The following is a 57,671-nucleotide window of genomic DNA, read 5'->3' on the forward strand; positions in this document are numbered from 1 at the left end:
AATCGTTAATGCCCTGCGCAATATTCAATCAAGAAAAACCGATTCCAATTCATTTCCAAAATCTTGCATGGAAACCCTTGTTAGATTGGTTAAAACGGCAATCACCAATTCCTCTTCAGGATAGATGGCAAGTAGGGTAGAAGCACCAACGCCACCACCCGTATGATAATATTTTGGCGTGCCTTTTTTAGAGTGTTAGAGGGTTTAAAAGTGGAAATAGAATAGGTATAAAATGAAGAAAATAATTTCTATAGTTCTTGTAATGGTCGTTGTTTATTCCTGTTCAAATAAGAAGGAGCAGCCTAAAATAGTCAAACAAGAATCAAATTATTATTCAAACCCTATTTTACAAGGGTTTTACCCAGATCCAAGTATATGTAAAGCAAACGAAAATTACTATTTGATTAACTCTTCGTTTGCCTATTTTCCAGGCATCCCTATTTTTAAAAGTCCAGATTTAGTCAATTGGGAGCAAATAGGAAATGTTTTAGACCGAGCTGAGCAATTGGATTTAAGTGGCTTTGGCGTTTCTAGAGGTATTTTTGCACCAGCTATTAGATACCATAACGGTATTTTTTATGTGGTTTGCACTTTAGTTGATGGTAAAAATAATTTTGTAGTTACGGCAACAAACCCAGAAGGCCCATGGTCAAACCCAACTTGGATTCCTGAAGTTGAAGGCATCGACCCATCCTTATTTTTTGCAAAAAACGGGAAATCTTATATTGTTTATAATAGCATACCACCAAATAATGTTAGTTTGTATGATGGCCATCGAACCATTAAAATGTACGAGTTCGATATTGAAAACTTAAAAGTTAGCGGACAGGAAAAATTATTAATTAATGGTGGTACTGATATTTCAAAAAAGCCCATTTGGATTGAAGGTCCCCATATATTTCAAAAGTATGGATTTTATTATTTAATCGCTGCCGAAGGCGGTACTGCGGAAGAACACTCAGAAGTCGTTTTCAAAAGTAAAACCATTGAAGGCCCTTATGAAAGTTATAAAAATAATCCCATTTTAACCCAACGCCATTTAGACGACAATAGATTAAATCCAATTACGTCAACAGGTCATGCCGATATGGTTGAAGATAATAATGGTAATTGGTGGGGCGTGTTTTTAGGGTGCAGACCTTATGATAGAATTCATTACAATACAGGCAGAGAAACGTTTTTGGCACCTGTGGAATGGCAAAATGAATGGCCCATTTTTAATTTGAATGGCGATGTGGTAAGGAAATTTTATCCGACACCCAACAATGTGGTTAAGGCTGATAAAAGTTTCAAATACAGCGGGGAATATACTCATAGAGAAGAATTCAACAATTCGGAATTAGGTTTTGAATGGTTGTTTTTAAGAACTCCAAAAGAGCGTTGGTATCAAATTTCTGATGATGCTTTAATGATTACTACACGACCTGAAACTGTTTCAGAGAATGTTAATCCCAGTTTTATAGGACATAGGCAACAGCATATAAAAGGTAATGTAAGTACTGAAATGTTATTTGAAACAGATAAAACCAATGAAAAAGCAGGTTTAATTACGTTTCAAAATGAATCACATTTTTACTATTTATGCAAGTCTTTTAAAAATGGTAAAGCCGTTATTCAATTGTACCAATCTTCAGAAAATGGTATGGAAGAACTAGCTAGCAAAGCATTAAAAACCAAACAACAAATTAAATTAAAGATTGAGTCTCAGGGTACGGCCTATAATTTTTTATATTCCGAAGGCGATGATAATTGGGTTAATTTAAAAGAAGGTGTTGATGCCCGCTATTTAAGCACGAAACAAGCTGGAGGTTTTGTAGGTACTATTTATGCTATGTACACAACTTCTTTAGGTTTAAAGAGTTCTAACAAAGTCGTTTTTAATTGGTTTGAAATTGAAAATTCAGATTAGGGAAACGTGTTGAAATTATATGATTTTAAGTAAAATTTGAATATTGATTATAAGTTAATGAATAAAATAATATCAAATAAACGGGCTAAGTATTTATTAAATTTTAAATACACACTATTAATCTTAATACTTATTAAAGGATTTAGTGCTTACGCACAAAGTAAGGATCCAAAACAAAAGGAAAAAATGTTACAGTACATAGGGACTTGGTATAGTACGGATAATATTACCGACACAAATCTTCCGGAAGACCCAAAAATAAAAATGACTGTTGTAGCAAAATTGGGGATAGACAACGGACTTCAAGTAGAGGTGTTTGAAAAAGTTCTACAAGAATGGAGCACTATTCTTGTTGAACTTATTAATTATGATGAATTAACGAATCAAATCGTTGCTTCGGGTATCAATAAAAATGGAGATTGTTTTTACGGAAAAGGCTTCTTTTTTGACGATGATAAATGGCTAATGCAGGATACGAACGTAAATGGCGAACCTATCATGGATGTTAATTTTCAATTTATAAACAGCACAGAAGTTCTTTTAAATGGAACGTCTCCAGAAGGAGAAAAACTTTGGAAAGTGAAGTATATTAAACAAAATCCAAAATCTAAAAACATAGGGATTCAGTTGGTCTCCGTTAGGGATTTAATGCTTAAAGATAGCAAAGGGACTTTACAGCAATTAGGGCGTATGGGATATAGCTTTATTGAAACATTTGTTTATAATGATGGTAAATTTTATGATTTTAAACCTAATGAATTTAAGGAATTGGTAGAATCCCAAGGACTGAAATTTAAAGGCTCCATGGTTTTTAAAGATTTTATAGGTAATAGCAAAAATAGTATTATGGAGTGGTGGAATGCATGTGTTAAAGCCCATAAACTTGCAGGCGTTTCTTATATAACCACGTCAAATAACGAAATAAATAAAATTAAAACTTTAGAGGATTTAAAAATGTTTGCAGATTATTATAATCTGATAGGAAAACTATGCAAAGAAAATGGTATTGATTTTGGCATCCACAATCATGTTGATGAATTTAATGTGATTGACGGACATATAATTTATGATTATTTATTGGAAAACACCAATCCAAAGTATGTCTTTTTTGAATCTGATTTGTATTGGATGAAAGTGGCCAAGGTTAACCCTATAGATTATTTTAAAAAATATCCAGGGCGTTTTTTAAGTTGGCATGTAAAAGACAATGAAGAGTTGGGGCAGAGTAATGAAACAGATTTTAGAAGCATTTTTGAATATTCAGAATTGGCAGGACTCAAATACAATATTGCCGAAGTAGAGAAGTATAATTTTCCAGTAATAATTAGTGTGGAACTGGCTTATCACTATTTGTATGATTCCAATTTTGTTGAGCGTTACTCGGAAAATAAAAAAGTTGATTAATGTTAATAAATAGGAAGTATGAAAGTTGTAACAATTTTTTTTATAGGTGTTTTTTTTAGTGTTCATGCACAGAACAATAAAGCATTAAAACCACGCGAATTTTACAATGCTAAATACGAACCCGAAACAGGAATTTATCACGGCGCTGGTCAGGATAAAAAAGGATTTAAGGATTATGTGAATGCCGTTGGACAAGATAAGACACCAATAATTTACATGACCTATATTAATTTAACTGCTTCAGTAGAAAAGATTAAATCTTGGGGAAAAGATCTGAAACATGTTCTAGATAGCTTGCCAAAAGGGATTATGCCCCAAATTGGCTTAGGACTTACTGGTGGTAATGATACTGGGGCAGGTTTGGATAAAGATGTTGCGGATGGTAAATACAATGCGCAGTTGAGGGCATTTTATAAGGTGCTTTTGGATTTGGATAGACCATCCTTTACCAGAATAGGTTACGAGTTTGAGGGCGATTGGAATGGGTATTCACCTGAAAGTTATAAAAAAGTATTTATTATTATTTCCAAAGCATTTAAGGAAAAAAATATAAAATCGGCTACGGTTTGGTGTTCGGGTGGTGGCTCTGCAAATTTTATGAGTATTGAAAAGTTAATGGCATATTACCCTGGTGATGACTATGTAGATTGGTGGGGTATTGATGTTTTTAGTCCTGAAGAATTTTATGATATTGGCTTACAAAACTTTTTTGATGCTGCTCATACTCATTTTGATGCTGCTCATACTCATAAAAAACCAGTGATGATTGGTGAATCTACACCACGATACGTTGGGGTTTTGGATGGCGAAATATCTTGGGAACATTGGTTTAAACCTTATTTCGAGATGTTATATGATAATCCAGGGATAAAAGCATTTTGCTACATCAATTGGGATTGGGAATATTGGTCTGACAAAATTGGTTTTCAATGGCATGATTGGAAAGATGCCCGTATAGAAAAAAATCCATTTGTATTGGAGGCTTATAAAACGGAAATGGATAAACCAATATTTATCCACACACAAACACATAAATAATGAACTTCAATATTACACAAATAGCAACCATTCTTTTAAAGATGATAACTTAATTATTGAAGCTAAAAAAGAAGCCATTCATGGGTTTAATTACTCCTCCACAAGAATTAAAACCGATAACAAATTTGAATTTAAGTACGGCAGAATTGATATAAGAACAAGTATGCCTTCAGCCACAGGTACTAGGGTTGCTTTTTGGTTATTGAATAAAGATTATTCCGTTCAAAACCCAGCTGCAGAATGGCCCAGTGGAGGCGAAATAGACATTATGGAGTATTTAGGATAGGATAAGACCAAAATTTTAGGAACGCCTCATTATGGTTCAGACTTAGCAAATCACAAGTATAATTCAACATATTATACTACTACAAATGAAGGTTTCGATAAAGCATATTATTTGTTCTCATTGGTTTGGGAGGAAGATAAAATAACTTGGTTAGTAAATGATGAAGTGTATAAAACATTTACACCCAACGATACTGGTGGTCAACCTTATCCTTTTAATGATGAGTTTTACTTACTAATAAGTTTGTCTGTTGGTGGTAATTTGCCAGTGTCACCCATACCCACTGAGTATTCTGCATTTTTAATTGTGGATTATATAAGGGTTTTTCAAAAATAATGAATTTGAATGATAAACTGTAATGCATAAAATTTATAAAATACATTTTCTTGTTTTTTTTTTCTTGATTTGCCAAGTTTTAGAAGCTATGGGCAATGGAGCTCAAGAACTTTTAAATAAATCTTGATTATTAAATGTTGTGCATAAATCCATAAAAAATTAATTAAATCAAATAACTTAAAGAAAATAAAATGAAACAAGGTGTTATAATAGGCTTTCTTGGAAAAACACAAGACCGTTTTTCAGAATATCAGAATCCAGCATCCACTAGAGAAAAATTAGAAATTGTATCTAAGATTGATGGCTTTGATGGGGTAGAGATGGTGTACCCTTATGAAAACGGTACGCCCGAAGAGACTATGAAATTAATGAAAGAATTCCAATTAAACTTTGGAGCTATCAATGTAAATATAAAAAAAGAGACCGAATGGGTAGCAGGAGCTTTGAGTCGTCCAGATAAGGCTATTCGGGACCGTGCGGTAGCCATGATTAAAAAGGCTAAGGATTTCGCAAAAGCAGTGGGAGCACCTCATGAAACGTGTTGTCCACTTTCAGATGGTTATGATTTGCTTTTTCAGATAGATTATAAAAAGGCTTGGAATTCAATGGTAGAAACTATTGGTGAAGCATCTGATTATTTGCCTGAAATCCCTCTTTTTATTGAACCTAAATATTCTGAAACCCGTGTGCATTGCCAATTGGATTCTACAGCAAAGGCTTTGTTGTTGCTAAAAGAAGTGGGCAATGAAAATACGGGAATTACATTGGATTTTGGACACTCACTTCAAAGTGCCGAAAATCCAGCCCAATCCTTGGTAACTATTTATGAAAGTGGATTTGATGCCTATATTCATACAAATGATAACGACTCGAAAGCCGATTGGGATTTACTTGGAGCCAGTCGTCATTTTCTACACTATGTAGAATTGATGTTTTGGGCGCAACAATATAATTACGACAAGTACTTTACTACAGATGCATCTCCTCGAATTTTTGATATTTTAGATTTTTTCAACCGTCATTCCGAAATTACTTTAGGTGCTTATAATTTAGCAAAATCACTTAACGCTGAAGAGATTTTACAAATGATGCAGAATGAAGATTTTAACGGTTTGATGAAACTTGTAAATAAAGGCATTTATAGAATCTAAAATGGATACCTGTTAAACGAATAACACGCTTATCGTATGGTTCGGTATTATTCATAAAACATTTAAAGTACAGATTTTTATTAATCTAAATAAAATTTAAGTACATGACAAAAAATTAGATTGACCTTCTGTAAATGGTACTAATCCCACTGAAATTGAGACCTGTCAGGTTTTTAAAACCTGACAGGTCTGGAACACATGAGATTATTAAACTGCTGACAATTAGTTATATAACATTTATTTTTCAATTTTTGTCATGTACTTATAAATAAAATATAATAAAAACATAAAAATGAACAATAACAATTTCTTAAAGCATTCTATAATTGTATTATGCCTAATTTCTACGCTATTAAGTGTCGCTCAAAAATCAAAAATTAATATGCCTAATGGACGTATCGCTTTTAGTTCTGATGGAAATTTACATGATTCAGATGATTGGGGAGCGACCGCTTTTTCACTAGCACTTTTGCATTATGCAGATTTAGAAAAACGCTTTGTACATTATGACTATAATAATCATTTAGGGAATTCTAGAAAAAGTTGGGAAAAAATGATGGACGAGGCTGCCAAAGGTGGTGCTAAACGATTTGGACTCGATGTCTCTAAAGTGTTTAATGACCAAACTGAAAAGGAAGCCGCAATTGCCAATTTTGTTAAAGAAGCTAAAAAAAGCAGTAAAAATAATCCACTTTGGTTTATATGTGCTGGTCCAATGCAAATGGCTTATAGTATGATAGCCGCTACTCCAGAAAATAAACGGCAATTTATTTATGCCATATCTCATAGTACATGGAATGAAGATCATACTCATGGAGAAACTGAAAAAACCTGGGCAGATATGAAAAAGGATTTTCCGACAGTAACTTACTATGATATTATTGACCAAAACAATTCAAATGGTGAAGATGATTTTCAATCTCATATAAACAACTGGAAATGGCTAAAAAATAGCTCAAATAAAAATTGGCAATGGTTATACAATATGGATGATACTTACCAAGTGGATGAGTTAGAAAGTTGGAATTCTAATACAGAAAAACATTTTGATATTTCTGATACGGGTTTGACTTATTGGTTAATTACTGGAGGCCCAAACAATGGTAATGAAAAAGCAGGGTGGAAAGAAGTGAAAGCACTTTTTGAAAACAAACCAATCGAAATTACTAGCCCAACACCAGATATTAAACTAACCTCTAGCGATTATATTTTTATAGAAGCAGAAAACACGGCTTCCAATTTACAAGAATGGGATCTTATAAAAAAGGGTGATGCTAATTACACTGAAAAAGCTTCTGGTTGGGCGCATATTGAGTTTACAGGTAATATTGCGAATACGGGAGAACCAAATTCACCTTTAGAATACACTTTTGTTGCACCTAAAGATGGAAACTTTAGGTTATTAATGATGACCAGTAAACGATTGGAAGGAGCACAAGGTGATTGGTGTAATGATGGTTTTGTTAAAATGAAAGGTAATTTTACCTCGGAAACAAATTTATCTAAAGAGGAGTTAGAAAATTATATTAAATATTTTCAAGAAGGTAGTACTAATACATCTGAATTAGAATGGTATTGGGGGCAACGAGCAGAAAAAGGGTCACATGTGTTTTTTGATTTAATCTATGGATTAAAAAAAGGAGAACAATATACTTTAACCTTAGCGGGAAGATCAAAACGGTTTAGTGTTGATTATTTAGTGTTTTATGATGCAGACAAATTTAGTTTAATTGATGCGAAAGAACTTTTTAAAAATTAAAAATTTTAATAAGGGATTTGTAAACCAATCGTTTTTTTGTTCTATGTGGGAGTATTTTTCAATTATAAGTTTCTGCGCCAAAATGAGGGAAATTCTTTATTGAAACTCATAAGGATAGTATCATAGGTAAATTAGTAAATAAAAGAATAGGTATAGGCGTTTAGACCACCCTTGTTAAGTATTGATTTTATTGGCATTTATTTGTAATTAACCATCTTTCTTATTAACACATCGAAGATTGTACCCATATTTGACCTCCTATTGTATCTAAAATGATATTCGTCAAGGTAATTTTGCATATACTCTTTACTACAGTGATGGTGAATTCCCCTGAGCCATCCTTTTATGTTCATAATGTGTATATGCAATTCTTTAAGATTCTCACCCTCCCCTGAAGCCACTTGTTTCAGTTTTAAGAACTCCTTTTTCAAAGGCGCATATCCTCTCCATTTGTCTGTGATCATGGTTGCTTCGTTTGAAACATATTTCACCAAGAAGCCCCCCAGTTCTTTTGCTGAGGAATGTTCGATAACGTCTGCATAAGCTCTGCCAACTCCATCTTCCAAAATTTCGATGGCAAGGACCATTAATTTTTTCGACCCCTTGCTTCTGCCTTTTTTGCCTTCTTCTGGCCCTCCAATCACAAACTCATCTGCGTGAACTATACCTGTTAACGGGCTTTTAAGGCTGCTTTTCATGGCTTTTTTGAACTTTTTGCTTGAATGCCCAACACGTTTTTTGGCGAAGTCCAAACTCGCTGCTCAATTCCAACGAAGACATCCCTTTTTTCTTGGTACTTATCTTAAACGTGATGTGAAATGCAACCAAAATCTAAAATTTCAATTTTTCAAACATCGTGCCTGTTGTCGGACTTTCATCATATTTACATTTCAAACATCTTCGTGAAAATGGTTTCCTGCCATTGTAATATTTATCATGATGACATTTTCTGCAAACAAAACCATCCTCCCATTTTATTAACGAAAGGTATTCATAACAGTCCCTATCTTCCTTAAACCGCTTGTTAAATATTATTGAGTTCACACCTATAAACCTCTCCCTTGTACTCATCTGACAAAGGTAATATTATATTATTTAATGGGAGACCTAAACGCCTATACCAGTATTAATAAATACAAAACGTTTTCAAAACACACGAATGGTGAGAAAGTATTGCCTATTTATTCCAACCAGAAAATCAATATTTATTTGAAGGAAATAGCAAAAGATTGTAGCATACATAAAAATTTGACCTTTCATGCTGCCAGACATACGTTTGCAACTACGGTGATGCTATCCAATGGTGTGCCCATAGAAACCTTTTGTAGTTCTTCTGGGTTCTTTCAAAGTAGTAAAATGATGAGTAAATAATAAGTGTGAAGGTGTTTTAGGGCCGTTTGTGGTCATTTTTTTTTAATGGCAGACCGACTACCATTTACTATGCTAATGTAATGATTTTGCTAATAATGGTTAAGTTTTAAAAAGCGTTTGCCCTGTATCTAGTTCTTTTAATTTGTAACTTTTTATCGAGGGAAATACTCTCTATAGTTGTTAACTATTACTAATAGCATATAATAAAATTATATTCCCTTGTTTTCGTATTGACATTTATTAAAAAACACATATATTTGTTCATATATTTTTACTGTTCACGAATAATGAACATTTAAAAACAATGAACATAAAGAATTAATAAAATGAATGAAGTAGATATTCTAAATAATGCAATTCATAATTTAGAGAAAGATATTCCCTTAACATGGGATTGGAAAACTATGGATTATAATAAAGATATTGGTATTGATGGAGAATTAGATATTATGATAAACAACCAAAAAATAATAATGGTTGTAGAAGTAAAAAAGGACGTTAAAAACCACCAACTATTTAACATCATTAATAATAAATTCCAAAACTTTTTATTGGTAGCAGAAAAACTATATCCAAAAGTAAAAAAGGAACTTAGGGAAAATCAAGTGAATTATTTAGAGGGTAATGGGAATGTGTATATTAACAAAGGAGGCTTATTTCTTTATATAGATACAAATAAAACAGCTAAAACCCTAAAGGAAAAAGGAAATAGGGCATTTACTAAAACGGGTTTAAAAGTACTGTTTCAATTTTTGTTAGAACCTAAATTAATCAATCAAACCCAACGAGACATTGCAGAAGTTACAAATGTTGCTTTGGGTAATATACCCTTAATTATAAATGGTTTGTTAGAAACGAACCTAATTTTAAAGTTGAACAAAAACGAATATGTAATTAATAATTACGAAGAATTACTTAATAAGTGGATGGCAGAATATGAGCAAACTTTAAAGCCTACCCTTTTTAAACAACGATTTCGTTTTCAAAACAAAAATCAAGATTGGAAAACATTAGAATTCAATACAGATAAAACAGTGTGGGGTGGTGAACCCGCAGGAGATATTATAACCAATCATCTACGACCAGAAAATTTTACTGTTTACACAAAGGAAACTAATAAAGATTTAATGTTGAATTATAGATTATTACCAGACGATGAAGGCGATATATGGGTATATGATATGTTTTGGAAAAATAATATTAATACGAACACAGTACCTAAACAATTGGTATATATAGATTTAATGATAACCAATGATAAAAGATGTAAGGAAACAGCAAAAATAATTTTCAATGAGCATATACAACCAAACATATAAAGAACTAGCAATTCCCTATTTCAAAGAAGTTTTTGACATTATAGATAAAGTCATGTTAAAACTAAATGTGCCTTATTATCTAATTGGAGCGAGTGCCATAGCATTAGAATTATTAAAAGATGGCATCAAGCCTAGTAGAGGTACAAAAGATATTGATTTTGCCATCATGATTTCATCTATTCAAGAATTTGAAACCATTGTTAAAGAACTGGGTAACTATGGATTTAATAAAGTTGAAGCACCTTGGCCCCTGTACAATGATAAATTTAACATCGTTATAGACTTATTGCCATTTGGGGAAATTGAAGAAAAATTTACAGCAAATTTCAATGAACGTTATACCGATTTGCCTGTTTTAGGTTTTAGTGAAGTATTACAAGACCCTGAAACGGTACAAATAAAAGAAAAGTTTATTCAGATACCATCCTTACCAGGGATGGTTATTTTAAAGTTAATTGCTTGGAGTGATAGACCAGAGTGGATAGGACGGACAAAGTGAACCACATAAAAAATCACTTCAACCTGAATTATAAAAGGAATTGCAATAATTATGTCTATGCTCAATTTAATCCGCTGAAGGTGGTTCACCTTGGCCGTTTTTCGCACATTGATCTTAAAATTAAAATTCAATCATTTATGAAATCGCACTTTTTGTTGTTCTGTTTAATTATAATTCAGCAATCTTTTGCTTGTTCCCTGCAACACAAACAGAAATTTGATATTTATACAGATGCCCATAAAGTTTCAATTGTATATAGTGCGGAAGGGCCAGCTTTAGATTCTATTACGGCAAACCTTTTGGCACAAGATATTAAACAAGTAACTGGTTTTTTACCTCCTGTTTTGGTAGGTGCAAAAAACATAAAAGGTAATGTGATTGTGGTTGGGGGTTTAAATTCATCTTTAGTCCGTTATTTTAGTGGACATGTAAAAGCGCCAAAAGAGTTTCAGTTACAAAAAGAGAGCTACCAATTATCAGTAACACCCAATCCTTTTGATAAAAAAGGGCGCGTCTTGGTAATTGCGGGAACCGATGCACGGGGCACTGCTTTTGGTGTTTTTTCTATTTCAAAAACAATAGGCGTTTCTCCTTGGGCGTGGTGGGCAGATGTGCCGATTAAAAAACAGAAAAATTTAAGTATCGATCAGGATTTATTTTTTTCCAAATCACCTGCTGTGGAGTACAGAGGTATTTTTCTAAACGATGAAGATTGGGGTTTACAACCTTGGGCAGCCAATACGTTGGAGCCAGAAACAAAGGATATAGGCCCTAAAGCCTACGCCAAAATATTTGAACTTTTACTTCGTTTAAGGGCCAATACCATCTGGCCCGCCATGCACCCATCTACGCATGCTTTTTTTCATTACCCAGGTAACCCAGAAATGGCAAAAAAATATAACATTGTAGTGGGTAGTTCCCATGCAGAGCCTATGCTTCGCAATAATGTAGATGAATGGGATAATAAAGAAAACGGAGAATTTAATTATAAAACGAATGCCAAAAATGTGGCTGCATATTGGGAAAATCGCATTAAGGAAAGTAAGGATTTAGAAGCTATTTATACCATGGGGATGCGCGGAATTCACGATAGCGGTATGGAAGGGGTAGAAAGTAAAGAGGAGGCAGCCCATATTTTAGAAACCGTGATTGCAGATCAGCGTGCTATATTACAACAGAATTTAGGCAAAAAAATCACTCAGATTCCCCAATCGTTAACTTTATACAAGGAAGTATTGGATCTCTACGATGAAGGTATTGCAGTTCCCGACGATATTTCCATTGTTTGGACCGATGATAATTATGGTTACATAAAAAGGTTGAGTAACGAAAATGAACGCAAACGATCGGGCGGTACCGGCGTATATTACCATGATTCTTATTGGGGAAGGCCACATGATTACTTATGGTTAAACTCCACACATCCTTCTCTTTTATGGGAAGAAATGCACAAAGCCTATACCACGGGAGCAAAGAAAATTTGGATATTGAATGTGGGCGACATAAAACCCGGGGAATATAAATTGCAATTATTTTTTGATTTGGCTTTTGAGCCCGAAAAATTTCCTTCAACAGACCAGGTGAAAGCACATGGGGAAAATTTTTATTCTGAAATATTTGGAGATGAACGGGGCAAGGAAATCAATGCCATCCAATACCGCTATTATGCTTTGGCTTTTGAGCGCAAGCCCGAGTTTATGGGCTGGAGCCAGACGGAGCCCATAACCCCTGTCCAGAAAACCGCGTACAGCCCTTTTTTATGGAACGATGAAATTCAGGCGCGTATCAGTGCGTACCAAGACATACAGGACAGGACCGAAAAGCTAGCTTCAAGACTTGATGAAAGTTTGCAAAACGCCTTTTTTGAATTCGTGTATTACCCAGTTTTCGGAGCTTCCCTAATGAACAAAAAATTTCTGTATAGAGATCAAGCTTTGGCATATCAAAAAGAAGGAAGGTGGAATTCCGAAGCTTTTTTAAAAGCTTCCCACGGTGCCTATGATAGTATAACAAGCTTAACGGAAAAATACAATACCACTGTGGCTGATGGTAAATGGAACGGAATGATGAGCATGCACCCACGGGATTTACCTGTATATGAAAAGATAGACTTAAACATAGAAGCATCAACCCATAGTAGCGGTAATAAAGTAGGAATGTCTCCAGAAAAAAACATAATTGATAAAGCTGCTTTTTATACATTACCCACTTTTTATGCGGAAAGCAAGCAAACCCATTTTATCGATATCTTTTTAAAAGAAAAAGGAAATGACACTTGGGAGATTACCAAACAGCCAGCTTACCTTCAGTTTAATAAAACCAAAGGAAACTTGTCTAATGAAGAAAATTTTCAAGAACACTTAATTGTTTCAGTGGATTGGGAGGCGTGGAAAAAAAGTTCTAAACCCAAAAATACACAATTTACATTAAAAGCGGGAGATAACGATTTTACCATTCATGTCCTTATGGAAAGTTATAATGATATTCCAAAAAAAGCCTTTATAGAAAAAAATGGCATGGTGGTAATGTATGCCGAAAATTATTCATCCATAGAAAATAAAGAATTGTTTACGTGGAACAAGATCAATGATTTGGGCTATAGTAATCATGTCATGCAAGCGAGTCCGTTATATGCTTACCCTATAGATACACTGGCAATTGAAAAAAAAGCACCGGTTCTAACTTATAATCTATATACCAAGAGCGCCACAAAAGAAGCAGATATCATTATACACGCTTTGCCCACCCATCCCATCACTAATAAACACAGTGTTAGGTTGGGGGTTCAGTGGGATGATGAACCTATTACGATTTTGGATTTTAAAACTGTAGGCAGGAGCGAAATTTGGAAACAAAACGTACTCTCTAATACCGCTGTAATCCAACTTCCTGTAAAGAGCGAAAAAACAGGAAAGCACCGCATCAAATTGTATATGGTAGATCCGGGGGTGACCTTGGATTATATCTATTTGCAGTTGCAACCCGATTCTCAGCTGCCATATTCCATTGTTCCAGAAACTTTAAATGAGCAATAAAAAAAGAGAAAAAACGTCATTGTTAATTTAAAAAAGCACCGGTTTTTAAATCTCCGTAGTCACAGTGCTTTTATTTCCGTAAGTTTTGTTTGTAATTTCTAGGTAATTTACCCATAAAATTTTTAAAGATTCTTGAAAAATATAAAGGGTCGTCAAATCCCATTTTGAAACGGATTTCTTTAATGCTTAAATCCGTATAATTTAAAAAATCACACGCCTTTTGTATTTTTTTTAAATTAAAAAAAACCAATAAGGGATAGCCAGTTTTAATTTTGAATTTAGTGTGTAAATAGGATTTGGAATAGTTGAATTTTTCAGCAATCTCATCCAGCGTGAAATTCATTTCTAAATTGTTTAATAGGAAATCCTTTATTAATGCGAATCAAGTGTTGAAAAGTAAAACCCATTACGATTTATACGACAATATAGGGGGCGTTAGCCCTAAAATCGTCGTAGATACACGTTAATTAAATAAAAAGGGGCGTAGCCCTGTTATCTTCGTAAAATAACACGATAATGAACAAAAAAGATATGGCCCTGAAATTCAATAAACATGGCAAACACGTACACAATTGTTTTTATAAAAGATGTCAGGGCTAAAGCCCCTAATCCGTCATCATGGCTCATTTTGCTACTAAGACTACAGGGCTAACGCCCCTAAGTCAAGCGCATAATCCAATTTTCTATCGGCTAAATAGTTGCAATGTTTTAACTCTTGATTCGCATTATTAAATCAACCAAAGTGTCACTATGTTGCGAGTCCGTACTCGATTCAAAATCATGGTAAGTAAAAAACCACCGTTAGAAACGGTGGCTTTGATTTTCAGATTAGACCCAAAGGGTCATAAGACTCATCCATGGTGTTCTTGATATTTCACATAACGTTTAATCATATCTTCATCTAATCCTATTGTACTCACAAAATAATCCCTTGACCAAAAGTGATTGCCCCAATATGGCTTTTGTTTCAAATTTGGGTAAGTCTTGAAAAGTTTTAGATGGGCAAACCTAAAAAATGGCAGAGCCTTTAAAACATGACCACCGTCAAAGACGGTGGTTTTTCAATGATAAATAAAATCTCTCCCAATGGGTATTTAAAATTACCTTTTGTGGTTCCCTAGGTTCTTTCAAGGTGCTAAGTGCTGGGTAAATTTTGATCGTGAAGATGTTTTGGGGCCGCTTGTGGTCATTTTTTTTTTTAGGCAGACCGACTACCATTTACTCTGTCAATATACTAATTTTAGTAATAATGACGAAATTTTTAAAAGCATTTGCCCTGGCAATATATATGACCTAATAGTATTTTAAATGGTTCCCACTAAGGTTTTTATCTGTAGGTTTTGCTTGATTGCCTTGAAAAAAATTCTATGTTCTAGCGTTTTTCGTACACATTGGCTATAAATCTTGTTTTCCACTTTAATTGGTTGTTTATATGTTTTTAATATTTCTGCTTTTTAGTGGATTATTGTTTGGAGCTTAAATATTCAGTTTTTCTAATTTTTCTTGATACTTCTTAATCTCATCACGAAATTTAGCCGCTACAATAAAGTCCAAAGCTCTCGCAGCTTCTTCCATAAGCTTGCGTTTTTCCCTGATTTTCTTTTCCAGTTCTGGTTTGCTCAGGTACAAGGACTCCGGTTCTGCGGCTTTGGCGGCTTCCAGTTCGTAACTATAAGTGCTTACCGAATTTTTTGATAAAGCATTATTCAAACTCTTATTTAATGCTTTTGGTGTGATGTTATGTTTCGTGTTATACGCTATTTGTTTTTCACGTCTGTAATTCGTTTCATCAATGGTTTTTTGCATGCTGTTGGTTATTTTATCGGCATACATAATGGCTTTACCATTTAGGTTTCTGGCAGCTCTACCAACGGTTTGTGTCAAGGAGCGGTTAGAACGTAAAAAACCTTCTTTATCGGCATCCAAAATGGCAACCAACGATACTTCGGGCAAGTCCAAACCTTCTCTTAAAAGGTTGACTCCAACCAACACATCAAACAAGCCTTTACGCAAATCTTGCATGATTTCAACACGTTCTAAAGTATCCACATCACTATGGATATAACGGCAGCGTATTTGGATTCTGTCTAGATACTTAGTCAGTTCCTCAGCCATACGTTTGGTTAAAGTAGTCACTAATGTACGTTCATCTTTTTCAACACGCTGTTGGATTTCTTCAATCAAATCGTCAATCTGGTTTAAACTGGGACGAATTTCAATAACGGGATCCAACAATCCTGTGGGCCGAATTACTTGCTCCACATAAACCCCATCCGTTTTTTGCAGTTCATAATCTGCGGGTGTCGCACTTACATAAATGACTTGATTTTGAATGGCTTCAAATTCCTCAAACTTTAAGGGGCGGTTGTCCATGGCTGCGGGTAATCTAAACCCGTAATCCACTAGGTTTTCCTTTCTGCTTCTGTCGCCGCCGTACATGGCGTGCACTTGCGAAATGGTAACATGGCTTTCATCCACCACCATTAAATAATCATCCGGGAAATAATCCAACAAACAAAACGGGCGGGTTCCAGGAAGTCGCCTGTCCAAATAGCGTGAATAGTTTTCAATACCAGAGCAGTAGCCCAATTCCCGAATCATCTCCAAGTCAAATTCGGTACGTTCTTTCAAACGTTTTGCTTCCAAATGTTTGCCAATATCTTTAAAATAATCATGTTGTTTTACCAAATCGTCCTGAATTTCTTTGATAGCACTTTGAAGAACATCTGGTGACGTGACGAACATATTCGCAGGATAAATAGTAAGCAAATCGTATTTTTCAACCACTTGATTGGTTTGGATGTTGAAGGATTCCATATCTTCAATTTCATCGCCAAAAAAATGGATCCTGAAGGCATCATCGGCATAACTCGGGAAAATATCAACGGTATCACCTTTTATTCTGAAGTTTCCATGATGAAATTCGCCTTCGGTACGGGAGTATAAGCTTTGCACCAATTGATGCAATAATTTGGTTCTTGAAATGACTTGGTCTCTTTCGATGGTAATGACGTTTTTTTGAAATTCCACCGGGTTTCCAATACCATAAATACACGATACAGATGCAACCACCAACACATCCCGTCTTCCGGAAAGTAAGGACGAGGTGGCGCTTAAACGCATTTTTTCTATTTCTTCATTAATAGATAAATCCTTTTCTATATAAACCCCAGAAACCGGAATGTAGGCTTCGGGTTGGTAATAGTCGTAGTAAGACACAAAATACTCCACCGCATTTTTTGGAAAAAATTGTTTGAATTCGGAATATAATTGGGCCGCCAAAGTTTTGTTGTGCGCTAAAACCAAGGTTGGTTTTTGTACTTCTTCAATAACATTGGCTACCGTAAAGGTTTTACCAGAACCCGTTACGCCAAGTAAGGTTTGGTATTTTTCGTTGGCATTAATACCGGCAACCAGCTGTTTGATGGCTTGGGGTTGATCGCCCGTTGGACTGAATCCGGATTCAATTTTGAATTTCATATTCTGAATAAATACTTAAAAGTATAAGAGTGGACTAAATTACTTAAAGTTGTTGGGATTTAAAATTTAAGAATAGAATTTTTAGAAATCGCCTATTTTGATAAAAACGCAATCATGTGTTTGCGATTAAGCTGGCTGATGGTTTGCGTTAGGGGTTGCAGCGGCATCCTTTTTAAACTAAAAATGAAACCAAACTTTGTTTTGAACAAAAAATTGGCAGATGGCTTCGTCCTTCGTACTCGCCATGACGTTTAAAAAGATATAGCGGAAAACCCGACCCTCCCGATAGTTATCGGGAGGGTAACGCCCAAATTATAATTCATCGTTTTAAAGCAAAATGCCCTTTAATTTCAAACGATTCGCCATTTTGGATGACGTTGGCAACAAACCAATAATCATCTGAAGGCATATTATATCCATTAAAAGTACCATCCCATCCCGTCACCGTATGTGGTAAGGTTTTTAATAATTTGCCGTATCTGTTATAAATATACACGATGGTTCCTGGCAGTTGGTTTACGCCCACTATATGCCAAGTATCAAAAAAGCCATCGTTATTTGGGGTAAAAAATTTAGGAATGTCTATCACAAAAACTTGGGTGGTAACGTCTTCACAACCATTCAAATCCCGTATGGTAACCACATGAGGTCCAAAACTAACGTTAGAAAACACATTGGAAGTTTGCGGTTCGCCATCATCTAAAATAAACACATAATTTCCAATACCGTCAATATCAACGGTAATGCTGTTTGGGTCTGCAAAATCTACGGTGGACGTAACGTTTATTTTAGCTATTTCAGACTCTATTACTGAAAAGAGTTTGGTATAAGAACAATCGTTAGACATTGTGTGAGGTGTAGTAACTGTTACAGAATAGTCACCTATTTCTGAAGCATCATTTAAAATTACTTGCGGTGTTGTTGCACCTTCATTAATCCATGCAGGGGTACTTAGTTTGGACCAAACATAAGTATCATTTGGATTTCCGGTATAGGCATCAATAACCAAGGGCACCGCATTATTGCACAAAGGTACTATATCGTTAATAGGTATAATGGGCAGTGGATTGACGCGTGTGGTAAACTGGGTAATATCAAAACAACCTGTGTTGCTGTTTTGTATTCTTGCATAAATGACTTCCCCGTCAAATGATTCGTGGAGCTCGTTTAAGTTATTCGACGCAGTTTCCGTATCGGCCAAGGAACTGTAATAGGTTACGGTATGTGTACTTGCATCTTGTGATCCTAAAATATTGTTTCTTGTTGCTGATAAATCAAATACTAAAAAGCCATCAAAATCATCATCACAATCCATTAAATCGGGCGTGGTGTTCGCTATTGGGTTTTGGTTGATCTGCAGGTTGAACGGACGCACCATATAACATCCAGTTGTATTTGATGACACTCTAACAAATAAGGCATGGTTACTGGCGGTGTAATTAAATATATTCCCCATTGGCATCACATTGGCATCCGCATCTGCCTGTGTGTTGTGGTATGAAATGGTTACATCGGTAGCACTATTTACCACCATGGTATTTACCAACGACAAGTCGTAAGTATCCGTATCGTTGTCGCATATAGCAATGGTTCCCAAAGCATTGGTTGGAGGTGGTAAAATAACTTGAAGTTCTAAAGGAATCACACTGTAACAGCGCGTTAATGTGTTTGCGACTTTAATATAGACTGTTTTAGCGTTGGAATTGTAATTAGTAGGTGTTGTAATTTGATTGGTGTTATCCAATCCGTCATTGGGATTGATGTCGCTTTGGTTTTCAAAATAATTTATGATTAAATTGCTTTGTACCCGGTCGTTAATATCAAAATCGGCAGTTTCCAAATTGAAAAAAGTAATTCCGTCATAATCGGTATCGCATGAAACTAAAGGTGCTTTTACCTGACTGATATCGGGAGCAGCCACAATATTTATTCCAAGTTCTTCCACTACATAACAGAAGGAATCGCTGCTTTCAATCCGTATATAAATTGTTTGTGGATTGGTAGCATTGGTATATTGTGATGGTAATGGACTGGTATTGTTTTCCGCATTTTGTTGATTCAAATGAAATGAAATATTCAAGTTATCGGGAGACGTTAGAGCTATTTCAGTTCTTTTGGCATCTAAATCAAAAACGTTTTTGCCATCATTACTGGAATCGTCACACACCAAAAAATCAATTATTGGGTCGTAAATAGGATCTGGAGACACTTGCAATAAAAACGAAGAAGTGCCATAACAACTGGGACCGGTACTATTTTCAACCCTAACATATAAGGTTTGAGGGCTGCTGGTATTTCTAAAAATGTTGTTTTTATCGATAGCATTTGCAAGGTTTCCGGTTAAAGCATCGTTTTCAACCAAAAAGTAATAAACCTCTTTTCCTGTTTGTCCATTTAGAATTTCGGCATCTTTATCAGCCAAAATAAAATCGGCACTATTTGTACCATCATCTTTGCATATTTGAAAGTTGCTTATGGCTGGGAAATTGGAAAGTGTGTTCACTATAACTTCAAAAGGTACGATAGCATAACATCCCGTTGCAGAAAGCGCATCAGCAACCCTAACATAGATAGTTTGAGTATTGGAATTATATGCTGAAGTGCCGGTTAAAGCAGCTGTATTGGCTTCGGCATCGGCCAAAGAAGTATGGAAACTTATATTCAATCCTGTTGTGCTGGGTACTACTTCAGGAATTTTTGCATCTAAATCAATAACTGAAAAACCATCTTGGTCATTATCGCAAATTATAATATCCGTTGGTTGGGTTGTAGCCGGTGCCACTATTACTTCAATCTCGAAAGAGTTCACGGTATGGCAACCCGTAGCAATATTTTCAATACGCGCAAAAAATTGTTGTGTACCAGAAGATAAAGAAAACAGGAGTTCGTTACTACTGTTTTTATCTTCCGCATCCTGCTGTGTTGGATAATAAAAAACTTGAAAGTCTGTATTTCCGTTGGTAACGGTTTCATCCAACGCATGTAAATCGATATTCGCTATGCCATCGTCATCCGAATCGCAATAAGGAAGCGGACTCGCAGGGGTAAAATTCAGAATGGGGTTTACCAATAACCTTATTTCTGATACATCTGTACAACCGGAATCTATATTGGTTAGCTTAATATATAATGTTTTTGGGCTTGTGGCATTATAAAAAACATTTTTAGGTATTGGGTTCGTGTTGCTATCTCTATCCGCTTCGGTTTCATAAAATTCCACGGAAATATTGAACGGCAAATCGTTTGCAATATACGTTTCTACCGTGTTTAGGTCAAAAGGGAGCGTATCCGCATTGTCCTCATTATTATCACAAAGTGCAAAATCACCTGTATCGGTGGCAGTTAATAATAAATTGGTATGAAGTTCCAAGAGCACTATAGAGGCACACCCCGTTGTATTATCTTGAACCCTAACATAAAGTGTTTGTTGTTCGGGGTTTATGTTTTGATAATTGGTTTCGTTGGCTATAGGGTTGGTGCCCGTTTCGGCATCGGCATAACTTTCATGGAATGTTAACGCCACATTAGTTAGCGAACCTTGAATGTCGCTAATTATTTGGGTTAAATCAAAATCATCAAAGCCATCATGGTCAATATCACAACCATCGAGGTACCGTGTATCCCTATTTACAATTGGACTAATGGTAATATTGACATCTAAACTAGTAGTATTTACGCAACCTGTTTGCGTATTTATCACACGCACATAAACGGTGCTTGTAGGTGTAGCAGAATTAATATATGGCGACGTTATGGGGTTATCGCCCGTGTTGGCGTCTGCGGGCGAGGTATGATATGAAACGGCTAAATTAGGCTGGGAAGCTGTTATTTCATCATCTTTATCCGTTAAATAAACGATGGCATATCCATCAGGAAAATCGTCACTATCACAAACTTCCAAAGGTGTTGGGTTTACGATGTTAGGAAGCGGATTTACAATTAAATTGAAAGTGGTATAAGAAAAACAGTTACTGTCTAAATCATCTATTCGAACATAAATGGTTTGAGGATTGGAGGTGTTTGGAATTGGTATTGTTATTTCATTAGAATCACTTCGTGCATCTGCCTCAGAATAATGATAACTATAATCAGGATTTGTAAAAGGAATGTTGTCAACAAGCTCCGCGTTTTTGGTTGAAAGGTCAAATATTTCTACGCCGTTACCACTAGCATCGTCACATAATTGATAATTTGATATGGGCGCAATGGGTTCTTCCGTATTTAGCACCACTACAATCTCATCTTTTTCAACACAGATAGAGCCACTCAAAGGTACTGACACTTCTACTCGATACGTGCCATTTTGAATGACATCCAAGGTTGATGAAACGGCTCCCGGTATCAACGTGTTGTTTAAATACCATGCATACGAAGCAAACCGGTTTTGTATATCGGCATCTAAAGTTGCCACACTGGCACAGGTGGTAATGTCGGCACCTAAATCCAAAATCTTAAAACTATCACCTTCAATAAATACGGCAGAATCTGATTCGATATCGGTTTGGTCTGCAATAATCAGTTTAATATGGTATTGAACGTAAGGTACGATGGTAGTGGAAGCTGTCAATACCGTTGTCCTCCCATTGTAATTGGTATCAGGATTGCCGTAAGTATCAAAATACTGTGCGTTTTGAGCTGGACAAACCCCATAAATTTCATCGTGAATGGTATTGGTGTTCACGGGGATGTTTGTTCCTGGCACCAAGGCTATATTTCGGTAGGGACCGGCACTTGTGGTTTCTTTGATCAAGAACACAAAACCATCTGAAAATTGGCAGGGGTTGATGCCAAAATATTCTTCGGAAGCCAATAGGTAATTAAATTGAAGTTGATTGGAGATGGATATAATATCAAATTCAATGGAAGTCGCATTCAATGTATTTGTAATCCTTAAAGCCGTTTCTAAATCCGGATCGGTGCCCCAATTGGTGGAGCCTTCACTTAATATGGGAGTTATTACTCCGTTTCCGCCCGATGTGGCATTGCCCGTAGAAAGCATAATACCGTTTTGAAACGGGAAGTTTGAACTTCCTCTTTCAAAATAAGCATAACTGGAAAAACCACTACTAATTCCATTTACCGATGAGGTAATATTGCTAATTTCAACGCAACTGTTTTTTACAAGATTGTCTTCTATAAGCTGTGTTAAACCAACGGATCCGTTTACGGTTATTTGTTGCGAGCATATTAAATTGCAACTACCTACAAGTAGTACAAAAACAATATAGTTATGCAGGTTTCTTTTCACTTTGCTTTATTTGGGTAAAAAAACGTGGTGTATCCAAATTCATTATCGGCGAAAAATAGATAATATTTGGATGAACCGCAAAAGAATAAGTCGAAACGCCTTTTAATTGGTTTTCAAGTAAAATATCAATGTTTTAAAGTAAAATGGTTCTTAAAAATCCTACCATCTTCAAGTTGTATGGAAAACCAATAATCATCCACGGGCAGTATTTCGCCATTCAGCATGCCGTTCCAGCCTTCCCCTTTGGGATCCACTTCCTTTATCAGTTTTCCGAAGCGGTTGAAAATCATTATTTTAGAATTTGGTTGAAAGGTAATGCCGTACACCTGCCAAGTATCATTAAATCCATCGCCATTGGGAGTGAACACTTTCGGAAATCCTATAACCGAAATTTTGAGCGGTTGTGTGGTACCACAGTCATTTTTAATATCCCTCACTGTTATGGAATAAATACCTGGTTTTACGTTTTCGAACGTATTGCTTTCTTGGTATGGAGCATAAACGGTGTTGAACTCATCGAGTAACCTGTATTCATAAATACCTTCACCTGTAACAAAAACAGAAACCATATTGTTTTGTGAGGCATCTATAATTTTATAGGGTTCATTAGCGTTGAAAGAGGCAATATTGGAAGGTTCTACCTGAATGGTCCTTAATTTAGAACAGCCAGTTAGTTTGCTGGTAACGGTAACGGTATATGTTTTTGCTTCATTGGCATCGATTTGATACGAACTTTCTCCCGTGGACCATAAATAAGTATAATTATTGGGCGATTCGTTTAATACGGCAGCATTTAGGGTAATGGTTTCAGGGAATTTATTCAGACAGTATAGCGCGACATCATCAGGCTTAATGTTTGGTAATTTATTTATGGTTAAATGCACTTTACCAATGCCATAACAACTGTTGTTGCTTTCAATACGCGTATAAATAGTTTGTGAATAAGGTATGTTGTTTTTGAACGTTACGCCTATATTATTTTTTTCCAATAAGGCATCTTCAAAGGTTTTGTAATAGATAACGGGGTCTGTTATACTGTTCAATGCCTGTATTTCCAACGTTATATCTTCCAGATTAAAAGTGTTGATACCATCTTCAGATCCAGTTTCATCGCATACCACATAAGGGAAATCATCAATTTGTGTCAAGCTGACATTCAGGGTCAATTCAGAAGTGTCAAAACATCCCGTAATGTCATTGATAACTTTCACATAGACGGGTTGTGGATTGTCTGTGTTATAGTTAAAATTAGCGGCGTCCAATTCTATGGTGTTGGCTATATCTGAATAAAATTTAGTGGACAAACCACTTACACCACCAGTTAATGCAGTATTTGCTTCATTTAAATTAAAACGTGTATAGCCACCAGGAATCCCATCTTCATCACATTGCGTAAGCACGGTATTATAAGCAACAGGGTTTTGGCTATATGTAACTACGGCAACACCTTCCAACAGCGCTTCGCAGTCGCCCGTTTTTGGATCTATCAGCACTTTGTAAATTCCAGGTTGCGAAACAACCAAATCAAAATCATTTTCTGGTAACAGTACATCATTTCGCGTCCAAGTATAGCTGGCAGTGGGCATATCAGCCCCTTTTAAGGTGTATGTAGTGCCATCGCACAGCGGTAAATTGGTTGTTGTAGAATTGGTTTTCCGTATAATATCAATTTTTTCAGCAAAAAACGATGCAATAAAAGGAGGCAATCCTTGGGAAGAATAATTTGGAGATAAACCAATAGCATTATGTTGATAGCTGCTAGAGATCCCTAAACCATTAGGATTATTTATAACTCCCAAATATTGTGTCCCTTGATCATATGTTGCACTTAAAGCCCTATATATTTTGCCATTCGGCCCCAATTGTAAGCCACCTCTATAAAGTTGCCTGTCATCAATAATAACGGCGGAATTTTGAATGTTGGGAGCCGTTAGATCATATTGAACCAAGGAAGAGGTATGTGTTGATGGATTATCTCTATCCTCACCAAAATAATCATTGGAATAATGAATGTACAATAATTTGCTGTTAGGAGAAAACTCTGCACCATAAGGATAAATACTGTTCCCCGACATTTTTATGGGCAGCGGGTTGCTTACACTACCGGTATTGGCATCAAAATCAAATAAATATAAGCCTTCAGAGGCATTGGCGCTGGCCATTTTAGTACCATCGGGCGATAGTTTCAAATAGCCTCTACCATCAGTAATAACTAGCGTATTAAATGTTGAAATGACAGGAGTGGTGCTGACACCAGAGTTGCTGACTTCAAATGCATAAAAAGTATCAAATGTGTCTGATATTTGATCTTTAGAAGCAAAAGTGACCACCCAAATGGATTTTGTTAAGCAATCTTTTATAACAGCGGATACTTTTTCGGAAGACTCTTTAACTAAATTGATATTTTTGTTTGTTAACGCACCCAAGCCACCATCAAGCCTGATATCAACCTCAGAATAGTTTAACCCTAAATTGATGTTGTTATTGTTGTTTTTTTGATTGTCAACCGTAAAAATATAGTAAATATTAGGATCATTGGGTTTAGGAACAATAATGGCAGATTGCGTACTTGAGGCATCGCCATATAATCCAGCACCATTTTGCATGATATTGTGATTTCTATTCCAAACCCATGAACCATCCGTATAAAACAATAGGTTTCCCGAATCGTCCGAAATGGAAGTACAGCCTTCAACGGTAAATAACTGACCGTCGCTTACGGCCGAAACAGTATTGTCCAGTGGATTGAATTTAATGCCGGCACCATAACCAAAATACCAATTGGAAGCTTGGTTTTGCGCAAAACTTAAAACTCCAAATAAAAAAAAGACTGCTATCAATAGTTTTTTAACCATAGGTAACAAATCTATTAAAAGAAATTACAAATCCCGTTTTTTTAACAATCTGTACGATAAAAAGATACATATAGCAGTCCAACCTAACACAATGGCAATTTCGTACCAATGCACCCCAAAATCGTAAGCCAAATTGGATTTGTCAGGAAACTTGGTCATCGCGATACGCTGGAAGGGCTGGTCGATGAGGTTATACATGGATTTTAAAGGGAAGAAGTTCTGGATTTTTCCAGCGAAATTTGAATCAGATTTCCATGCGATGAGCCAAAAAACAATCCATTCCAAAATAAAAAGTATGAATAGAAAAGCCAATGCGAAAGCAGACCGTTTTACCAGCATTCCGAAGAACAAACACAAGCTAAAAAAGCCCATGAGCTTAACAAAATAAGCCACTAAGAAATCAGTATCCATAATGATTATGGATATTTCGTTATAACTTGAATAATATAACCCGATACCAAGTGAAATGATGAAAATCAATACCGTTGAAACAAGGGAAAAGAAAACAATCGTGTAAAATTTTGAAAGGATAAATTCCTTTTTGCTCAATCCATCAATCAAATTTTGTTTTAAGGTTTTATTGCTGTATTCATTGCCTATCATGCTCACCACTACAATAGCAAAAAAGAATTTGAATTGCGATGCAAAAAAGGTGGTTAAATGCCAGATAATGGGGAAGTTGAAGATGCCCAACTCCCCTAATTCCAAGGTAAAAAAACCAAAGACATTTATTCTTATCGATGAAAGTAGGATCACAAAGAAGGGCAAAATAAAAGATATAAAAATAAGCACTTTACTGGCTTTATTAAGTAATAGCTTTTGTAATTCTAAATTTAAAAGTCGTAACATTTGGCTGTTTTTTTTGGTCCCGATAGATATCGGGATGGAACTTATTTTTTTTTGGAATTTATTTGTCCGTTAATTGCAAAAATTGTTCTTCCAAACTTTCTTTACGTTGCACTAAATGGGTAAGAATGATGCCTTTTTCAAACAATTGTTTGTTAAAATCATCCGATTTCATGGGTTCATTTAAAAAGGCAGTTACTAAATTCCCTGAGATTTTGATCTTGCCAAATGCGGGATGGTTCCCAATAAATTTTAATAAGGCCTCTTGGTTGTTAGACTTAAGCTCGAAGAACCCATGGCTTGAAATCATGTCGTCCACTCTGCCAGAATACAGTTTTTCACCTTTACGAAGCACCACCACGTGCGAGCATACTTTTTCAACCTCATCCAACAAATGCGATGCCAGTAATATGGTGGTACCATTGGCGGCAATTTCTTTTATGATGCCTCGAATTTGATGGATGCCCTGTGGATCCAATCCATTGGTTGGTTCATCCAGGATTAAAATCTCGGGGTCGTTCAATAGGGCAGAGGCAATGGCTAAGCGCTGTTTCATACCTAAAGAATAAGTACTGAACTTGCTGTCTTTTCGTTCTAAAAGTCCAACAATTTCCAGTTTTTCTTCAATTTTAGTCAACGCCACGCCTTTTATTTTGCAAACTAATTTTAAGTTTTGTTTTGCCGTCATGTAGGGGTAAAAGTTGGGGCGTTCTATAATGGCGCCCACTTTTTTTAGGGCATTGTGCGTGGTTACTTCGCCGTTAAACCATTTAAAGTCGCCACCGGTTTTATTCACCACATTTAAAACAATGCCTAAAGTAGTGGATTTTCCACTGCCATTCGGTCCTAAAATACCGTACACATTGCCTTTGTTTATGGTAAACGATAAGTTTTTTACAGCGGTTAAATAACCAAATTTTTTTGTAAGATTGTTAATGGTGAGTATAGGTTCCAATATGATGTGTTTTTATGAAGAATATGGATTCTGCATGGGTTGGTTATTTAGGTATGACGAGCGACTGTGTATTTTGTTACGCCAATTTATGTAAAGTTCAGTAAAATTTTAAAATCTGTTCCCGTTTTTTATAATGTATATTTATGTACATGACAAAATTTAATAAAACACAAATCATTAAATATAAGCCCCTTAATAAGTCCTCCTTTTTTTAAGGGGAGAGCCTGTGCCGAATTAAATTCGGTATGCCGATAGGCGGAATGAAGTCCTCCCTTTCTTTAAGGGGAGGTGCCAATAGGCGGAGGGGTCAATAGCTATATTATTTTAATACTATATGATATTTTTGTCATGTGCAATAAATTTAAATAGGAGTGGGCAACTACACGCCGCAATAATACCGCATAAATTTAAAACATCTTAATTTAAGGTTTTGTTAACTAAAAACGACATGGATATATGTAAATTTAGGGCTAATTAAAATGTAATTTAACACAATCGTTATGAAAAAATTATTATTGATCGCTTTGGGGCTTACGTTCGTTTTGAACATAAATGCTCAAATTTCAACGCCACAACCAAGCCCGTCAGCTAAAATGGAGCAAAAAGTAGGACTTACCGATGTTACTCTTGAATATTCCAGACCCAGTATGCGTGGGCGTACCATTTTTGGTGATTTGGTGCCTTTCGGTACAATTTGGAGAACCGGTGCAAATTCAAGAACCAAAATTACCTTTAGTACAGATATCAAGGTTGATGGACAAACGCTTAAAGCAGGTTCGTATGCTATTTTCACAAAGCCGGCAGCTGAGAATTGGGAGGTATATTTTTATACCGATTATGATGGAAGCGGAGCACCGCAAACCTGGGATGAAACTAAAGTGGCTGCCAAGGCAACTGCAAAGGTTTATAAAATGCCCATGAAAATTGAAACCTTTACCATGACCTTTGATGACCTAACCAGTAATTCTGCTGTTTTAGGTATGCTTTGGGAAGATGTATATGTAGGGATAAAAATAGAGGTGCCAACAGACGAGATGGTTCTTACTAACATCAATGAAGTTATGAACGGCGCACCGACAGGAAATGATTATTATGCAGCAGCTGTTTATTATTTACAAGAAGGTAAAGATATAAAACAGGCCAAAACGTGGATAGATAAAGCCATTACCATGTCTGGCGATAAAGTAGCTTTTTGGCAATTAAGACAACAATCCTTAATTTATGCGAAGGCAGGTGATACCAAAGGGGCGATTGCCGCCGCTAAAAAATCGTTGGCTGCTGCCCAAGCTGCTGGAAATGCCGATTATGTAAAAATGAATAAGGATTCTTTAAAAGAATGGGGAGCGAAGTAATTTAGAAGATCAATACACTTCACTTTTTATAGATTATATTATATATTTTGAAGACCTCTCACGGGTTTTATAAAGCTGTGGGAGGTCTTTATTTTTTGGAATCTACGACTGGTTTGGAAATCCAATCTTAATAAAAATTTCTGCTTTAATGGCTAAATAGCATCTTTGATTGTGGATTCTTTTCTCTCTTCTTTTTTTATTTTGTAGTTTTCTTTAAAATTTTTACCTTTTCTATTGCGAAGCTTTTGCCAGGGCAAGCGCCTTTAAAAAATGTTCTTATATAACTCATGATAAACTCCTTTATGTACTGGTTTTTTGCTTTGTGTATCTCAGTGCAATAGCTGTAACACAAAGGCACACAAAGTATTACACGTCCCGATGGCTATTGGGGCCACAAAGACCATTAAGTCCATAAAAGCGTTTGCCCTGTCCCGTTAGGGACTTCATTTAGGTAGTGGCATATTAATACTGGTTTTCTGTGCCTTTAGGTACAGGATGGGAAAGCGGATTTTAAAACAATGCCATACATGAAATCAGATTGCAAATATTCTTCTTTCAATGCTGCCCTATGTCGTACCTAAAGGCACGAATCCACTCCTCGATATAATTGCCGCTACCTATATTTTGTCCCTAAAGGGACTTAGATCACATCTGTCGTACCTAAAGGCACGAATCCACTCCTGGATATTATTGCCGCTACCCATATTTTGTCCCTAAAGGGACATAGATCACATCTGTCGTACCCAAAGGCACGAATCCACTCCTCGATATAATTGCCGCTGCCCATATTTTGTCCCTAAAGGGACATAGATGATGGAAAAAGCAACATGGCCATGGTTTTAATGTAAAAACAAGTTCCTTTCCAGGTGCCAAAGTTGTTTTTCAGTTTTCTTTCACTGAACAACCTGAATTTAACATAAAACAACCGAATATCAACTACATGCGCTATTGTGGGGAGGCTCTTCCTATGGCTATCGGGGCCGCAAAGATCATTAAGTCCATAAAAGCGTTTGCCCTGAGCTTTTGCTCGTTATTTTTGTTGTTTTTTAAACCCAAAACAAACAAACCCAAGATGATAATGATGTAAAGAAGCAAGGCAAATTTCATTTAATGAGTGTTTTAGAAAGGGTTCGTTTAACGTTTGTATGTTAAAACGTACTGGATTTATTTGTCGTCATAATGAAATCGGCATTGTATAATTGTACATTTTTGGTCGATTCCCTTCTTGCCATAAACTTTGTAAACAAGTCTGTGCTCACCAGTAATTCTCCTCGACCAAAATCCTTTGGGTCCGTGCTTTAAGGGTTCAAGTTTTCCCAATCCTTTAAATGGATTTTGTTTGATTCCATTTATCAATTCTTTTATTTTAAAAACTGTATCCGTATCGTTTTCTAACCAATATGTGAAATCGTCCCAACCGTGCGCTGTGAAATCAATGTTCATTAAAGTGCCAATTGGATTTCATCTTCATTATAAGGAACTAATTCTACATCGGGAAGTAGAATATGTTACTAACTTGCCAAATTTTAAGCTTTATGATAATACAACTTTGTTAGTAATTTTTATAGGAGTCCGTAAAATTTACGAATTATCTCGTATTTTTTCTAATGGGAATTTGTTTATAACCAAACAGAAGTGAAAGCTTAAGTTATAACTAGAACACCTTATATTATGTCAAGTATTTTGAGCAAAAAAGTTGACATATAATATTTATTTGTACTTTTGCAAGTGTATGAATACAGCAACTCAAATAGCAAATCAGATAAAATTGTTTCCGTTGGGCAAAACCTTTGGTTATAAAGACTTAAAAATACCTAAAGACCAATATATAACGGCAGCAAAAGCGTTGGAACGCTTACAAAAAAAAGGGCTTATTAAAAAAGTAGCCAATGGTAAGTTTTATAAGCCGCAAAGTACTGTTTTTGGTGAGCTTAAACCGAGCGAAACAGAGCTGTTGAAACCATATCTTTTTGAAGGTAATTCTCGTATTGCCTACGTTACAGGGGCATCTTTGTATAACCAAATGGGATTGACTAGACAAGTAGCCGCTAAAATTAAAATAGCCAGTAGAGGAAAACGAATCTATGTACAAGCTGGAAATATTAAAGCTACACCAGTCAAAAGTTATGTAGAGGTAACAAATGATAATTTTCAACAATTAGGATTTTTAGATGCATTAAAAGATATTAATAAAATTTCAGATTTAGACCCAAAATCAGCGGTTGTCATATTGAGTAATATGATAAAAGAAATGTCTAAAAAAAAATTGGCAGAGACCATAGAATATGCCTTGGTTTATCCTCCAAGGACTAGAGCTATCCTAGGTGCTTTACTTGAAAACTTGCAGAAATATGAATCAATACAAACTCTAAAAGAAAGTTTAAACCCATTTTCAGAATACAAAACGGTTATTGGCAAAGAACTTCCAATTAGGGAAAATTGGAATTTAGTATGAAGCTCCATCAGGATATAAAAGTTTTTCAAGATGCTATATGAATTACTGCAAAGAAATTAAAAATTGCTGGAATTCATGCGGAAAAGGATTATCGGAACAACAAAATTTACTACTTAAAATAATAAGGATTACATTTTATGTAATTAACTAACATAATATGTAATTTTTAGCTATATTTGTAAATCAGAATTCTCATCCAATGCACATTATTTCATTCAAAAAGCTAAAGGATTATTTTTCGAAAGAAACCAGTGCCACAACAGCACTGCGAGATTGGTTTAAAATTACCAAAAAAAGCGGAATGGGATGGTTTAGCAGATTTAAAGAACACTTTCAATTCGGCAGACAATGTGGGCAATGGGAGATTTGTTTTCAACGTTAAGGGTAATCATTACAGAATAGTGGCAATTGTAAGATTCAAGTTTAAGAAAGTGCTAATCCGATGGGTAGGTAGTCACAAAAATTACGACAAAATTAAGGATATAGATAAATTATAAAGTTATGAGCAAATTAATAAGTCATGAAGCATATATAAAGGCAAATCTACGATTGGAAGAATTGATAGATGTCGTTGATGACAATATACCAATAGATGATCCTTTGGCAAAAGAATTTATGAATATCAGCGACATCATAGAGCAATACGAAGAAATCCATTTCCCCATAGGGCTGCCAACGCTGCAAGAAATGATTGAGTTGCGAATGTTTGAAATGGGGCTAAAAAGAAAAGACTTGGCAACCCTCTTGAACACAAGTGCTTCGAGAATCAGCGATTATCTGAATGGTAAAAGGGAGATTACATTAAATGTTGCCAAAGCTTTGCATCAAAAATTGAATATCGACAGTGATATTATTTTGCAATAAAAATCGATAAGAAAAACATTAGCCTATCATTAAGAAAGCATAATACTACACCATATTTACACCTTGAAAGCTCTAAAGTACAGTGCTCACAGGATAGTTACATATTGCATCGGGGAAGTAAATTATGCGATTAAAGAATTTATGATTACCTATTAGAAAAACCGCCTTAGAGCGGTTTTTTTTTCAACGTCGAGAATCAATATCTAAATTACTACTTAATATGAGGAATATTTGAAAATATCCAGTTATATTTGACAAATATTGTCAAGTTGATTTAATCTATTAATAATTCACAAATGAAAAACAGTAAGTTGGTAGGTGAACTACTTCGAGAAAAAAGAGAAGAAAAAGGATTGCTTTTAAGACACGTTTCTGCTGAATTGGATATTGATACGGCCATACTCAGCAAAATTGAAAGAAGTGAACGAAAACCAAGCAAGGAACAAATTATAAAGCTTGCAGATGTTCTAGATTTGGACAAAGAGGATTTACTTGTTCAGTTCTTAAGTGAAAGAATACTTTATGAAATAAAAGACGAAGCGTTGGGAGAAAAAGCCCTGAAAGTAGCTGAGCAAAAAATAAAATATATAAACAAACAGAATAACGAAAAGTAATGGAACTTAAATTAGAGTTACTTGAGTATCAAGAAACCGCCATTAAATCTGTAGTAAACGTTTTTGAAGGTTCAGCAAAAAACACGTTTGATAATGCTTCTGCTGATGGTATTCGTTCAAATGTTTGTTCACTTACACCTGAGCAAATTACCAAAAACATAAACGCTGTATTAAAAGAAAATACCATTAGTAATGATGTTGCAGAGCTTTTGGAGGAACAAGAATTAACCATCGAAATGGAAACTGGAACAGGTAAAACGCTTGTTTATATTAAAAGTATCTACGAATTATTCAAACATTACGGTTTTACTAAATTTATAATTCTTGTACCATCTGTTGCTATTAGACAAGGCGTTTTAAGTACGCTTTCTACCTTTGAAAAACAGTTAGAAGACATTTATGGATTTACACCAAAATCGTTTGAATACAATAGCAAAAAGTTAAATAAAGTAACCAATTTTATTGAGGAACAGCATCCCCAAATAATGGTAATGACTTTGGCTTCGTTCAATTCTGAAGACAAAATTTTAAACCAAGCCAAAAGAGAAGATCTTTTTGCAAATATTCCATTTATAGACGCCATTGGTAGAACCAATCCTATAATTATAATGGATGAACCGCAGGAAGGAATGGATACGGACAATTCTATCAAGCAAATTGCAAAACTCAATCCCTTTTTTAAAATCAGATTTTCGGCAACTCATAAAGTTTCAAAAAACAAAATTTACCGTTTAACACCTTATGACAGTTACCAACAAGGTTTAGTGAAGAAAATAGAGGTTTTAACCGTTACTGAAAAAAATGATGAAGCCACTTTAAAACTTGAACTTTCAGAAACTAAAAATGTAAAAAACGCTATTCAAGTAAAAATAAGAGCATGGCATCAAGCTGCAAGTGGAAAAATAGAATTCAAAGATTCTAAATGGTTGAAAGATGGCGATAATTTGGGTGATGCAACCAATAATCCTAGTTATCTCAATTATAAAATTGAAAGAATAAATAAGAGTCTAAGAACTCAAAAATGGTCCGTTTCATTCACCAATGGAACAGAGATTCTTGAAAAACAATCTTCAGGTAATATTCAAAGTATTTGGAATTTGCAATTAGAATGGCTCATTATTCGGCACTTTACTAAAAAACAAAAGCTACAAGAAAAAAGCATTAAATGTCTTTCACTCATTTTTATTGATAAAGTGGCAAATTACATGAGTGAAGAACCTATAATTAAAAAGCTATTTATAGAAAAGTACAAAGAAATTTATCCTGAATTTCACAACAACCAAGAGCCAACTGTGGAGCATATTGATGCTATCCAAGGTTTTTATTTTGCGCAAACGGGAAAAGGGGAATACACAGACAACGAAAACTCCATGCGCAAAAACTCAGAAGTTTTTGATGCTATTCTTAAAGATAAAAAAGAATTATTGAGTTTTGGAGATTCTGTGGCCAATAAAATTGAGTTTATCTTTTCGCATTCCGCTTTGGGTGTTGGTTGGGATAATCCAAACATTTTCAATATTGCAACGCTTAGCAACTCCTATTCAGAAATTAAAAAACGACAAGAAATTGGTCGTGGTTTGCGTATTTGTGTCAATACACATGGACAACGTGTTTATGATAGTTTAACCGTTTCAGATGATGAAAGAATCAATCAACTAACAGTAATTCCCAATGAAAGTTACGAAACCTTTGTAACCCAATATCAAGAAGAAATAAAAGAAGTTTATGGCACTAAACAAGCTGGTGCAGGAATGACACACACGCACAAAGGCGAAAAACAAGATCAAGTCCATTTTAAACGCAGTAAAAACGAAACGGTCAATCAAGCATTTAAAAAATTCTGGAATGCGTTGGCAAAAAAAACAAACTATACGGTAAGTTTTGATGAAATAGCATTGGTTAACAGATGTATTGAGGCCTTAAATAGCATTGAAATTGCCGATTATGTAGCAGAAGTAAGTAGCCGCTCCATTGGCTCTATTTTTGAAGATGGTATAGAAGATTCGTTTGGCGGTACTGAAAGTTACAGGCTAAAAGCGCATTACACCGCTTTAGATTTAGTGGAAGAAATTAGTGAAAACACCGGCATTAGTTATAATACCACTTTTAAGATTGTTAATGAAGTAAACTACAATTCGTTCGCCAAAAATCCCCCGCAATTTATTCAACTGGCTTCTGCTTTGATTAGAAATATTGAACTGGAAGAAATGGTAAGAGGACTGAACTATCATTTAACAGATGAAACATTTCCTTTTGAATTTGAAGATTTTGTAAAACAAGTTGAAAACAAGCAATACCGTGATACACCCAAAAGAGGTTTTTATGATAAAATGTTGGTAGATAGTGATATTGAAAGAAATTTTGCATTCGCTACAGATGAAGATGATGATGTGGTTTGCTTTATGAAACTACCTGCGTATTATCAAATTCCAACGCCTATTGGTAATTATAATCCAGATTTTGGAATCGTAATGAAACGTAAGCAATTGCGTGATGGAAAAGAGAGTGCTTTTTATTTTGTTATTGAAACCAAAGGAACAAACGATATTAACGATAAAAAAGCACTCAAGGAAAGTGAAGTTTATAAGATAAATTGTGCCATGAAACACTTTGCAGCTTTGGGCGTAGAAGTACAATACAAAGCGCCTGTAAAAGAGTATGAATACTTTAAAACAGATGCTGTAAATTTTATGACTAATGAAACAGAAAAATAAAGATGGCGAAGAATAAAAAGATATTCGTTTTAGGTGCTGAAATAACCATTTCAGCACAAGCAAAGGAGGAATATATTTCCTTGACCGACATTGCACGATACAAAGACAGTTCTCATACAGATGCCATCATTCAAAACTGGTTGAGAAATAGAAATACTATTGAACTTTTGGGATTTTGGGAGCAAATATATAATCCTGATTTTAAACCCCTCGAATTCGAGGGGTTTAGAAAACAAGCTGGACTAAATAGCTTTGTTTTAACACCAAAACGATGGATTGAAACAACAAATGCCATTGGAATCGTTTCAAAATCTGGACGCTATGGTGGCACTTTTGCCCATAAAGATATTGCATTTGAGTTTGCTTCTTGGGTTTCAATAGAATTTAAACTCTACATAATTAAAGAATATCAACGCCTAAAACAAGATGAAAGTGATCGACTGAATTTGGAGTGGAATCTACAAAGAACCTTGTCTAAAGTAAATTACAAAATTCATACAGATGCTATCAAAGAGAATCTAATTCCTGCTGAACTCAGTAAAAGTCAAACAGCCATTATTTATGCAAATGAAGCCGATGTACTCAATATGGCACTTTTTGGCATTACGGCTAAGCAATGGCGCGATAGTAATCCAAACGAAAAAGGGAATGTTAGAGATTTGGCTACAATTCAGCAGTTGGTAGTTTTATCTAATTTGGAAAGTATCAATGCTTTGTTGATTAATCAGGGTGTTATTCAACAAAACAGATTAGAGCAACTCAACAAGATTGCCATTTCACAAATGAAATCGCTTATTAATAACTCAACTATTAAAAAACTGTAATAGACTATGACTCAATACGGGACACAGTGCGCCCCGAATTGAGTTGGTCTCATTATCACTTATCAATAAAAGTTGAAAGTGGAGAAGCATTAAAATAAAAAACAAATAGTATTATAAAAAATAACATTTGAATAAAACCAAAATTATATAATGGAATTATTAGAAAACACACAATCGCACGATTGGAACAAAGAACGTTTAGAGCAACTTAAAAATATAATGCCCGATTTGTTTACCAATGATGGTCAACTTAATATAAACGAACTAAAAAAAGTAGTTAACCCCAGTTTAGTAAGCGAAACCGAACGTTACGAATTTCGTTGGTTTGGAAAAAGCAACGCAAAACGTGAGGCTTTTACGCCTACCGATGCCACATTGGTATATGACGAACACCGAAGCGTAAACCCAACCGAAAGCGACAACCTCATTATTGAAGGCGAAAACCTTGCCGTATTAAAACTACTTAGCAACAGTTACCGCGAACAGGTAAAGTGCATCTATATAGACCCGCCTTATAATACCGGCAAGGACTTTGTGTATTCCGACAAGTTTAACCAGGATAAAGCGGCATATTGGGAAGATGCCGAAGTAACCGAAAACGGATTTAAAATAGACACAAACACCGAAACAGATGGGCGTTTTCATTCCAATTGGCTAAATATGATGTACAGCCGTTTGCTTATTGCACGGCAGTTGCTAAAAGAAGATGGGGTTATTTTTATTTCCATTGATGATAACGAAGTACACCATTTAAGAAAATTGTGTGATGAAGTTTTTGGGGAGGAGAATTTTATAACCGCTTTTATGTGGAAAAGAAAAAAGGAAATATCAAGCGACTCTAAAAACGTATCTATTCAAGGTGAATATATAATGTCTTATGCAAAATCTGAATCAACAATATTTAAACTTGAGCCTCTTTCAGAGAAATATATAAAAGACAGCTATAAAGATCCAAACAAGGAATTTCCTGAAGGCAAGTGGAGGCCAGTACCAATAACTGTGTCAAAAGGACTTTCAGGTGGTGGATATGAATATGATATAAGTAATCCCAATGGAAAAAAACATTTTAGATTATGGGCTTATCCAGAGATTAGTTATAAAAAATTAGTAGAAGATAAATTAGTGTATTTTGGTCAAGATGGAAATGGTGTGCCGCAAAGAGTGATTTACGCTCAAGATAGTGAAGGTCAGCCTACAACAAATTACTGGGATGATATTGCAACTAATAAAGAAGGTAAAAAAGAAATCCTTAATTTATTTGAAGAGAATTACTTCGATACACCTAAACCTTCTTCATTAATTAAGAAAATTTTGAACTTAATAATTGAAGAAGATGATTTTATCCTCGACTTCTTTGCAGGTTCCGGAACAACAGGTCAAGCCATAACAGAACTCAATCAAGAAGATGGTGGCAACAGAAAATACATATTAGTACAACTTCCCGAAGCCACCGACGAGAAAAGCGAAGCATACAAAGCGGGTTACAAAAAAATAAGCGACATTACTATTGAGCGTAACAAACGCGTGGTAGCTAAAATACAAAAAGAGTTAAAAGAAAAAGAGGAGAAGAAAAAAGGAGAACTGCCTCTTGAAATGGTAGCAGAAGACACGATAGCGTATTCTAAAAATTCTGGTCTCGGTTTTAAAGTATTCAAACTCCAAAAATCCAATTTTCCAAGAGTAGAATATGCACCCGACCCAGAAAAATCGCATGCCGAAAACGTTGAAGCCCTTAAAAAGTACATAAAAGACAAAGAGGCACAGTTAATTAACGCTTTCAACAAAGAAGAGCTGATAACAGAAATTTTGCTTAAAAACGGTTTTAAACTCAATTATACATTAACCAAGCAAGAGCAATTTACCAAAAACGAAATCCTTTTTGCCACAGATGGCGATAAAGAAACCTTGGTGTGTTTAGATGGCGATTTGGCAGAAGAAACCGTAGAATACTTTAAGAAAAACATGCAGCAAAAACTTATTGTACTGGAACGTGCCTTGGATACCACCAAAAAATGGAATTTAAAGCACTATATGAAAGATAATTTTAAGGCGTTTTAGAGATGGAAGAAGAACAAAAATAAGATTGGATATACGTTCTAATTAATGGAAAATCTAAAACTTTAGAAGTTAAGGTAAAAGCAGTTAAACAGGATTACCATGCAAAAGTATTCTTGATGACGCTGTGTGCTAACCCACGAAAGAAAAAACCAAAGATACCTTACTCCATGAATTACAAACGATTATGAAATATCACTAACTAAACGACATTGTATTATCAATATTAAATCCAACAAAGTTATTTCTAGCTTGACGTTATTTGATTTAACAGGAAAAAAAGTATTGGATATTCAAAAAGTGATTGATAACCAGGTTTCAATTGGAAAACTTGTATCAGGTACTTATTTAATGCTTATTAAAGATTCTGATGAAAATACTGTTGTTAAAAAAGTAGTTGTGTAATAGGTTTTTGATAATCTTTCAACAATGCATTCAAATTGAAGATATGTTTTCTCTGTATGTGAAATAACCATTTAGGAATGGAATAATAATGATATTCCAACTTAAATTCGGGTCCGTCCAGACCACCATCCCGATAGATATATCGGGAGCTAAAAGCCCTAAGAGATTAGAGCTTTTTTTGCAATTGAAAGCAGCTGTGCTGTTTTACAAACAACTAGCGTTTTATCTTTTATTTTTTAAACATTCTTTCTGATGGTATTTCCAGCCCAAAAACTATAAATTATGTTTTGATTGATAATTAAAAAATGCGCGCGATACCGGAATAAACATGAATCCGACAATAATTAGCAGGATAAAGGCGTACTTTAAATTAAAGGCATGCGCCAAATAACCTATAAGCGGCGGCCCTATGAACATACCCACTATTCCATAGGTGGTAACTATTGAAATGGCCATTCCGGGCGAATACTTTTTTGAGGTTCCTGCCAACGCCAGGGTCATTGGAAAAATGGCTGCCGTACCAAATCCTACTAAACCAAAACCAAATAGTGCCGTCCAGAAAAATGGAAATAACACCGCAATGAAAATACCGGATGAAATGAATACGGAGCTTAAAACGTATAGCTTTTTTAAGCCAAATAGGTTCATTAACCTATCGGAATAAAATCTGGAAAATGCCATACTCATAATAAAAAACAAATAGCCGTAGGTAAAAACAGGTTCGTTCACTACTTCTTTAAAATAGACACCGCTCCAATCGAACATACCGCCTTCACTGAGGGCCCCGAAAAAAATGAGTATGCCCAAATATGAAATATAAGGGTCTGGTTTGCCGAATATTAATTTATTGCCCGTTGGCGATTTATCATTTTTAATCGTAAACCGGTATGTGTAAAGTGCAGTAAACAGGGTAATCAATGAAATTATAAGGAAATGTATGGGCATGGTTATTTGCATTTTAACCATAAGCGTTGAAAAAGCTACCCCTACCAAACCACCTGTACTCCAAAGTCCGTGAAAAGTACCAACAATACGTTTTTCATACATTTTTTGTAGCGTAATGGATTGCGTATTTACGGCAATGTTTAAGATTCTCATGCAGAAAGAAAATACACAAACGGATACCACCAACAAAAAAGGGGTTGTTGCAAAACCGATACTTGAAAGTGCTATTAAAAACCCTATAAAAGATATTATTAACGGAATTCTACTATCAAATTTTGAGACCAACCATCCTGAAATTGGAAGCCCTATTAAAGAACTTATAGGCATTGCCAAAAGAATGGTGCCCAATTCGGCTTCATTCAAGTTGAAATTCGTTTTGATGGTTGGAATTCGCGAAGCCCAAGAAGCGAAACAAATACCCGACAGAAAAAAATAGGTGCTTAAAGCTATGCGGTGTTTGTTTTTTAAATCCATGGGCACTTTCAGATACACTTAGTAACAATCCTTTAAACACGGTGGCTTACAGCTTTCAAGGTTAAGAAATGGTGTAATATTATGTTTTTTTTGATATTGAACTCGTTTAAACTTTTTCAATTGGTTAAAAAATTATCCTTTTGCAACCATTTTTTGTCTTTTTTTACTTCCGTAGCGATGCTATGCAACTGAAAAAAGTCTTCAACTGGCCACAAAATGATTAATTTTCGCCTCAATCCAAAAAGTTTAAACCAGTTCATTACTATAATATCGATCCTACAAAATTATTGTTTTTAATATTATGATCCATTGTTGTCCGGTTAAAATATTTATAGTGCATCAATATGTGCATTTTTAGGCGTTTCTAATTAATATCAGACTTTTGGGCTAGCTTTTTAAATTTATACAAAAAAAATAGAGTTATCAAAAATCCTAAAAAAAATCAAATTGTTTATCAATGGGTTACAATCCAGTCTATGTTCTTTTCCCGATAGCAATCGGGACTATCAGCGAAGTGGTCTTGATTCTTCCCCCGACAACAATGATTTAAAGTAGCAAGTTTGAATGTATGCCAGGTATATCTTGAATGAGAATTAGAAGTTATCAAACCAAGCTGCTCATATTAGTAATGAACTGGTTTAAAATTTTTGGATTGAAGTGAAATCCCGATCTTTCGTGAAGAGGTTTTTTGCTCAATTGAAGGCTTGTTTGAACTGCATGGCATCGTTACGGAGTTATAAAAAAGACGAAAAGTGGGGGGATATCATTTTGCAGCCAATTGAAAAAGTTTAAACCAGTTCATTAACAAAAACAGCAATTTAATGGATGTTTGGATGAAAATTATACAACTTATCATAAAAAACATATAACATAGTAAGTGCCCCTATATTGTAATTTTACACCGTATTAACAATTTAAAACTTATAACGATGAAAAATATAATTTATATCTGTGCATTGTTTTTTGCCGGTACTATATGGGCACAACAGCAACCTAAAAACATTTCAGAAGAATCTACCATTAAAACAGTAAAAACCAATAATGGATCGGAAATAGTTGAGAAGAAGGTTAAAGTAACAACTCGGGCAGAACAAGGTATTGAATTTGCTGAAAAAGATGAGAACAAAAGGGATAAAGATATTGTGGAAAGCCCTGTTAAAATCAATAAAACCATTGAAGTTTCAAACGGAAAGGACAGGGTTTATGATTCTAAAACAGAAGTTGGTTATTACCAATATGACGGTAAACAGTATAACTTTAACAAAGTAGATAATGGTTTTTCTGTTCTAATTGAAAACAAAGATACTCCGGACAACTATGGTAACATTGTTAAATTCAACAGAGAAAACCATTATTTGTTTGACAATGGCCATGATACGGGTATTGGTTATTTTAATGATGATGGAAGTTTTACTATCGAATATTATGATAAAAATACCAAAAACGTTATCAGTCAAGAATTTATTTTAGTAGAGAAAAATAAATAGATGCCTGTTAAGATATTTTAAAAGTCCTGCTTTGGTAGGACTTTTTTGTATTTTAGAAAATTATAATCATAATCAGATAATATGAATCCGAAAATCCCAAAGGAAGCCTTAGAATTCTTTAAGGTTTTACAAAAAAATAATGATAGAGATTGGTTTAACGACCATAAACCGGAATTTAAAACCATTGAAAAAGAGGTGAAAACTTTTTACAATGCTGTTTTGAAAAATTTGAATGAACATGATGACGTTGATAAACTTAAAATGTTCCGTATTTATCGCGATGTACGTTTTTCAAAAGACAAATTACCTTACAAAACATATTTTGGAGGTTCCTTCCATAGAACAAACCCTAAATTAAGAGGTGGTTATTATTTGCATATCCAACCAAATAATGAAAGTTTTATTGCTACCGGTTTTTGGGAGCCTGCGCCTGCGGATTTGCTTCGTATGCGTAAAGAATTTGAAATGGATGATAGCGAAATAAGAACAATTCTAAAAGATAAAAACCTTAACAGCGTTTGGGGCGGTTTTGTTGGCGACGAAGTTAAAACAGCACCAAGAGGGTTTGATACAGATCACAAAGCCATCGATCTGATAAAAAAGAAACAATATATTTTCGTTAAAAAATATACCGACAAAGAAGTGCTGGATGAAAACTTTTTAAATGAAGTAGGAACAGCATTTAAAACCATTCGCCCATATTTTAATTATATGAGCGATGTGTTGACTACCAATTTAAATGGCGTGTCCATTATATAATCTCTGTAATGGTGTATTTGTTTTGGTTAAACCCAAAACTAGCGTTTACCGATTTATTTATTAATAATTGCCCAATAGGGGAGTTTACCGAAATGGCGTAAAAAGTCCCATCTTCAAGGTCTATTTTACCAATACTGGTAGAAATATAAAAATTCATGACGTTCGTTTTTACAATACTGCCTAAAACAACATCGGTGGTTTCAACATTCGTTTTTATGGTACTTAAATACTCTTTGGTTTTTTTGGCATCGTTTAAATGTGCCATGTTTTTTTCCAAATCGTTTAACAATTTGCCGCTGCCAGAGTCGTCACCTTCCGCGTTTCCCTTGTCGTTACTCTCAATAGAATCCTTAATTAAATTTATTTCTTCCTTGTAATCATTAATACGTTTATCTACGCTTTCATTACAAATTTGCAATAGTCTTTGTTTTGTTGTCATTAAATATTTAAACTGCTTTTAGCACTTCTGGTTGTTCAAAAAGTTGCATGTTACTAATTAATCGATCTTTTACAATGTGCATCATGCGCTTGTTCAATGCCGAGGAATTTTCAATATAAACCATATATTCTTCAACAGTAAACAAACCTATCACCATGCCTTTTAGCGAATTACGGAATTTTATATCTTTATTAATGGCGTTGTCAATATATAATAAACGCTTCTCTAAAGTGTAGTTGTAAAACACCATTTTATGTTTGGCAATATAGTTTTTAAAAACTTCAATAAACAAATCATTTTGCAATTTTATTACAGGGCGAAGTACTAAATTTTGAAAACGCTCATCATTGCTCATAGTATCGCTAATGGTGGTGCTTAAAATTTCAGGACGAATGCTTTTTAGATTGAATTGTCGTGTGTTCATGGTTCTAGAGTTTTATTAAAAGTATTGAATATTAAAACTTAAACGCTTTTGGGGCATTTATAGTTGTTAACGGGGTTATTAACAACATAGAAATTTTTATCTTTAAACCTGAAAAATATTGCAGATTATTGTTTTGTTTCGATACTTGATAACCTATAAACTAATAACCAATTAAAATGAAATTCGGACGCGTCAATACCCCTGAAAACATAGATTTTGCCTTACCACCAGATCATCCTGATACCCAGCGTGTTTTAAGTAAATTTAAACACGATAACCCCGCTTCGGTACCCGAAATTTATGTGGGATGTGCCAAATGGAATAAAACCGATTTAAAGGGTTTTTACCCAAAAGGCACCAAAGATGAGTTGGTTTATTATTCCAGCCAGTTTAATTCCATTGAATTGAATGCTACTTTTTACAGAATTTTTCCTGCAGAACAATTTGCGACTTGGTATGATAAAACACCAAAAGGATTCAAATTTTTTCCGAAGCTGAATCAAGAGATTAGCCATTGGAAGCGTTTGCAGGAAACCAAGGAAGTGGTTGAAAACTATTTGTACAATGCATCGAACTTAAAAGAAAAATTAGGGACGATTTTTTTGCAGATGAATGATAATTTCGCTCCAAAAGACTTTGACAGGGTTGTTAAATTTATTGAAGAATGGCCTAAAGAAATGCCTTTGGCTGTAGAATTTAGACACACCGATTGGTATAACGACGAAGCTATTGCAGAAGCATTGTACCAGCTTTTGGAAGCCAATAATATTTCGAATATCATTGTGGATTCTGCCGGAAGACGCGATATTATGCACATGCGTTTAACCAATGCAACGGCTTTTGTGCGTTACGTGGGCGCCAACCATGCAAGCGATTATAACCGTTTGGACGATTGGACCGAGCGATTGAAAGATTGGAAACATCAAGGTATCAAGGAAATAGACTTTTTCATTCATCAAAATATCGAAAAAGAATCCCCATTGCTTTCAGCCTATTTTATAAAAAAATTGAACAAAGAGTTAGGATATAATTTGGTAATTCCTAATGGAAATGATGACGGACAACAAACTTTACTATAAATAATATTATGAGATTTCACACCAGAAAATGGGTAAAACCAGAAGATTTGAATGCCAACGGAACGCTGTTTGGTGGCCGATTGTTGGAATGGATAGACGAAGAAGCCGCTTTGTACACCATCATACAGCTTGAAAACCAAAAAGTGGTAACCAAGTACATAAGCGAAATAGATTTTAAAGCCTCGGCAAAACAAGGCGATATTGTGGAAATAGGTATTGACGTTGTTAATTTCGGAAAAGCCTCTTTAACCCTGAGCTGTGAAGTTAGAAACAAAATGACCCACGAAACCATCATTACCATTTCAAACATCGTTATGGTAAATGTGGGACCCGATGGAAAAGCAAAACCGCACGGAAAAACCCAAATAGAATATGTTGAAGATAGATTGAGGTAATTTTAAATGATATTGGCTTTAAAATTTACAATCAATCCTGCTATTCTATTAAAAGATTGTCGATTTTTCCAGTTTCCATTAATAATACTATAAAAATAAATAAGCATCGGGTCTAAATCTTGTTATAAGCTTAATAAAAACGGTAGTTTTTGCTAACTTTGCAAGCCTTTTGCCCAATCAGGTATATTAGCAAAAAAATATTCATAAAGATTTAAATTAAATTAATACAATATGAGCAAAACATTGTTTGACAAAGTATGGGATTCGCATGTGGTGAGAAAGATTGAAGGAGGACCCGATGTATTCTTTATAGACCGCCATTTTATTCACGAAGTTACAAGTCCCGTAGCATTTCTTGGGTTGAAAAGTCGCGGTTTAAAAGTATTATATCCAGAACGTACTTTTGCAACGGCAGACCATAATACACCGACCATAAACCAACATTTACCCGTTGAAGATCCTTTATCTGCAAACCAATTAAAAGCTTTAGAGGATAATTCAGCCGAATACGGCATTAGCCACTGGGGATTAGGCCATCAAAAAAACGGGATTGTACACGTGGTAGGGCCAGAAAACGGTATTACCTTTCCGGGTGCAACCATTGTTTGCGGTGATTCACACACCTCCACACACGGTGCTTTTGGCGCTATTGCCTTTGGTATTGGCACTTCGGAAGTTGAAATGGTATTATCCACACAATGTATCATGCAACCAAAACCTAAAAAAATGCGCATCAATGTGAATGGGCAATTAGGAAAAGGGGTAACGCCCAAAGATGTCGCTCTATATATTATTTCAAAATTATCAACCTCTGGTGCTACAGGTTATTTTGTGGAGTATGCAGGCGATGTTTTTGAAAACATGACCATGGAAGGCCGTATGACGGTTTGTAACCTTTCCATAGAGATGGGTGCGCGTGGTGGTATGATTGCGCCAGATGAAACGACTTTTGCTTATTTAAAAGGAAGGCCATTATCGCTTAAAGGTGCTGAATGGGACAAAGCTGTTGCCCATTGGAAAACGTTGAAAACGGATGCCGATGCTACGTTTGATAAAGAACTGACTTTTTCAGCAAGCGATATTGAACCTATGATTACCTACGGAACCAATCCGGGAATGGGTATGGGCATTACTAAAAATATCCCAAAAGCAGAAGCTGTAGAAGGCGGTGTTGCCACTTATAAGAAATCTTTGGAATACATGGGGTACGGTGAAAACGACTCCATGATTGGGAAAAAAGTGGATTATGTGTTTTTAGGAAGCTGTACCAATGGCAGGATTGAAGATTTCCGTGCGTTTGCATCGATTGTAAAAGGCAAGAAAAAAGCAGCTAATGTAACCGCTTGGTTAGTACCAGGGTCGCATGAAGTGGAAGCATTAATTAAAAAAGAAGGTATTTTGGATGTTATCACTGAAGCTGGATTTGTTTTAAGACAACCCGGTTGTTCAGCATGTTTAGCGATGAACGACGATAAAGTGCCTGCTGGAAAATATGCGGTAAGTACCTCTAACAGAAACTTTGAAGGCCGTCAAGGACCAGGTTCCAGAACCTTGCTTGCTAGTCCTCTTGTGGCTGCTGCTGCTGCTATAACGGGCGTTGTGACGGATCCTAGGGATTTGATGTAATTAAAAATTAATAATGAATAGTTAAAAATTAAAGTAAGGATTTCAAAAACTTCTAACTTTTAACTTCTAACTTTTAACCTAAAAAAATGGCTTACGATAAATTTACTACACTAAAAAGCACCGCGGTGCCATTACCTTTGGAAAACGTGGATACCGATCAAATTATACCGGCTCGTTTCTTAAAAGCGACCAAACGTGAAGGTTTTGGCGATAATTTATTCCGCGATTGGAGATACAATAACGACAATACGCCAAAAGAGAGTTTTGTACTCAACAATCCTATCTATACAGGCAAAATTTTAGTGGGAGGAAAGAATTTCGGTTCTGGTTCTTCAAGAGAGCATGCGGCTTGGGCGGTTTACGATTATGGTTTCCGTTGTGTGGTTTCTAGTTTTTTTGCCGATATTTTCAGAGGCAACTGTTTAAATATAGGCGTTTTACCTGTACAAGTAAGTCCAGAATTTTCAGAGCAAATTTTCAACGCTGTTTACGATGATCCCAATACGGAATTAGAAGTCAATCTTCCAAATCAAACCATCACTATTCTTTCAACTGGAGCCCAAGAATCTTTTGAAATCAATAGTTACAAAAAAGAAAACATGTTGAATGGTTTTGATGACATTGATTATTTACAAAACATAAAAGGAGACATCGAAACGTTTGCGGAAGGCTTGCTATTATAAATCTAATTTTTAATTAATTGAACTTCAACAATAAAAAAATTTCAAATCCTGCAAAGTCTTTTTTTGACCTTCCTGCAAGGTCTCATTTTGACCTTGTAGGTTTTAAATTAAAAAACAAAACCTACAAGGTTTTGAAAACCTTGCAGGTTAAACAAAAAATTTATTAATCGAATCCAGATTGTAAATGACTCCGAAAAAAATTGAAATAATGGACACGACGTTGCGCGATGGGGAACAAACCTCGGGCGTGTCGTTTTCAGCTTCCGAAAAATTGACCATAGCTAAACTTTTATTGGAAGAACTGAAGGTGGATCGTATTGAAATTGCTTCTGCCAGGGTTTCGGAAGGGGAGTTCCAAGCCGTAAAAAATGTGACCAAATGGGCTTTTGAAAATGACTATTTACATACGGTTGAAGTGTTGACCTTTGTTGATAATGGCGTTTCCATCGATTGGATGATCGAAGCTGGTGCGAAGGTTCAAAATTTACTTACCAAAGGTTCATTGAACCATTTAACCTATCAACTTAAAAAAACACCTAATCAGCATTTTAAGGAAGTTTCAGAAGCTATTTCACTGGCCAAGGAAAGAGGCATTGAAACCAATGTGTATTTAGAAGATTGGAGCAATGGGATGCGCAATTCCAAGGACTATGTATTTGAGTTTTTAGCGTTTTTGTCAACACAGCCAGTTAAGCGCATCATGCTTCCGGATACTTTAGGGATTTTAACGCCTACCGAATCTTACGAGTTTGTAAAAGAAATTAAAGATCTATACCCAAATTTACATTTCGATTTCCATGCGCACAACGATTACGATTTAGGGGTTGCCAATGCTATTTCTGGATTAAAGGCAGGGGCAGATGGCTTGCACTTAACCGTAAATGGTATGGGTGAGCGTGCCGGAAATGCCCCTATGGGCAGTACGGTAGCGGTTATAAACGATTTTATGCCGGAGGTTAAAATCGGCGTCAATGAAAAATTTTTGTACACCATTAGCAAGTTGGTCGAGAGCTTTTCCGGGGTTATGATCCCCGCGAACAAACCTATCATAGGTGCCAACGTATTTACCCAAACCGCTGGTATCCATGCCGATGGGGATAACAAAAAGAACCTTTATTTCAGCGATTTAATGCCAGAGCGTTTTGGCAGAACACGAAAATATGCCTTAGGGAAAGCATCGGGGAAGGCCAATATCCAAAAGAACTTACAGGAATTAGGGCTTCAGCTTAACGATGCAGATTTAAAGAAAGTCACCCAACGTATCATCGAATTGGGTGATAAAAAGGAAGTGGTTACCAAAGAAGATTTACCTTACATCATTTCGGATGTGTTGGATAGTTATTCTTATGAGGAAAAGGTAAAGGTGAACTCGTATGTATTGACACATTCAAAAGGATTAAAGCCTTCAACAACCGTTTCAATATCCATAAATGGTGAAACTTTTGAGCAAAATGCCCAAGGAGACGGTCAATTTGACGCCTTTATGAATGCGCTCAGAAGCATTTACATCAATAAAAAAATGGTGTTGCCGGATTTGATAGATTACGCCGTTAGAATTCCGCCAGGGAGCCATTCGGATGCGTTGTGTGAAACCATCATTACCTGGAAAAACCGTGAAAAAGAATTTAAAACCCGTGGGCTGGATTCCGATCAAACAGTGTCAGCGATTAAAGCCACCGAAAAAATGTTGAATATCATTACGAGTTAGGAATTCAGATTTACGATTTACGATTAAGATTGTTCAGAATTCAGAATCATATATTAATGACTTCATTAAATAAATAATAACAATAGAAAATAGCTTAAAATATCATGACCAATTAAAAAGTTGGTATTTAGTTAGGCACTGCGTTAGGGATTACTCATTTATTTCTATTTTGATAAATAGGAGATCGTGAATGCTCCGCATTTGTAGCGGTATCCTTTTTTGTTTTTCACAAAAAAGATATAGCGGAAAGCCCGACCGAAGCGTTTCCTGCAAGGTTTTTTTTAACCTTGTAGGTATGAAGCGAAGGGAACGCCCAAATGATTATTAAGAATTAGGAATTCAGATTCACGATTTACGATTAAAAATATTCGGAATTAAGAATGATGCAAATATATTAATGACTTTTTTGGATAAAAAATAGAGAATAACAATAAACAATAGAAAATAACTTTATAATGAAATTAACTATAGCAGTTTTAGCAGGAGACGGCATTGGGCCTGAAGTGATTGATCAAGCAGTAAAAGTAAGTGATGCTGTTGCTAAAAAATTTGGACACGAAATAACTTGGAAGCCAGCATTGACCGGTGCTGCGGCCATTGATGCGGTGGGGGAACCCTACCCGGACGAAACACACGAAATCTGCAAAAGTTCTGACGCTGTTTTGTTTGGTGCCATTGGCCATCCTAAATATGACAATGATCCATCGGCGCCAGTACGACCGGAACAAGGGTTGCTTAAAATGCGTAAAGCTTTAGGCTTGTTCGCCAATGTGCGCCCCACCTTTACGTTTCCATCGTTATTGGACAAATCACCTTTAAAAAGAGAGCGTATTGAAGGTACCGATTTGGTGTTTTTACGTGAATTGACCGGTGGCATCTATTTTGGTGAAAAGGGTAGGAGAGATGGTGGAGAAACCGCTTTTGACAATTGCGTTTATACACGCGCGGAAGTGCAACGTTTAGCAAAAAAAGGTTTTGAATTGGCGATGGCGCGCTCAAAAAAATTGTGCTGTGTGGATAAAGCCAACGTTTTGGAAACTTCAAGATTGTGGAGAGAAACGGTGCAAGCGATGGAAAAAGAGTATCCTGAAGTAACGGTTTCTTATGAGTTTGTGGATGCCGTTGCCATGCGTTTGGTACAATGGCCAAATAGTTATGATGTATTAATTACCGAAAACTTGTTTGGAGATATTTTAACGGATGAGGCCTCGGTTATCTCTGGTTCTATGGGGTTAATGCCATCGGCATCCCTAGGGTCTGATATTGGTTTGTTTGAGCCCATCCACGGGTCGTACCCTCAAGCTACCGGGAAAAATATTGCAAACCCGATGGCCACGGTATTATCTGCTGCCATGATGTTCGAAAACTTCGGATTGAACGAAGAAGGAAAAACCATTAGGGATGCCGTAAACAGTGCTTTGGAAAAAGGGATGGTGACCGAAGATTTAGCCGATGGCGGAAAAGCACACGGTACTAAAGAAGTAGGGGATTGGTTGGCAGCCAATATCTAGAAAACATGATGGAATAATTACCGGACCTCACAGTTTTTGAAAACTGTGAGGTCTTTTTTTGTTTAAAAACTAATGCTCTTTTTCTTTAAAATGTTGGTCAAACTTATTATTTTTGTTATTGAACTAGTTTAAACTTTTTCCAATCACCATTTTGGAATTATCTAAATTGGATTCAAAATATAAAAAAATCATTTTATGAAATGAGCATGACCGAAAATTGGCCGCAACCGCCAATGATGATATGCGAATTACATATGACCTATAAAAATCAATAAATATCAACATATGAAAAACAAAGTCATCAATTTATTCAACAATAAAATTGTGGTCGAAAATGATGGAGTCATGTATTCAGGACTTATCAATGAATTCCTAGCACCTTTTGAAGATGATTTCCCGGATGATTTTTACGTAGAAGACATTTTTGAATTTGCCATAAGCACTTGGAATTTGGCTAACATAAGTACTATATTACCGGCTAAGGAATTTAAAAACATTATTAGCTCTGCTTCCGATGCCAATCCGGATTCCGTTTTGGCAAAAAAAATGATTGCTTATAAACTGTCTCATTTTAAAGAATACGATCGTTTTATTTCAGATTTTAAAATTGCGGAAATTGATGGCAAACCTATGGTCTCGGTAATAACAGAAACCAAAGAAGCTTACTTGGATAATCTCCAGGATAATTTTAGTGACGATCTATCGGAAGCCGATTTTACAGATAATTACATTAATCGCTATGCAATAGTTTTAAAACCCAAACAGCCCCTCTTTGATTGGGTAAACAATTTATATCCTGACGATGAGAAAATCGTTGAAGTCCTTAGGTCAAATGTTTATTTAAAAAATGAGGATGATGATTTAGAGAAATGGCTTCAAAAAAAATACGATAAGCTGTTTATGATGGAGCTTGATAGTTGGCATACCAATAAAAAAGAATGGCCACAGAAGCGGAACTATAAAATGTTCAAACAGTGGTTTCAAGTGGATATTTCTGATATGGTTTATGATTTGGAAAACACACCTGTCCGTAAAGAATATTAAGTTTAATGGAACTCGGTACTTTTGACACGTATTTCACGGATTTACACTTATTAAATCCGTGAAATACGTGTCTGTTTTTATGACAATATTTGTTGTGAAGTGATTCAAACTTTAAAACCTGAGTTCGACATAAGAATTAGTGCATACTATTAATAATCAGAAGTTTAATAATTTTGTCATTGCTAGGCAACAGATAAAAAAATTATCAAGCGATATTGTTGACAAATAAATTGAATTTGAACTGGGAATTTGAAAATATGGATTGTCCCCCTAAGGGGACTTTAGAGGTGTTTTTAAAATTTGAGCGCTATTTAAATAGTTGATAATCAAATATATAAAATACTTGTCATTGTGAGTTTTTTCACTAGAAAAAAAGCGAAGCAAACTTTAAAATTGAACTTATTGGATTTTATTTATAAATTAAACAGATTGCTTCGTCGTGTGCCTCCTCGCAATGGCGAATGTGATTGATATTCAGTTATTTTGATTCTTGCATATATCGAACTCAGGTTTAAAAGTAAAAATCTTTTCTAATCCATTAAATCCGTGTCTTTTTTCAAAACGATTTGTTTTTGAACAAAACTTGTGGTATTGGGCAACTCAAAAACCTCCAAATCAAAATAAGGTACGGCGGCTATAACATGATCAAAAATATCGGCCATGATATACTCGTAGTTTTCCCAACGCTTATCACTGCTAAACGCATATATCTCCAATGGAATGCCTTGTGGTGTGGGTGCGAGTTGGCGCGCCATAATCATCATGTCCTTATTAATGGCGGAATGGTGCTTTAAATAGGTGTCGATATACTTTCTAAAAACGCCTAAATTGGTCAGGTTCCGTCCATTTAAAAGCAATTCTTTATTGATGCCATTCTGTTTATTGTAGCTATCAATATCCGCTTGACGGTTTTCTAAATAAGATGAAATCAATTGAATATCTTTAAGCGTATCTACCTCGTCCTTAGTTAAATACTTAACGCTATTTTGAGTAATGTTTAAAGACCGTTTAATACGTCTGCCATCCGAATTGGTCATGCCTCGCCAGTTTTTAAACGAATCGGAAATAAGGGCATAGGTTGGAATGGTAGTAATGGTCTTATCAAAATTTTGGACTTTCACAGTGGCGAGGTTTATTTCGACCACATCGCCATCGGCTCCATATTTTTCAAAGGTAATCCAGTCGCCAATACGCACCATATCGTTAATGGACACTTGGATACTGGCTACAAATCCTAAAATGGTATCTTTAAAAATTAAGATGATGATGGCCGAAGCAGCTCCTAAACCGGTCAGAAAATTGATAAGAGGCATTCGGGTAAGAATGGCAATGGCCGATAATATACCTATTATCCACGCAAAAATCATAAATACCTGAATATAACTATCTATGGGCTTGTCTTTAAGGCTTGGCAAGGTTTTAAAATAGTCTTTAAGGGTATGGAGCAAACTGCGGACAATCCATAAGGCTAAAATAAGCGCAAATACGGTCAGGCCACGTTCAAAAACAACTTCAAAGTTTTGAAAATCATAAAAAACAAAAGGCACAAATTCGATGGCTATGAGGAGCGGGATGATGTGTGCGATGTTAATGGGTACTTTATTGGCGACCAATAAATCGTCAAAATTAGTTTTGGAGCGCAGTGCGAACTTCGAAAAAAGACCAATCAGCAACTTTCTTATTACAAAATCTATAGCATAAATAATAACGGTCAATGCTATGGCCAATACCAGCATGTTCAGGTATTTTGACGTGGATTCGTCTGTGCCAACAGCTACAAAATAATCGTATATAAAATGTCTGATGTTATCCATTTTTCAAGGGGTTTAAGTACTTTCTATCCATATAGAAAGTACCGAAAGGAATAATTGATGCCAATAGAATGGTTCCGAATGTTTTAGGTTTCCAACGTAATTCCGCTTTAAGCATAAAGGCCAAAATAATATAGCCCATAAACAATATACCGTGGGGCATTCCTAACAGTTTAACATATTGCGGATCGTTAAACAAATATTTAATGGGCGTAGCAATAAATAATAAGAGGATATAAGAAACCCCTTCTAGGAGTGCTGTGATTCGGAATATATTTAAGAATGATACCATAAAAAATAATTAGGCTACAAAAATACGCTGCAATAGTTGAAAAGCACTGCGCATTTTGGGATTTTTAAAAGGCGTGGAAAATAACGATGCCGTAAATTAAAAAGCGCAGTAACCGCAACGATCCGTAAGCCACCACATTTTTAAACGGAAACTCAATAAGGCCTGCCGCCATACACGAAATTGAAAAGGGTAGTGGCAATAGGGCGCCGACAACAATTAAAAAACCACCCCATTTTCTGGAATTTTTAAGCTGTTTCGCCATTTTAACCTCTAAATATGTGTGTACTTTAGGGATTTTAGTAATAATATGCCCAATATAGTAGGACAATAAACCGCCAGCATAGGACAATAGTGCCAAAATGCTTAAAAACAACCAGGGATAGTCCATTTTTCCTGCCCATGCAATAAATATTTCGGGTGGCACCAAGCCCAATAAACTTTCAGAAAGAAAAAAGAAAGCGACCACACCAAAAGCGGGCAGTGTTTCGGTAAGGTGCACCAAAGCAGTATTGATGTCGTAATAATGGTTGATGATGTATAGGGCCGCAACGATAAGGATGATAAAAGGCAATGCTTTTTTTACAGCATTCCAAACAAAATTGTAAAATCCGGTATAACTGTAATATTGGTGCAGTAATTGCCAACGTGATTTTTCTGTTTTAGATTTGGGTTTCATAAAAAGCCTTACTTTTTTTTTGGGAACACAAAGGTACTGTAAAATATATGTGCAATCCCGATGAATGGGCAATTTTAATAATTTTATAACATTCGTAGAAATATGGGTTGGCATAGATTGAATATTGGGGCGATCGCTGTGAAAAAATACCAAAACAAACCAACTGTGGCATTGAAACTTTTAAAAGGAGGAAGAGATGCACTCAATAGTATCCATAAAAAAAGCCACTTATAAATTATAAGCAGCCATTTTCAATGGATTAATTAAGAGGGATTTATTGTTCGTTCGATGCCATAAGCGCAAAAAACTTATTGATGTTTGGTAAAATAACTATACGGGTCCTTCTGTTTTTTGATCGGTCTTCTTTGGTATCGTTACCGGCTACAGGCAAATAACTGCTCCGTCCAGCGGCAATTAGTTTTTCTGGGGCTACATTGTATTTGTTTTGAAGCGCCCTTACCACCGAAGTAGCACGTAGCACGCTCAAATCCCAGTTATCAGCAATTTTCTCTGTATTGATGGACCTCGCATCGGTATGGCCCTCGACCATCACTTCAATACTAGGTTCAGAATTGATAACGTTCGCTAATTTTTGAAGAATGTTGTTCGCTTTATTGCTTACGCGGTAACTAGCGGTATCAAATAGCATTTTATCTGAAATGGAAATCATGACCACCGTTTCGTCAATATCAATGGCAATATCCTCATCTTCATTCAACGTACTGTTATCCAACGATTTTTGCAAGTTGTAAGACACTGCCAAATTCATGGAGTCTTTAAGGGTAGTAGCTTGTTTCAATTTATTTGGGTCCACGTTTGCCAATGTTTTACGCATTTGCTTTTTGGTTTCGTTAGAAATCACAGCAACATTGCCAACCGTTTCCATTTTAACGTCGTTTTCTTCAGTAAGCGTATTTATTTTAGCATTATAAGCCTCAACGCGCGCTTCAATTTTAGCGAATTTAGATTCCAATTCTTCTTTTTCAAATTGTGTTTTAGCCAAGGCGCTTTTAACTTCACCGTTTTCATGTTCTAAAGCCATGTATTTTTTTTTCGATACACAGGCGGTCATTATAATGGTTGCGAGTAATACAAAGGAAATTCTTCTCATAATGTAGATATTTATTGTTTTTTTATCCCGATAACTATCGGGAGTCATATGCGATTTGCATGGCTCAATTGGTAAATGCGACCAATTTTTTATGCCATTCTCCATAATATAATTTTAATGTTAATATAATTTTTAATTGTCTCATTATAGTTACGAACGAAAAGGGGATATAGACTATATGATAAATAAAAAAGTTGCAATTAATTCATAAGCCAATGATATAGAATCGTTTAAAAATATTCTATTTTACATAATATAAATTATAGTACAAATGTTCATTATGTTGTTTAAGCTGTCGTTTCCATTTGATAGCTATAATGTAGTATTATGTAAAATATCCCAGAAGCATTCGTTTTCATAAGAATAATTGGAACTTGGGTCATTAAACTTATAAACGGTTTGCTTCGCAGAGTTTTTTAAAACATTATGTATCTATAATTTGTTGTTATGTAAAATAGCCGCTACCAAGCGCTCGATTGTTTTATAAAATCAAATTGCTCTGGCAATTTATTTTACACACAATTATCCATCGCTTGCCAACGCCAAAATAAAAGCTAACCTTTTTGCGCTTATTAAAAATCGCGTATTCGACAAAATGTACGTTATAAAAAATTTTACGAGATTCTCGTGGATTGCCACAAGAGTATAAAATTTTCCCTTGCTCAAATCCTTGCTTAAAAATTTCTATACACTTGTTAACTGTAGAATTTCAATTAATCTTTTTTTCTTTTTTCACTATCTTTTGTCTTGAAACAAAAGAAACAAAAATTCAAGGCTGCATAAACTTTTGGAAACAATTTACGGTTCATTCGCTATATTTTAGGAAACATTGTAACTGGTTAACATTGCTTTGAAATCCCTTGTATAATTGTAACTCTTAAGAAACCGTATTACTAAACCCCTAAAATATGTACGCTCACTTCACCTTATTGTTTTACCAAAATTTTCTGAGGCCAAGGAAACATCGAGATTCTATTTTACATAATAATTAAAGATTCTAATGAATTTTACTTAATCTTTGAATTTAATAAATAACGAACTGGTCGAGTCTTTTTTAAGATTAATTTTTCCTTAACTGCAAGTTTTAACCACTCATCTACTTGTTTTGGAGTTAATTCAAAAATCTTCAAAATTTCTTCTTTATTAAATTCTTTATCTATAAAATGAGAAGTTGATTTTTGCATAAAAAAGTCAAAAAATGAAATTCCTTCTATACTTACATTGTCAGAATTTAAAGTTGTATTAGGCTTCTCTCCTATTGATTTTATTTCGGTTTCTTGAACTTTATTAGATAATTCTACTTCAATTTCTTTGTCATAATTGAATAAAGTTCCTTGAGTTTTTGTTGATTTAGGTTTAGAATTAATAATATTTGAAACATTAAATTCTTTAGGTAAAAAACGAGCTCCTTTTTTTACTATTTCAAAATTTCCTTTATTGGTTTTATTCTCAATAGGTGCAACAACCCATAATGGGGTCCAATTATTCTTTAGATTTTCATTTGCACCTTCCCATGTTCCTCCTTTAGTTTCAGATTTCACTACAATAGTGGCTTGAGATAAAACATAAATAAGCTTATTTCTACCCATAGCATTACCAACATTAAAACCAACTTCAGGATTGAATGGAGAAATTAAAACTAATTTGTTATCAACAACATATTTCCTATAAACTGAAGATGAAGATTTTTTTAATAGACTATCCGCTAGAACACCCAATGCATAACCATCATTTTGCAGAATACCAGTCATAGAATGTTCATCTATACCTCTAGCTCCACCTGATACTACTCCATATTGTTGTTCCTTGAGTTGTTTGACTATTTCTTTTGTTGTTGATATTTCAGTTTCAGAAATATGTCTTGAACCAACAATTCCTATGTAGTTTTTATTTAATAAGTTTTTATTTCCAATACCAAATAATATTGGAGGCACTTTATCTTTTAATTTAATTTTTAAACTGTTCGGATAAAATTCATCACTTCGATTAATAATCCAAACTCCTGCTTTAATCCATTTTTCTAATTTAATAGCTAATGCCATTTTACGGTCTAGCAACTCAATAATTCTGTTTTTTGATATTGAAGTATCATTCCAATTGACTAAAAGTTTATCTAAATCAATGGTTAAAAGGTCTTCTGGTTTAAGTTTTTTAGACTGTAACCATCTGACCGTTTTGTTCCATTCTAATAAGGACAAAGGTTTGTTTTTTTTATCTAAATCCTTTGAAAAATAGGATGTTAAGAGTAATATTGCTTTGGTTCTTTCTGAAATCATTTTAGTCACTTACTGATGTTGATGTTAAGGCAATTGGATATACTAAACCAGAACCTGATTTTTTTAACAATGTCGTTGCAATTGTAAACGTCGTCCACCTTGAGTCTACTGCATCATCTACCAAAAATACAGGTTTATTTTCAACTTCGCCTTCAAT

The 57,671-nt window shown here is 35.2% G+C and carries 43 protein-coding genes and 3 pseudogenes (1 of these 46 running past the window's edge); 28 read left to right on the forward strand and 18 right to left on the reverse strand.

The window, feature by feature from the left end; translation table 11 throughout:
* The first annotated feature begins 232 nt into the window (after nt 1-232).
* From ACU1LP_RS10485 to ACU1LP_RS10510, 6 genes and pseudogenes are all read left to right on the forward strand, one after another.
* Nucleotides 233-1,909 (forward strand): glycoside hydrolase family 43 protein, encoded by a 1,677-nt coding sequence (locus tag ACU1LP_RS10485; RefSeq protein ID WP_445736217.1) that lies wholly within the window; start codon nt 233-235, stop codon nt 1,907-1,909.
* 186 nt (nt 1,910-2,095) lie between these two features.
* Entirely contained in the window at nt 2,096-3,313 is a 1,218-nt protein-coding gene (locus ACU1LP_RS10490) for a sugar phosphate isomerase/epimerase family protein (RefSeq protein WP_445736218.1), read from the forward strand.
* A gap of 18 nt (nt 3,314-3,331) precedes the next feature.
* Entirely contained in the window at nt 3,332-4,351 is a 1,020-nt protein-coding gene (locus ACU1LP_RS10495; protein ID WP_445736219.1) for a glycosyl hydrolase, read from the forward strand.
* Nucleotides 4,284-4,973, forward strand: a pseudogene (locus ACU1LP_RS10500) (glycoside hydrolase family 16 protein). The gene ACU1LP_RS10495 and the pseudogene ACU1LP_RS10500 overlap by 68 nt, the downstream one beginning before the upstream one ends.
* Before the next feature lie 191 nt (nt 4,974-5,164).
* Entirely contained in the window at nt 5,165-6,124 is a 960-nt protein-coding gene (locus ACU1LP_RS10505) for a sugar phosphate isomerase/epimerase family protein (protein ID WP_445736220.1), read from the forward strand.
* A 292-nt stretch (nt 6,125-6,416) separates the two neighbouring features.
* Nucleotides 6,417-7,883 carry a hypothetical protein gene (locus ACU1LP_RS10510; RefSeq protein ID WP_445736221.1) on the forward strand — a complete coding sequence of 489 codons (1,467 nt, stop codon included), beginning with the start codon at nt 6,417-6,419 and terminating at the stop codon, nt 7,881-7,883.
* A 197-nt stretch (nt 7,884-8,080) separates the two neighbouring features.
* Here ACU1LP_RS10510 and ACU1LP_RS10515 read toward each other — a convergent pair.
* Nucleotides 8,081-8,954: pseudogene (locus ACU1LP_RS10515) on the reverse strand (IS1595 family transposase).
* 27 nt (nt 8,955-8,981) lie between these two features.
* Between ACU1LP_RS10515 and ACU1LP_RS10520 the strand changes: the two are divergent.
* The 4 genes from ACU1LP_RS10520 to ACU1LP_RS10535 all read left to right on the forward strand — a co-directional run bounded on the left by ACU1LP_RS10520 (nt 8,982) and on the right by ACU1LP_RS10535 (nt 14,107).
* Nucleotides 8,982-9,254, forward strand: a complete 273-nt coding sequence (locus tag ACU1LP_RS10520) for a hypothetical protein (protein WP_445731745.1) — start codon at nt 8,982-8,984, stop codon at nt 9,252-9,254.
* A 326-nt stretch (nt 9,255-9,580) separates the two neighbouring features.
* Entirely contained in the window at nt 9,581-10,573 is a 993-nt protein-coding gene (locus tag ACU1LP_RS10525; RefSeq protein WP_445731744.1) for a type IV toxin-antitoxin system AbiEi family antitoxin, read from the forward strand.
* Nucleotides 10,548-11,072 (forward strand): hypothetical protein, encoded by a 525-nt coding sequence (locus ACU1LP_RS10530; protein ID WP_445736222.1) that lies wholly within the window; start codon nt 10,548-10,550, stop codon nt 11,070-11,072. The genes ACU1LP_RS10525 and ACU1LP_RS10530 overlap by 26 nt, the downstream gene beginning before the upstream one ends.
* A gap of 137 nt (nt 11,073-11,209) precedes the next feature.
* A complete protein-coding gene (locus ACU1LP_RS10535) occupies nt 11,210-14,107 on the forward strand; it encodes a glycosyl hydrolase 115 family protein (RefSeq protein WP_445736223.1) in 2,898 nt (965 codons plus the stop codon).
* Nucleotides 14,108-14,177: 70 nt separating this feature from the next.
* Here ACU1LP_RS10535 and ACU1LP_RS10540 read toward each other — a convergent pair whose 3' ends face one another.
* From ACU1LP_RS10540 to ACU1LP_RS10570, 7 genes and pseudogenes are all read right to left on the reverse strand, one after another.
* On the reverse strand, nt 14,178-14,450 hold the full coding sequence (locus tag ACU1LP_RS10540; protein ID WP_445734495.1) for a helix-turn-helix domain-containing protein: 273 nt from the start codon (nt 14,448-14,450) through the stop codon (nt 14,178-14,180).
* Nucleotides 14,451-14,958: 508 nt separating this feature from the next.
* Nucleotides 14,959-15,102: pseudogene (locus tag ACU1LP_RS10545) on the reverse strand (transposase); the annotation flags it as partial.
* A 481-nt stretch (nt 15,103-15,583) separates the two neighbouring features.
* Nucleotides 15,584-17,587 carry an excinuclease ABC subunit UvrB gene (uvrB, locus tag ACU1LP_RS10550; RefSeq protein ID WP_445736224.1) on the reverse strand — a complete coding sequence of 668 codons (2,004 nt, stop codon included), beginning with the start codon at nt 17,585-17,587 and terminating at the stop codon, nt 15,584-15,586.
* Nucleotides 17,588-17,906: 319 nt separating this feature from the next.
* A complete protein-coding gene (locus tag ACU1LP_RS10555) occupies nt 17,907-22,835 on the reverse strand; it encodes a choice-of-anchor L domain-containing protein (RefSeq protein ID WP_445736225.1) in 4,929 nt (1,642 codons plus the stop codon).
* A gap of 125 nt (nt 22,836-22,960) precedes the next feature.
* Nucleotides 22,961-25,690 (reverse strand): T9SS type B sorting domain-containing protein, encoded by a 2,730-nt coding sequence (locus ACU1LP_RS10560; RefSeq protein WP_445732671.1) that lies wholly within the window; start codon nt 25,688-25,690, stop codon nt 22,961-22,963.
* A 24-nt stretch (nt 25,691-25,714) separates the two neighbouring features.
* Nucleotides 25,715-26,539 (reverse strand): ABC transporter permease, encoded by an 825-nt coding sequence (locus ACU1LP_RS10565; RefSeq protein WP_445736226.1) that lies wholly within the window; start codon nt 26,537-26,539, stop codon nt 25,715-25,717.
* A gap of 58 nt (nt 26,540-26,597) precedes the next feature.
* Nucleotides 26,598-27,491 carry an ABC transporter ATP-binding protein gene (locus tag ACU1LP_RS10570; RefSeq protein ID WP_445732669.1) on the reverse strand — a complete coding sequence of 298 codons (894 nt, stop codon included), beginning with the start codon at nt 27,489-27,491 and terminating at the stop codon, nt 26,598-26,600.
* Between the two features lie 500 nt (nt 27,492-27,991).
* Here ACU1LP_RS10570 and ACU1LP_RS10575 point away from each other — a divergent pair, with 500 nt between their 5' ends.
* Complete coding sequence (locus ACU1LP_RS10575; RefSeq protein ID WP_445736227.1) at nt 27,992-28,843, forward strand: DUF2911 domain-containing protein; 852 nt, start codon at nt 27,992-27,994, stop codon at nt 28,841-28,843.
* Between the two features lie 1,164 nt (nt 28,844-30,007).
* Here the strand turns inward: ACU1LP_RS10575 and ACU1LP_RS10580 are convergent.
* Complete coding sequence (locus ACU1LP_RS10580; protein WP_445734649.1) at nt 30,008-30,286, reverse strand: Txe/YoeB family addiction module toxin; 279 nt, start codon at nt 30,284-30,286, stop codon at nt 30,008-30,010.
* 289 nt (nt 30,287-30,575) lie between these two features.
* On the opposite strand from ACU1LP_RS10580, the gene ACU1LP_RS10585 reads away from it, so the two are divergent.
* From ACU1LP_RS10585 to ACU1LP_RS10620, 8 genes are all read left to right on the forward strand, one after another.
* The gene (locus ACU1LP_RS10585) at nt 30,576-31,298 is read left to right on the forward strand and encodes a DUF6088 family protein (protein WP_445734648.1); all 723 of its coding nucleotides are present in this window, start codon (nt 30,576-30,578) and stop codon (nt 31,296-31,298) included.
* A 251-nt stretch (nt 31,299-31,549) separates the two neighbouring features.
* Nucleotides 31,550-31,795 carry a type II toxin-antitoxin system HigB family toxin gene (locus tag ACU1LP_RS10590; protein ID WP_445734647.1) on the forward strand — a complete coding sequence of 82 codons (246 nt, stop codon included), beginning with the start codon at nt 31,550-31,552 and terminating at the stop codon, nt 31,793-31,795.
* Nucleotides 31,796-31,799: 4 nt separating this feature from the next.
* Nucleotides 31,800-32,162, forward strand: a complete 363-nt coding sequence (locus ACU1LP_RS10595; protein WP_445734646.1) for a helix-turn-helix domain-containing protein — start codon at nt 31,800-31,802, stop codon at nt 32,160-32,162.
* Nucleotides 32,163-32,458: 296 nt separating this feature from the next.
* Nucleotides 32,459-32,776, forward strand: a complete 318-nt coding sequence (locus ACU1LP_RS10600; protein WP_445734645.1) for a helix-turn-helix domain-containing protein — start codon at nt 32,459-32,461, stop codon at nt 32,774-32,776.
* Nucleotides 32,776-35,490: a restriction endonuclease gene (locus tag ACU1LP_RS10605; protein WP_445736228.1), complete on the forward strand. Its 2,715-nt coding sequence runs from the start codon at nt 32,776-32,778 to the stop codon at nt 35,488-35,490. Before ACU1LP_RS10600 ends, ACU1LP_RS10605 begins: the two co-directional genes overlap by 1 nt.
* 2 nt (nt 35,491-35,492) lie before the next feature.
* Nucleotides 35,493-36,314, forward strand: coding sequence for a KilA-N domain-containing protein (locus ACU1LP_RS10610; RefSeq protein WP_445736229.1), 822 nt, complete (start codon nt 35,493-35,495; stop codon nt 36,312-36,314).
* A 150-nt stretch (nt 36,315-36,464) separates the two neighbouring features.
* Nucleotides 36,465-38,372 carry a site-specific DNA-methyltransferase gene (locus tag ACU1LP_RS10615; RefSeq protein ID WP_445736230.1) on the forward strand — a complete coding sequence of 636 codons (1,908 nt, stop codon included), beginning with the start codon at nt 36,465-36,467 and terminating at the stop codon, nt 38,370-38,372.
* A gap of 222 nt (nt 38,373-38,594) precedes the next feature.
* Nucleotides 38,595-38,774 carry a T9SS type A sorting domain-containing protein gene (locus ACU1LP_RS10620; RefSeq protein WP_445736254.1) on the forward strand — a complete coding sequence of 60 codons (180 nt, stop codon included), beginning with the start codon at nt 38,595-38,597 and terminating at the stop codon, nt 38,772-38,774.
* A gap of 273 nt (nt 38,775-39,047) precedes the next feature.
* Here ACU1LP_RS10620 and ACU1LP_RS10625 read toward each other — a convergent pair whose 3' ends face one another.
* Nucleotides 39,048-40,193 carry an MFS transporter gene (locus ACU1LP_RS10625; protein WP_445736231.1) on the reverse strand — a complete coding sequence of 382 codons (1,146 nt, stop codon included), beginning with the start codon at nt 40,191-40,193 and terminating at the stop codon, nt 39,048-39,050.
* Nucleotides 40,194-41,122: 929 nt separating this feature from the next.
* Here ACU1LP_RS10625 and ACU1LP_RS10630 point away from each other — a divergent pair.
* Both ACU1LP_RS10630 and ACU1LP_RS10635 read left to right on the forward strand, forming a co-directional pair.
* Nucleotides 41,123-41,680 (forward strand): hypothetical protein, encoded by a 558-nt coding sequence (locus tag ACU1LP_RS10630; RefSeq protein WP_445736232.1) that lies wholly within the window; start codon nt 41,123-41,125, stop codon nt 41,678-41,680.
* Nucleotides 41,681-41,761: 81 nt separating this feature from the next.
* Nucleotides 41,762-42,439: a DUF2461 domain-containing protein gene (locus tag ACU1LP_RS10635; protein ID WP_445736233.1), complete on the forward strand. Its 678-nt coding sequence runs from the start codon at nt 41,762-41,764 to the stop codon at nt 42,437-42,439.
* Here ACU1LP_RS10635 and ACU1LP_RS10640 read toward each other — a convergent pair.
* Entirely contained in the window at nt 42,432-42,878 is a 447-nt protein-coding gene (locus ACU1LP_RS10640) for a hypothetical protein (RefSeq protein WP_445736234.1), read from the reverse strand. The genes ACU1LP_RS10635 and ACU1LP_RS10640 overlap by 8 nt on opposite strands.
* Nucleotides 42,879-42,885: 7 nt before the next feature.
* Complete coding sequence (locus tag ACU1LP_RS10645) at nt 42,886-43,302, reverse strand: glyoxalase (protein ID WP_445736235.1); 417 nt, start codon at nt 43,300-43,302, stop codon at nt 42,886-42,888.
* Between the two features lie 176 nt (nt 43,303-43,478).
* Here ACU1LP_RS10645 and ACU1LP_RS10650 point away from each other — a divergent pair, with 176 nt between their 5' ends.
* The 7 genes from ACU1LP_RS10650 (at nt 43,479) to ACU1LP_RS10680 (ending at nt 51,348) form a co-directional block, all read left to right on the forward strand.
* Nucleotides 43,479-44,381, forward strand: coding sequence for a DUF72 domain-containing protein (locus ACU1LP_RS10650; RefSeq protein ID WP_445736236.1), 903 nt, complete (start codon nt 43,479-43,481; stop codon nt 44,379-44,381).
* A gap of 8 nt (nt 44,382-44,389) precedes the next feature.
* Nucleotides 44,390-44,776 carry an acyl-CoA thioesterase gene (locus ACU1LP_RS10655; RefSeq protein ID WP_445736237.1) on the forward strand — a complete coding sequence of 129 codons (387 nt, stop codon included), beginning with the start codon at nt 44,390-44,392 and terminating at the stop codon, nt 44,774-44,776.
* 231 nt (nt 44,777-45,007) lie between these two features.
* Nucleotides 45,008-46,402 (forward strand): 3-isopropylmalate dehydratase large subunit, encoded by a 1,395-nt coding sequence (gene leuC, locus ACU1LP_RS10660; protein WP_445736238.1) that lies wholly within the window; start codon nt 45,008-45,010, stop codon nt 46,400-46,402.
* Between the two features lie 86 nt (nt 46,403-46,488).
* Nucleotides 46,489-47,085, forward strand: coding sequence for a 3-isopropylmalate dehydratase small subunit (gene leuD / locus ACU1LP_RS10665; protein WP_445736239.1), 597 nt, complete (start codon nt 46,489-46,491; stop codon nt 47,083-47,085).
* Nucleotides 47,086-47,269: 184 nt separating this feature from the next.
* Complete coding sequence (locus ACU1LP_RS10670; protein WP_445736240.1) at nt 47,270-48,793, forward strand: alpha-isopropylmalate synthase regulatory domain-containing protein; 1,524 nt, start codon at nt 47,270-47,272, stop codon at nt 48,791-48,793.
* Between the two features lie 455 nt (nt 48,794-49,248).
* Nucleotides 49,249-50,304, forward strand: a complete 1,056-nt coding sequence (gene leuB / locus ACU1LP_RS10675) for a 3-isopropylmalate dehydrogenase (protein ID WP_445736241.1) — start codon at nt 49,249-49,251, stop codon at nt 50,302-50,304.
* Nucleotides 50,305-50,589: 285 nt separating this feature from the next.
* The gene (locus ACU1LP_RS10680; protein WP_445736242.1) at nt 50,590-51,348 is read left to right on the forward strand and encodes a hypothetical protein; all 759 of its coding nucleotides are present in this window, start codon (nt 50,590-50,592) and stop codon (nt 51,346-51,348) included.
* 530 nt (nt 51,349-51,878) lie between these two features.
* On the opposite strand, the gene ACU1LP_RS10685 is transcribed toward ACU1LP_RS10680, so the two are convergent.
* The 6 genes from ACU1LP_RS10685 to ACU1LP_RS10710 form a co-directional block, all read right to left on the reverse strand.
* Nucleotides 51,879-53,162 (reverse strand): mechanosensitive ion channel family protein, encoded by a 1,284-nt coding sequence (locus ACU1LP_RS10685; protein WP_445733221.1) that lies wholly within the window; start codon nt 53,160-53,162, stop codon nt 51,879-51,881.
* Entirely contained in the window at nt 53,155-53,451 is a 297-nt protein-coding gene (locus ACU1LP_RS10690; RefSeq protein WP_445736243.1) for a DUF3817 domain-containing protein, read from the reverse strand. Before ACU1LP_RS10690 ends, ACU1LP_RS10685 begins: the two co-directional genes overlap by 8 nt.
* A 64-nt stretch (nt 53,452-53,515) precedes the next feature.
* The gene (locus tag ACU1LP_RS10695) at nt 53,516-54,127 is read right to left on the reverse strand and encodes a YqaA family protein (protein WP_445736244.1); all 612 of its coding nucleotides are present in this window, start codon (nt 54,125-54,127) and stop codon (nt 53,516-53,518) included.
* A gap of 274 nt (nt 54,128-54,401) precedes the next feature.
* A complete protein-coding gene (locus ACU1LP_RS10700; protein WP_445736245.1) occupies nt 54,402-55,238 on the reverse strand; it encodes an OmpA/MotB family protein in 837 nt (278 codons plus the stop codon).
* A 1,007-nt stretch (nt 55,239-56,245) separates the two neighbouring features.
* Complete coding sequence (locus ACU1LP_RS10705; RefSeq protein WP_445736246.1) at nt 56,246-57,514, reverse strand: DNA-processing protein DprA; 1,269 nt, start codon at nt 57,512-57,514, stop codon at nt 56,246-56,248.
* A gap of 1 nt (nt 57,515) precedes the next feature.
* Nucleotides 57,516-57,671: the 3' end of a RecQ family ATP-dependent DNA helicase gene (locus ACU1LP_RS10710; protein ID WP_445736247.1), read on the reverse strand. It continues 1,944 nt past the right edge of the window; only the last 156 of its 2,100 coding nucleotides appear in the window; its start codon lies off the right edge, out of view; it ends in the stop codon at nt 57,516-57,518.

This window comes from Mariniflexile sp., from assembly GCF_052728615.1.

Bases quoted from the DNA above. Each gene is read 5' to 3' on its own strand.
- ACU1LP_RS10575 (WP_445736227.1), top strand. From the start codon at position 27,992: ATGAAAAAATTATTATTGATCGCTTTGGGGCTTACGTTCGTTTTGAAC.
- ACU1LP_RS10535 (WP_445736223.1), top strand. From the start codon at position 11,210: ATGAAATCGCACTTTTTGTTGTTCTGTTTAATTATAATTCAGCAATCT.
- ACU1LP_RS10705 (WP_445736246.1), bottom strand. From the start codon at position 57,514: ATGATTTCAGAAAGAACCAAAGCAATATTACTCTTAACATCCTATTTT.
- ACU1LP_RS10505 (WP_445736220.1), top strand. From the start codon at position 5,165: ATGAAACAAGGTGTTATAATAGGCTTTCTTGGAAAAACACAAGACCGT.
- ACU1LP_RS10530 (WP_445736222.1), top strand. From the start codon at position 10,548: ATGAGCATATACAACCAAACATATAAAGAACTAGCAATTCCCTATTTC.
- ACU1LP_RS10585 (WP_445734648.1), top strand. From the start codon at position 30,576: ATGAATACAGCAACTCAAATAGCAAATCAGATAAAATTGTTTCCGTTG.
- ACU1LP_RS10610 (WP_445736229.1), top strand. From the start codon at position 35,493: ATGGCGAAGAATAAAAAGATATTCGTTTTAGGTGCTGAAATAACCATT.
- ACU1LP_RS10615 (WP_445736230.1), top strand. From the start codon at position 36,465: ATGGAATTATTAGAAAACACACAATCGCACGATTGGAACAAAGAACGT.
- ACU1LP_RS10645 (WP_445736235.1), bottom strand. From the start codon at position 43,302: ATGAACACACGACAATTCAATCTAAAAAGCATTCGTCCTGAAATTTTA.
- ACU1LP_RS10495 (WP_445736219.1), top strand. From the start codon at position 3,332: ATGAAAGTTGTAACAATTTTTTTTATAGGTGTTTTTTTTAGTGTTCAT.
- ACU1LP_RS10520 (WP_445731745.1), top strand. From the start codon at position 8,982: ATGGGAGACCTAAACGCCTATACCAGTATTAATAAATACAAAACGTTT.
- ACU1LP_RS10695 (WP_445736244.1), bottom strand. From the start codon at position 54,127: ATGAAACCCAAATCTAAAACAGAAAAATCACGTTGGCAATTACTGCAC.
- ACU1LP_RS10600 (WP_445734645.1), top strand. From the start codon at position 32,459: ATGAAAAACAGTAAGTTGGTAGGTGAACTACTTCGAGAAAAAAGAGAA.
- ACU1LP_RS10650 (WP_445736236.1), top strand. From the start codon at position 43,479: ATGAAATTCGGACGCGTCAATACCCCTGAAAACATAGATTTTGCCTTA.
- ACU1LP_RS10485 (WP_445736217.1), top strand. From the start codon at position 233: ATGAAGAAAATAATTTCTATAGTTCTTGTAATGGTCGTTGTTTATTCC.
- leuD (WP_445736239.1), top strand. From the start codon at position 46,489: ATGGCTTACGATAAATTTACTACACTAAAAAGCACCGCGGTGCCATTA.
- ACU1LP_RS10685 (WP_445733221.1), bottom strand. From the start codon at position 53,162: ATGGATAACATCAGACATTTTATATACGATTATTTTGTAGCTGTTGGC.
- ACU1LP_RS10560 (WP_445732671.1), bottom strand. From the start codon at position 25,690: ATGGTTAAAAAACTATTGATAGCAGTCTTTTTTTTATTTGGAGTTTTA.
- ACU1LP_RS10690 (WP_445736243.1), bottom strand. From the start codon at position 53,451: ATGGTATCATTCTTAAATATATTCCGAATCACAGCACTCCTAGAAGGG.
- leuB (WP_445736241.1), top strand. From the start codon at position 49,249: ATGAAATTAACTATAGCAGTTTTAGCAGGAGACGGCATTGGGCCTGAA.
- ACU1LP_RS10510 (WP_445736221.1), top strand. From the start codon at position 6,417: ATGAACAATAACAATTTCTTAAAGCATTCTATAATTGTATTATGCCTA.
- ACU1LP_RS10580 (WP_445734649.1), bottom strand. From the start codon at position 30,286: ATGAACATTGATTTCACAGCGCACGGTTGGGACGATTTCACATATTGG.
- ACU1LP_RS10680 (WP_445736242.1), top strand. From the start codon at position 50,590: ATGAAAAACAAAGTCATCAATTTATTCAACAATAAAATTGTGGTCGAA.
- ACU1LP_RS10525 (WP_445731744.1), top strand. From the start codon at position 9,581: ATGAATGAAGTAGATATTCTAAATAATGCAATTCATAATTTAGAGAAA.
- ACU1LP_RS10490 (WP_445736218.1), top strand. From the start codon at position 2,096: ATGTTACAGTACATAGGGACTTGGTATAGTACGGATAATATTACCGAC.
- ACU1LP_RS10700 (WP_445736245.1), bottom strand. From the start codon at position 55,238: ATGAGAAGAATTTCCTTTGTATTACTCGCAACCATTATAATGACCGCC.
- ACU1LP_RS10540 (WP_445734495.1), bottom strand. From the start codon at position 14,450: ATGAATTTCACGCTGGATGAGATTGCTGAAAAATTCAACTATTCCAAA.
- leuC (WP_445736238.1), top strand. From the start codon at position 45,008: ATGAGCAAAACATTGTTTGACAAAGTATGGGATTCGCATGTGGTGAGA.
- ACU1LP_RS10670 (WP_445736240.1), top strand. From the start codon at position 47,270: ATGACTCCGAAAAAAATTGAAATAATGGACACGACGTTGCGCGATGGG.
- ACU1LP_RS10635 (WP_445736233.1), top strand. From the start codon at position 41,762: ATGAATCCGAAAATCCCAAAGGAAGCCTTAGAATTCTTTAAGGTTTTA.
- ACU1LP_RS10625 (WP_445736231.1), bottom strand. From the start codon at position 40,193: ATGGATTTAAAAAACAAACACCGCATAGCTTTAAGCACCTATTTTTTT.
- ACU1LP_RS10595 (WP_445734646.1), top strand. From the start codon at position 31,800: ATGAGCAAATTAATAAGTCATGAAGCATATATAAAGGCAAATCTACGA.
- uvrB (WP_445736224.1), bottom strand. From the start codon at position 17,587: ATGAAATTCAAAATTGAATCCGGATTCAGTCCAACGGGCGATCAACCC.
- ACU1LP_RS10565 (WP_445736226.1), bottom strand. From the start codon at position 26,539: ATGTTACGACTTTTAAATTTAGAATTACAAAAGCTATTACTTAATAAA.
- ACU1LP_RS10605 (WP_445736228.1), top strand. From the start codon at position 32,776: ATGGAACTTAAATTAGAGTTACTTGAGTATCAAGAAACCGCCATTAAA.
- ACU1LP_RS10630 (WP_445736232.1), top strand. From the start codon at position 41,123: ATGAAAAATATAATTTATATCTGTGCATTGTTTTTTGCCGGTACTATA.
- ACU1LP_RS10655 (WP_445736237.1), top strand. From the start codon at position 44,390: ATGAGATTTCACACCAGAAAATGGGTAAAACCAGAAGATTTGAATGCC.
- ACU1LP_RS10640 (WP_445736234.1), bottom strand. From the start codon at position 42,878: ATGACAACAAAACAAAGACTATTGCAAATTTGTAATGAAAGCGTAGAT.